47 protein-coding genes and 1 tRNA gene (1 of these 48 running past the window's edge) are annotated in these 57,671 nt (G+C 62.1%); 26 read left to right on the plus strand and 22 right to left on the minus strand.

All coding sequences use genetic code 11. The annotated features are described in order from the left end of the window. Positions 1–279 precede the first annotated feature (279 nt). Positions 280–1,428 (minus strand): DSD1 family PLP-dependent enzyme, encoded by a 1,149-nt coding sequence (locus AC0L26_RS00005; RefSeq protein WP_473630691.1) that lies wholly within the window; start codon positions 1,426–1,428, stop codon positions 280–282. Positions 1,429–1,581: 153 nt separating this feature from the next. On the opposite strand from AC0L26_RS00005, the gene AC0L26_RS00010 reads away from it, so the two are divergent. The 9 genes from AC0L26_RS00010 to AC0L26_RS00050 all read left to right on the plus strand — a co-directional run bounded on the left by AC0L26_RS00010 (position 1,582) and on the right by AC0L26_RS00050 (position 11,219). Next, positions 1,582–2,745, plus strand: coding sequence for an ROK family protein (locus tag AC0L26_RS00010; RefSeq protein WP_473630692.1), 1,164 nt, complete (start codon positions 1,582–1,584; stop codon positions 2,743–2,745). A 180-nt stretch (positions 2,746–2,925) separates the two neighbouring features. Beyond that, a complete protein-coding gene (locus AC0L26_RS00015; protein ID WP_473630693.1) occupies positions 2,926–4,200 on the plus strand; it encodes an extracellular solute-binding protein in 1,275 nt (424 codons plus the stop codon). A 65-nt stretch (positions 4,201–4,265) separates the two neighbouring features. Beyond that, positions 4,266–5,153, plus strand: coding sequence for a carbohydrate ABC transporter permease (locus AC0L26_RS00020; protein ID WP_352933072.1), 888 nt, complete (start codon positions 4,266–4,268; stop codon positions 5,151–5,153). Next, positions 5,150–6,028 carry a carbohydrate ABC transporter permease gene (locus tag AC0L26_RS00025; protein WP_473630694.1) on the plus strand — a complete coding sequence of 293 codons (879 nt, stop codon included), beginning with the start codon at positions 5,150–5,152 and terminating at the stop codon, positions 6,026–6,028. The genes AC0L26_RS00020 and AC0L26_RS00025 overlap by 4 nt, the downstream gene beginning before the upstream one ends. 50 nt (positions 6,029–6,078) lie before the next feature. After that, positions 6,079–7,170 (plus strand): ABC transporter ATP-binding protein, encoded by a 1,092-nt coding sequence (locus AC0L26_RS00030; RefSeq protein WP_473630695.1) that lies wholly within the window; start codon positions 6,079–6,081, stop codon positions 7,168–7,170. A gap of 87 nt (positions 7,171–7,257) precedes the next feature. Next, positions 7,258–8,166, plus strand: a complete 909-nt coding sequence (locus AC0L26_RS00035) for an N-acetylglucosamine kinase (RefSeq protein WP_473630696.1) — start codon at positions 7,258–7,260, stop codon at positions 8,164–8,166. A 42-nt stretch (positions 8,167–8,208) separates the two neighbouring features. Then, complete coding sequence (locus AC0L26_RS00040; protein WP_473630697.1) at positions 8,209–9,198, plus strand: SIS domain-containing protein; 990 nt, start codon at positions 8,209–8,211, stop codon at positions 9,196–9,198. A gap of 253 nt (positions 9,199–9,451) precedes the next feature. Further along, positions 9,452–10,366: an endonuclease/exonuclease/phosphatase family protein gene (locus AC0L26_RS00045; protein ID WP_473630698.1), complete on the plus strand. Its 915-nt coding sequence runs from the start codon at positions 9,452–9,454 to the stop codon at positions 10,364–10,366. A gap of 7 nt (positions 10,367–10,373) precedes the next feature. Then, positions 10,374–11,219: an EamA family transporter gene (locus AC0L26_RS00050; protein ID WP_473630699.1), complete on the plus strand. Its 846-nt coding sequence runs from the start codon at positions 10,374–10,376 to the stop codon at positions 11,217–11,219. A gap of 1 nt (position 11,220) precedes the next feature. Here the strand turns inward: AC0L26_RS00050 and AC0L26_RS00055 are convergent, their stop codons facing one another. Further along, positions 11,221–11,352: a hypothetical protein gene (locus AC0L26_RS00055; RefSeq protein ID WP_473630700.1), complete on the minus strand. Its 132-nt coding sequence runs from the start codon at positions 11,350–11,352 to the stop codon at positions 11,221–11,223. A gap of 197 nt (positions 11,353–11,549) precedes the next feature. Here AC0L26_RS00055 and fcl point away from each other — a divergent pair, with 197 nt between their 5' ends. Further along, entirely contained in the window at positions 11,550–12,512 is a 963-nt protein-coding gene (gene fcl / locus AC0L26_RS00060) for a GDP-L-fucose synthase (RefSeq protein WP_473630701.1), read from the plus strand. 231 nt (positions 12,513–12,743) lie between these two features. On the opposite strand, the gene AC0L26_RS00065 is transcribed toward fcl, so the two are convergent. Both AC0L26_RS00065 and cpdR read right to left on the minus strand, forming a co-directional pair. Further along, positions 12,744–12,818 (minus strand) — tRNA-Val (locus AC0L26_RS00065). 116 nt (positions 12,819–12,934) lie between these two features. Beyond that, the gene (cpdR, locus tag AC0L26_RS00070; RefSeq protein WP_006199474.1) at positions 12,935–13,297 is read right to left on the minus strand and encodes a cell cycle two-component system response regulator CpdR; all 363 of its coding nucleotides are present in this window, start codon (positions 13,295–13,297) and stop codon (positions 12,935–12,937) included. A 162-nt stretch (positions 13,298–13,459) separates the two neighbouring features. Here cpdR and AC0L26_RS00075 point away from each other — a divergent pair, with 162 nt between their 5' ends. From AC0L26_RS00075 to AC0L26_RS00085, 3 genes are all read left to right on the plus strand, one after another. Next, a complete protein-coding gene (locus AC0L26_RS00075; protein WP_473630702.1) occupies positions 13,460–14,401 on the plus strand; it encodes an N-formylglutamate amidohydrolase in 942 nt (313 codons plus the stop codon). Between the two features lie 337 nt (positions 14,402–14,738). Continuing rightward, positions 14,739–15,512: a histidinol-phosphatase gene (hisN, locus tag AC0L26_RS00080; protein WP_354493043.1), complete on the plus strand. Its 774-nt coding sequence runs from the start codon at positions 14,739–14,741 to the stop codon at positions 15,510–15,512. A gap of 248 nt (positions 15,513–15,760) precedes the next feature. Further along, on the plus strand, positions 15,761–16,273 hold the full coding sequence (locus AC0L26_RS00085) for a DUF1579 domain-containing protein (protein ID WP_473630703.1): 513 nt from the start codon (positions 15,761–15,763) through the stop codon (positions 16,271–16,273). Between the two features lie 22 nt (positions 16,274–16,295). On the opposite strand, the gene AC0L26_RS00090 is transcribed toward AC0L26_RS00085, so the two are convergent. Then, on the minus strand, positions 16,296–17,288 hold the full coding sequence (locus AC0L26_RS00090; RefSeq protein ID WP_473630704.1) for an alpha/beta fold hydrolase: 993 nt from the start codon (positions 17,286–17,288) through the stop codon (positions 16,296–16,298). A 545-nt stretch (positions 17,289–17,833) separates the two neighbouring features. On the opposite strand from AC0L26_RS00090, the gene AC0L26_RS00095 reads away from it, so the two are divergent. Then, positions 17,834–18,301, plus strand: coding sequence for an Hsp20 family protein (locus tag AC0L26_RS00095; protein WP_352933100.1), 468 nt, complete (start codon positions 17,834–17,836; stop codon positions 18,299–18,301). Between the two features lie 74 nt (positions 18,302–18,375). On the opposite strand, the gene AC0L26_RS00100 is transcribed toward AC0L26_RS00095, so the two are convergent. Continuing rightward, positions 18,376–19,428, minus strand: coding sequence for a threonine aldolase family protein (locus AC0L26_RS00100; protein ID WP_473630705.1), 1,053 nt, complete (start codon positions 19,426–19,428; stop codon positions 18,376–18,378). 467 nt (positions 19,429–19,895) lie between these two features. Between AC0L26_RS00100 and gltB the strand changes: the two genes are divergently transcribed. After that, positions 19,896–24,632: a glutamate synthase large subunit gene (gene gltB, locus AC0L26_RS00105; RefSeq protein WP_473631500.1), complete on the plus strand. Its 4,737-nt coding sequence runs from the start codon at positions 19,896–19,898 to the stop codon at positions 24,630–24,632. Between the two features lie 145 nt (positions 24,633–24,777). Beyond that, entirely contained in the window at positions 24,778–26,232 is a 1,455-nt protein-coding gene (locus tag AC0L26_RS00110; RefSeq protein WP_473630706.1) for a glutamate synthase subunit beta, read from the plus strand. Between the two features lie 214 nt (positions 26,233–26,446). Here AC0L26_RS00110 and AC0L26_RS00115 read toward each other — a convergent pair whose 3' ends face one another. Both AC0L26_RS00115 and AC0L26_RS00120 read right to left on the minus strand, forming a co-directional pair. After that, complete coding sequence (locus tag AC0L26_RS00115) at positions 26,447–27,679, minus strand: SGNH/GDSL hydrolase family protein (RefSeq protein WP_473630707.1); 1,233 nt, start codon at positions 27,677–27,679, stop codon at positions 26,447–26,449. Between the two features lie 132 nt (positions 27,680–27,811). Next, positions 27,812–29,038, minus strand: coding sequence for a lytic murein transglycosylase (locus AC0L26_RS00120; protein ID WP_473630708.1), 1,227 nt, complete (start codon positions 29,036–29,038; stop codon positions 27,812–27,814). A 212-nt stretch (positions 29,039–29,250) separates the two neighbouring features. Between AC0L26_RS00120 and galU the strand changes: the two genes are divergently transcribed. After that, complete coding sequence (gene galU / locus AC0L26_RS00125; protein WP_435528764.1) at positions 29,251–30,156, plus strand: UTP--glucose-1-phosphate uridylyltransferase GalU; 906 nt, start codon at positions 29,251–29,253, stop codon at positions 30,154–30,156. Positions 30,157–30,265: 109 nt separating this feature from the next. On the opposite strand, the gene AC0L26_RS00130 is transcribed toward galU, so the two are convergent. After that, positions 30,266–31,954: an outer membrane beta-barrel protein gene (locus AC0L26_RS00130; RefSeq protein WP_473630709.1), complete on the minus strand. Its 1,689-nt coding sequence runs from the start codon at positions 31,952–31,954 to the stop codon at positions 30,266–30,268. Positions 31,955–32,105: 151 nt separating this feature from the next. Between AC0L26_RS00130 and AC0L26_RS00135 the strand changes: the two genes are divergently transcribed. Next, the gene (locus AC0L26_RS00135) at positions 32,106–33,107 is read left to right on the plus strand and encodes a KpsF/GutQ family sugar-phosphate isomerase (protein ID WP_473630710.1); all 1,002 of its coding nucleotides are present in this window, start codon (positions 32,106–32,108) and stop codon (positions 33,105–33,107) included. 34 nt (positions 33,108–33,141) lie between these two features. Here AC0L26_RS00135 and AC0L26_RS00140 read toward each other — a convergent pair whose 3' ends face one another. The 6 genes from AC0L26_RS00140 to AC0L26_RS00165 all read right to left on the minus strand — a co-directional run bounded on the left by AC0L26_RS00140 (position 33,142) and on the right by AC0L26_RS00165 (position 40,274). Next, positions 33,142–33,606, minus strand: coding sequence for an NfeD family protein (locus tag AC0L26_RS00140; protein WP_352933116.1), 465 nt, complete (start codon positions 33,604–33,606; stop codon positions 33,142–33,144). A 10-nt stretch (positions 33,607–33,616) separates the two neighbouring features. Continuing rightward, complete coding sequence (locus tag AC0L26_RS00145) at positions 33,617–34,567, minus strand: SPFH domain-containing protein (protein ID WP_473630711.1); 951 nt, start codon at positions 34,565–34,567, stop codon at positions 33,617–33,619. 245 nt (positions 34,568–34,812) lie between these two features. Further along, positions 34,813–35,865 carry a ferrochelatase gene (gene hemH / locus AC0L26_RS00150; RefSeq protein ID WP_473630712.1) on the minus strand — a complete coding sequence of 351 codons (1,053 nt, stop codon included), beginning with the start codon at positions 35,863–35,865 and terminating at the stop codon, positions 34,813–34,815. Positions 35,866–36,033: 168 nt separating this feature from the next. Continuing rightward, positions 36,034–38,079, minus strand: coding sequence for a 5'-nucleotidase C-terminal domain-containing protein (locus AC0L26_RS00155; RefSeq protein WP_473630713.1), 2,046 nt, complete (start codon positions 38,077–38,079; stop codon positions 36,034–36,036). Positions 38,080–38,257: 178 nt separating this feature from the next. Then, positions 38,258–38,629, minus strand: coding sequence for an outer membrane lipoprotein Omp10 (gene omp10 / locus AC0L26_RS00160; protein WP_352933791.1), 372 nt, complete (start codon positions 38,627–38,629; stop codon positions 38,258–38,260). A 199-nt stretch (positions 38,630–38,828) separates the two neighbouring features. Continuing rightward, positions 38,829–40,274, minus strand: coding sequence for a homospermidine synthase (locus AC0L26_RS00165; RefSeq protein ID WP_473630714.1), 1,446 nt, complete (start codon positions 40,272–40,274; stop codon positions 38,829–38,831). A 556-nt stretch (positions 40,275–40,830) separates the two neighbouring features. Here AC0L26_RS00165 and aztC point away from each other — a divergent pair. The 3 genes from aztC to AC0L26_RS00180 all read left to right on the plus strand — a co-directional run bounded on the left by aztC (position 40,831) and on the right by AC0L26_RS00180 (position 43,110). Next, positions 40,831–41,817: a zinc ABC transporter substrate-binding protein AztC gene (gene aztC / locus AC0L26_RS00170; RefSeq protein WP_473630715.1), complete on the plus strand. Its 987-nt coding sequence runs from the start codon at positions 40,831–40,833 to the stop codon at positions 41,815–41,817. Between the two features lie 82 nt (positions 41,818–41,899). Continuing rightward, positions 41,900–42,667, plus strand: coding sequence for a hypothetical protein (locus AC0L26_RS00175; RefSeq protein ID WP_473630716.1), 768 nt, complete (start codon positions 41,900–41,902; stop codon positions 42,665–42,667). A 53-nt stretch (positions 42,668–42,720) separates the two neighbouring features. Next, on the plus strand, positions 42,721–43,110 hold the full coding sequence (locus AC0L26_RS00180; RefSeq protein WP_473630717.1) for a hypothetical protein: 390 nt from the start codon (positions 42,721–42,723) through the stop codon (positions 43,108–43,110). 107 nt (positions 43,111–43,217) lie between these two features. Here the strand turns inward: AC0L26_RS00180 and AC0L26_RS00185 are convergent, their stop codons facing one another. The 4 genes from AC0L26_RS00185 to AC0L26_RS00200 all read right to left on the minus strand — a co-directional run bounded on the left by AC0L26_RS00185 (position 43,218) and on the right by AC0L26_RS00200 (position 48,155). After that, the gene (locus AC0L26_RS00185) at positions 43,218–43,880 is read right to left on the minus strand and encodes an aminotransferase class IV family protein (protein ID WP_473630718.1); all 663 of its coding nucleotides are present in this window, start codon (positions 43,878–43,880) and stop codon (positions 43,218–43,220) included. Then, positions 43,829–44,974: an aminodeoxychorismate synthase component I gene (locus AC0L26_RS00190; protein WP_473630719.1), complete on the minus strand. Its 1,146-nt coding sequence runs from the start codon at positions 44,972–44,974 to the stop codon at positions 43,829–43,831. Before AC0L26_RS00190 ends, AC0L26_RS00185 begins: the two co-directional genes overlap by 52 nt. Before the next feature lie 174 nt (positions 44,975–45,148). Continuing rightward, entirely contained in the window at positions 45,149–45,937 is a 789-nt protein-coding gene (locus AC0L26_RS00195; protein ID WP_473630720.1) for a proton-conducting membrane transporter, read from the minus strand. 376 nt (positions 45,938–46,313) lie between these two features. After that, complete coding sequence (locus AC0L26_RS00200; protein ID WP_473630721.1) at positions 46,314–48,155, minus strand: M3 family oligoendopeptidase; 1,842 nt, start codon at positions 48,153–48,155, stop codon at positions 46,314–46,316. Positions 48,156–48,333: 178 nt separating this feature from the next. Here AC0L26_RS00200 and AC0L26_RS00205 point away from each other — a divergent pair, with 178 nt between their 5' ends. Both AC0L26_RS00205 and mepK read left to right on the plus strand, forming a co-directional pair. Beyond that, a complete protein-coding gene (locus tag AC0L26_RS00205; protein ID WP_473630722.1) occupies positions 48,334–49,839 on the plus strand; it encodes a sigma-54-dependent transcriptional regulator in 1,506 nt (501 codons plus the stop codon). Between the two features lie 369 nt (positions 49,840–50,208). Continuing rightward, positions 50,209–52,098, plus strand: a complete 1,890-nt coding sequence (gene mepK / locus AC0L26_RS00210; RefSeq protein WP_473630723.1) for a peptidoglycan L,D-endopeptidase MepK — start codon at positions 50,209–50,211, stop codon at positions 52,096–52,098. Positions 52,099–52,218: 120 nt separating this feature from the next. Here the strand turns inward: mepK and AC0L26_RS00215 are convergent, their stop codons facing one another. Next, complete coding sequence (locus tag AC0L26_RS00215) at positions 52,219–52,857, minus strand: 2-dehydro-3-deoxy-phosphogluconate aldolase (RefSeq protein WP_473630724.1); 639 nt, start codon at positions 52,855–52,857, stop codon at positions 52,219–52,221. 172 nt (positions 52,858–53,029) lie between these two features. Between AC0L26_RS00215 and trhO the strand changes: the two genes are divergently transcribed. The 3 genes from trhO to AC0L26_RS00230 all read left to right on the plus strand — a co-directional run bounded on the left by trhO (position 53,030) and on the right by AC0L26_RS00230 (position 55,936). Continuing rightward, positions 53,030–53,947: an oxygen-dependent tRNA uridine(34) hydroxylase TrhO gene (gene trhO, locus AC0L26_RS00220; protein WP_473630725.1), complete on the plus strand. Its 918-nt coding sequence runs from the start codon at positions 53,030–53,032 to the stop codon at positions 53,945–53,947. A gap of 242 nt (positions 53,948–54,189) precedes the next feature. Continuing rightward, positions 54,190–54,954 (plus strand): tellurite resistance TerB family protein, encoded by a 765-nt coding sequence (locus AC0L26_RS00225; protein ID WP_473630726.1) that lies wholly within the window; start codon positions 54,190–54,192, stop codon positions 54,952–54,954. Positions 54,955–55,180: 226 nt separating this feature from the next. After that, positions 55,181–55,936, plus strand: coding sequence for an SDR family oxidoreductase (locus AC0L26_RS00230; protein WP_473630727.1), 756 nt, complete (start codon positions 55,181–55,183; stop codon positions 55,934–55,936). A gap of 128 nt (positions 55,937–56,064) precedes the next feature. On the opposite strand, the gene AC0L26_RS00235 is transcribed toward AC0L26_RS00230, so the two are convergent. Both AC0L26_RS00235 and AC0L26_RS00240 read right to left on the minus strand, forming a co-directional pair. After that, positions 56,065–56,445 (minus strand): YciI family protein, encoded by a 381-nt coding sequence (locus tag AC0L26_RS00235; protein ID WP_473630728.1) that lies wholly within the window; start codon positions 56,443–56,445, stop codon positions 56,065–56,067. A gap of 64 nt (positions 56,446–56,509) precedes the next feature. Then, positions 56,510–57,671, minus strand: partial view of a pyridoxal phosphate-dependent aminotransferase gene (locus tag AC0L26_RS00240; protein ID WP_473630729.1) — the 3' portion only. 23 nt of this gene lie beyond the right edge of the window; 1,162 of the gene's 1,185 nt are visible here — the last part of the coding sequence; the start codon falls outside the window, past its right edge; its stop codon occupies positions 56,510–56,512.

The following is a 57,671-nucleotide window of genomic DNA, read 5'->3' on the forward strand; positions in this document are numbered from 1 at the left end:
TCCAGCCAGCATCTTGAATCACAAATCCGACCAAACGGGAATCCATTCCGATTCAGTTAGGCCGTGAACCGCTCTAGAGCGGTTCAGCTTTTGATAGAATTCGCTGACCCGCTCTAAGTATTTGTTTTTACGCAATTCCCCAGGGAAAGCGCTACGCGCTTTTCCCGGGAAAACCGCTACGCACTTTCCTGGAATTGCTCTAGAGCGGGATTTTAGCCGCATTTGTACGATGCCAAGTGGCCGCAGCGCGACCGAAGCCCATAATGTCGGCAATGGACATCAATAGAGCTTTCCGCGTGCCGTTACCGGCCACAATGCCTCGACCTTGCCGTCTCGAACGCCGACAAACCAGTCATACAAATTGCAGGTCGGGTCGCAGTGCCCGGGCACCAGGAGCAGCCGGTCGTTGATGGCGAGCAGGTTGCACGGATCATCGATCTTGCCATGCTCGTCATTGGCGGCGACGTAGGTAATGCCGGGCCGGTCGAAGATCAGTGGAAGACCGCTGTCGACGGCCAATGCCTTGAGGCCGGCGTCGCACACCGCACGTGTCGGCGCCGTCTTGCTCATGACTGAACTCAGCACGAAGAGTGCGTGTTCGAAGCCACCGACCACGCCGCCGTCATCGCCCCGGATCCGGCCATAATCGGCATCCATGAAGATGTAGGAACCGCACTGCAATTCGTTGTAGACGCCGGAGCCGCCTTCCATGTCGAAGCTGCCGGTGCCAGCTCCGCCGACGATCGTGCATTCGAGACCCAACTCCGCCAGCAAGCGCACCGTGTCGCGCGTCATTTCAATTGCAGCGGCGATCGCCGCCCGGCGTTCGGCCGGATCGACGATGTGCTGTGCACTGCCGTGGTAGGCTTGCAGACCGGAAAACACGAGATTGGGCGAAGCGGCGATGGATCGCGCAAGGTCGGCCGCCGGCGCGCCCGGTTGGACGCCGCAGCGGCGGGCGCCGCAATCGATCTCTACAAGGACTTCGATTGTTGAGCCTGCGCTCTGTGCCGCCTTCGACAGTGCGGCGACATTGGCGGCGTCATCGACGCAGACAATAATGCGCGCCCTGCCGGCAAGTAGCGCCAGCCGCTCGATCTTGAGCGGGCCGGTGACCTGATTGGAGACGAGGATGTCCACGACGCCTTCGCGCACCAGTGCCTCAGCTTCCGACACTTTCTGGCAGCAGACGCCACAGGCGCCGCCCTTGGCGATCTGGAAGAGAGCGATGTCGGCGGATTTGTGGGTCTTGGCGTGGGCGCGCAGCCGAACATTCATGCTTTCGACATGGCACCGCATGCGCTCGACATTACGCTCGAAGGCGTCGAGGTCGATGACCAGCGCCGGCGTCTGAACATTCTCGAGCGCGTCGCCTATCGCCGCGGGCACGTCATAGCCAATTTCCAGATCGTTGCGACTGCCGGTCATGCAGGTTCTTTCCACCGTTGGTTTGCGTTGCCGGTTACCCAAGGATTTTCAGTTGGCCAGGTTTCAGGCAGTCTGCGCGAAGGCAAACGATTTGATGTTCTGGATTGCCTCATCTATAGATTTTGTCAAGTCACTTAACTTTAGGAAGACCGTGTGAAGCAAAAACAGTTGAGCGAGGCTGACATTCGGGCTGCCTTCACGTCCAGTGCGCGTTCCGTGTTCCGCACGCTTTTCCAGTCAGGCCCGGCGACGCGACCTCAACTCGGTTCGACGCTTGGTTTGTCGCGGCCGACATTGTCTTCCTCGATGGCCGAGCTCTTCGCGGCCGGCTATGTCGAGAAGATCGGCGAGGTGCAGGGTCCGCTTGGCCGCAAGGCAGCGATGTACCGGTTAGGCGCCGGTGCCGGCCATGTGATCGCCATCGACGCCGGCTCGACCCATGTACGCACGCGCGTCACCACGCTCGACAGGCGGCTTCTCCATCATCGTGTCTACCGGCTGTCGTCCAACCAGCGTCATCTCGGCGCCGAGATCAGCCATGCAGTTGCCGAAGAAGTTGAGGCGACGTTGGCGCTGACGGAGCCGGGTTGGGGGAAGTTGCGCGCTCTCGGCATCGCACTGCCTTCCCGCGTCGTTGCCGACAATGCGGCCCGGGCAGCGACCGGCCAGGAGAACCTGTTCTCGCATTTTACGCCGCCCGACGGCGTTCCGCTGTTGCTCGAGAACAATGTCAACTGCGCGGCACTGGCTGAGCAGAGCCACGGCGTCGCGCAAGGCCTGAATGATTTTGCCTACATCCAGATCGGCCTGAAGATCGGTATGGGCTTGGTGCTTGGCGGCCGCCTGATCCGCGGCCGCAGCGGCGCCGCCGGCGAAATCGGTCATCTGCCGTTCCCGTGGGGACCTGGCCTGCGGCCGCAAAATGCCGGACTGGAAGACTATGTCGGGGCCGAGGCGCTGATGCAGCGAGCCCGCGCAGCCTGGCCGCAAGATGCCGGGGCGGCACCAGCCGACACGGCGGCGCTTTTTGCGCTGGCCGGCGAGGGGCATGCCGCCGCCCTTGCCCAGGTGAAGCGCCACGCCGAGGATATCGGCGCCATCGTCTCGGCCTGCGTCGGCGTCGTCGACCCCGGCATTCTCGTGCTCGGCGGCGGCATCGGCGACAACGCGATCATGCTGCCCTATGTGCGCGAGACCGTCGACAGGTTGAGCTATCCGACGGAAATCCATGCCAGCAGCCTCGGCGCCGACGCAACCGTGCTCGGCATCGAGAAGATCGCCGCGGACCATGCGTGCGAGTTGCTTGTCGGCAAGTGATCCGTCGCCACTCGATCCCTACCACTATCCTCCAGTCGCTCTGACAACAATTTTGTTCGCTCCCACTTGCGGGTCTGAATTTGTTTGTTAAGGTGCGTAACATAATAAGAAGCAGAAACGCCTTGGGTCGATCCAGGCCATGTCTCGATCGGGAACCCGTAAACCACAATGGAGGTCTGAATGATTTCGACACGTTACATGCATGCAGCCTGCGCTGTCGCGCTTGCCACGGCCGCAACGATCAGCGGCGCTCGCGCTCAGGAGCCCGTCACCCTGGAATACTGGGTCTATTCGGATTTCGCCCAGGGTGAGGCGCTCAAGCTTCAGCAGACCTTCATCGAGGAATTCCGCAAGACCCACCCGAACGTCACCATCAACATTTCCGGTAAGGGCGACGACGATCTGACGACCGGCCAGGTTACGGGTGCTGCGTCCGGGAACCTTCCCGATGTGTTCATGAACGGCGTCAATGTCGGCGCCACACTGGTCGAGGCCGGCGCGCTCAAGAACATCTATGCCGAGTTCATGGCAATGCCCAAGGAGTATCGCGACTCGTTCGATCCAGCCCTTGTCGCCATGTGTTCGCCCAAGCCCGAAACGATGTATTGCCTGCCCTATACCGGCTATGGCTCGTTCATGTTCCGCAACCTAACCGTCCTGAAGGATGCCGGGGTCGACACAGCGGCGCCGATCAAGGACTGGGCGGACTGGCTGTCGCAGATGGAGAAGGTCAAGGCCTCCGGTAAATACGCCGTGCCGGACCAGACCCAGGCCTGGCAGTCGATCGTCGACACCTATTCGGGCGTTGCGACACCTGACGAGTGGGGTGCGGATTTCGAGACCAAGAAGACCAAGGTCAATGAAGCGAAATACGCGGAAACATTGCAGATGTTCGTCGACATGCAGCCATACACCAGCGGCACCAGCCGCAACGACCAGGCGACCAAGGATCTGTTCATCTCGAACCAGCTCGCCTTCCATCTGGTCGGCCCGTGGGTCAACCCGACCTATGCGGAAGCGGCCAAGGCCTCCGGCTTGAAATATGACTACGTGCTGGTGCCCGGCAAGACCGAAGGCGACTATGGCGGCATCAAGGGCTATGAGTTCATCGGCGTTGCGCCAAACAAGAATGCACAGGTCGCATTCGAATTTGCCGCCTACGTCACCGCCAAGGAGCAGATGCTGCGCTGGGCGAAACTCTTGTCGCGATATAATGCGAGCGCAGCGGCAATGGCCGATCCTTCGGTCGCCAGCGATCCGCTGATCGCCATCACCAACAAGGCGGCGGCAAACGCGATCGACGGCATGCCGCCCTATTTCAAGGGCGCCTATCCAAACTGCTACCGCTCCATCCTGACCGATAATGCCCAGACGGTCGCCGACGGCGGGGTCACTCCGCAGGACGGCGCCAAGGAGCTTGTCGAAGAGCTCAACGAGTGCCTGGCCGGCGGCTGACGCTCAGCCTCCCGATTTTCCGGCCAGGACCTCCCACCTGGCCGGAGACCGCATCGAGGATAACCATGCTCGACAAGAAACATATCCCCCACCTTCTGATGGTGTTTCCGTTCCTGGCCCTCTTTGCGGTGTTCTTCCTCTACCCGATCGTCAGCGGCTTCGTTTATTCCTTCTACGACTGGAACGCGACGACAACGTCCCGCTTCGTCGGCCTGGCCAACTACCAGCGCATCATTCATTCGCGCGACTTCTCCAAGGCGATGTGGAATCTTGGGTCCTACATCGCCATCACCGTACCGGTCGGCATCGCCGTCGCCTTCTGCCTCGCGCTGCTGGTCGACAGCTTCAAGGGCTTTTGGCAGAACTTCTTCCGCAGCATCTTCTTCATGCCGGTGGTCCTGCCGATGTTCCTGGCGGCGACAATCTGGCGCTGGATCTACACGCCTAATATCGGCCTCCTGAACACCATCCGCGGCCTGTTCGGCCTGCCCTCGGTGCAATTCCTCAACGACACCTCGACGATGCTCTATTCGCTTATCGCGGTCGATGTCTGGGTGTCGGCCGGCTTCAACATGGTCATCATCTTGGCGGGGATGAAGAACATCCCCAGGCACTATTACGAGGCGGCCCGCCTCGACGGCGCAAGCAAGCTGCAGGAGATTTTTTACATCACCATCCCGATGCTCTACCCGGTGCTGTTCTTCGTCACGACCTATGGCGTGATCTCCGCTCTTCAGGTCTTCGACACACCGTGGCTGCTGACCGGGTCGTCCTTCTCCCAATATGGCGGACGCCAGAATGCGCTGCTGTTTCCGGTCATGGACATGATGGGCCGCGGCTTCGGCGAACTGAAGTTCGGCCAGGCGGCGGCCTACGGTTTCATCCTGACCACCGTCATTGTCAGCGTGACGGCGGTGATGTTCGCGCTGCGCAAGAAAGGCCACCAGCCATGACGACCGACGTCGGGCTCATCCGAACCGCCGCGCCAAACTATGCGCTGGACCTGTCGATCTGGACGGTCCTGAAGTGGACCGTCGCCATCTGCGTTGCGATCGTCGCCGTCTTCCCGATCGTCTGGATGATCAATGTGGTGTTCGCCGAGCCAGGCGTTCCGGTGTCGATCAATCCGCGCCTGCTGCCGACGTCACTTAGCGCCGGCATTGCCAAGATCAACACCATCCTCAGCGAAACCGGCTATCTGCATGCTTATTACATTTCGATCACCTACAGCCTTTTGACGATCGCCGGCGTGCTCCTGTTTGGCTCGATGGCAGCGTTTGAGTTCGCGTTGTTCGAGTTCCCCGGCAAGCGGCCGATGTTTGCGATCGTCATGCTTTCGCTGATGGTGCCGACGGCGGTCACGCTCATCCCGACCTATCTCCTGACGGCGAACTTAGGCTGGCTGAACACCATGCAGGGGCTGGTGGTTCCGGGGCTCGCCTCCGCATTCGGCCTGTTCATGCTGATCCAGTTCATGCGGACAATCCCGCGCGAAATGATCGAAGCGGCCCGGCTCGATGGCGCCAGCCACTTTCAGATCTATCGTCACATCGCCTTGCCGATGTCGAGGAATGCGCTGGTGACGCTCGCCATTCTCACCTTCATGCAGACCTGGGGTAACTTCATCTGGCCGCTCATCGTGGCGCCCAGTCCGCAAATGTACACGGTCGGGCAGGTTGTCGGCCTGTTCAACGCGCCATTCTCACACGTGACCGTCGACATCGTCATGGCAGCGAACCTGCTTGCGGCACTCCCGCCGCTCATTTTCTTCCTGCTCTTCCAACGCAAGATCGTCGAAGGAATCGCGATGTCCGGCTCCAAGGGCTGAGCGGCTCCGTCCCGCGAGGCTCTGGTCGAAACATCAACAAAGGCATTGGCATGGCTGATCTCCAAATCATCAACGTCTCGAAATCCTACGGCGCCGTGGAAGTGCTGCGCGACATCAACCTATCGATCGCGTCCGGCGAGTTCGTGGTCTTCGTTGGCCCGTCCGGCTGCGGCAAGTCGACCTTGCTGCGGATGATTTCCGGCCTCGAGGAAGCCCCCGTCGGCGAGATCAGGCTCGATGGCAAAATGGTCAATCGCGTCGATCCGGCCAAGCGCGGCGTTGCCATGGTGTTCCAGTCCTACGCGCTCTATCCGCATATGACGGCATTCCAGAACATGGCCTTCAGCCTGACCATGGCGCGCGAGCCGAAAGCCGTGATCAAGGAGAAGGTCGGCCGCGCCGCCGGCATCCTGCGGCTGGAAAAGCTGCTCGAGCGCCGGCCTGGCGAATTGTCCGGCGGTCAGAAACAGCGGGTGGCGATCGGCCGCGCCATCGTGCGCGAACCGAAAGTGTTCCTGTTTGACGAGCCGTTGTCGAACCTCGACACCGAGTTACGCGTCCAGATGCGCGCGGAATTGATCCAGCTGCATGCCAAGCTCGGCACGACGATGATCTACGTCACTCACGACCAGGTCGAGGCAATGACGCTTGCCGACAAAATGGTGGTGATGAACGGCGGCATCATCCAGCAACATGGCACGCCGCTTGGTCTTTACGATGATCCGGATAACAAGTTCGTGGCCGGGTTTATCGGCTCGCCGAAGATGAACTTCATCAAGGCCAAGGTGGAAGCGGTACGAGCGGACGCCATCGTCCTGTCGGACCTCGGCGGCCGTTCGAAGCTGGAGTTGCCGTTTCGCAATTTCGACGCCGGCGTTCGAGAAGTCGAGATCGGCGTTCGCACCGAACACATAGACATCGCGCAAGACGCCAGAGCGACTGACATCCTGGCTGCCAGGGTCGCATTCGTCGAAGAACTCGGCGACGTCACCTTCATTCACACCGACCTGCCCACTGGCGAGCGGCTTGTCGTGCGCAGCAGCAAGGCTCGCCACAAGGGCAGTCCGGAGTGCTTCGTGAAGCTCGACCCGGCCGGCGTGCTGCTGTTCGGCACGAACGGCGAGCGGATCAGAAGCGCTTGACCGATCTGCCTCACAATGCGCGCCCCGCTATGGGGAAACTGTAGCATGCCGAGCAGTTCGCGTGCGGCTATTGCCTGGAGGGATCCGTTGATCACAGTTGGGATCGATATTGGCGGCACCAAGACGCATCTGCGCGCCTGCGATTCTGCCGGTATGGCTCGCGACCTTGTCATGCCGACAGCCGATTGGCGGGTGCGTGACTGGGACAGGGACGCCGCGGCACTGCTCGAAAACGTCAGGCAGCTGGTCGATGGCGGACAAGTGGTGGCGCTCGCCGTTGGTGCGCATGGCTGCGACGATGCCTCGGAATGCGAAGCCTTCGAGACAGCCCTCGCACGTCGTGCGACCTGTTGCGTCAAGGTCGTCAACGACGCCGAGCTGCTGCCCGCGGCACTCGGTTATGAGCGGCAGATCGGGCTGGTCGCCGGAACCGGTTCGATCGCGGTCTGCCGTGATGCTTCGCTCGGTATGATGGTTGCCGGCGGCTGGGGCTGGGTCATCGGCGACGAAGGCAGCGCTGCGGGGCTGGTGCGCGAGGCGGGCCGCTCGATCAGCCTGCATCTCGATCGCGGCGGTTCATTTGACGAACCACTGGTGCGTCTCTTCTTCGAAGCCTTCGAGATCAGGAGCGCCGCCCGCATTGGCAGTGCCGTCGCGCGTCAGGGCGGGGCAGCGGCCCTCGGATTGCACGCGCCGCTCGTCTTTGCGGCGCACGAGCAAGGCTCCGAACTGGCAGGCAAGGTGATCCGCGACGGCGCCCGTCACCTCGCTGAACTGGCGATGCGCCTGAAGCACAATGGCGCGGCGGCCGACATTGTGGTGGCCGGGGGCGGCGTGATTGTCTCGCAGCAGTCGCTTGCCGCGGCTTTCCTGGCCGAGATCGAGACGCAGTCGGAGGGAACTCTGGCTGCCAGCATATTTTATGGGCCGCCGGTCGAAGGCGCCTGCCGCATGGCGAAGGCGATGGCCGAGGAATGGCTCGCGGCCCCGCAATAGTTTGACGACAAGCCACACGCAAAAAGTAAGGAAGGCACCATAATGAGCTATCGGTCCGAAGTCGCACGCCAGCCGGAATCCATCGCCGCCTGCATCAAGTCGGCTCGTCAGGGATTGCAAAGCGTCGATCTGTCTTCGTTCAGCTCCGGCCTTATTGCGGTGACCGGCATCGGCGCGAGCTACGCCGCATCCGTGGTCGTGGCGGGCGAATTGGCAAGGCGCGGCCGTCGCGCGGTCGCCATGCGTGCCGTTGACATGATCGACGGCACTGAAGTCGCCGATGCCATCATCGCGATGTCGCATCGCGGCCGCAGCGTGGAGACCGTCGATGCGCTGAAGGCGCAAGCTGGCGTGCCGGCGCTGGCCATCACAAAGGACGAGACAAGCCCGCTGGCGCTGGCCGCAGGCCGCCATATCAGGCTCGACAATGGCAACGATGCGACGCCGTCCAGTACCGGCTATACCGGGTCGCTTGTTGCTGCCGGGCTACTCAGCGAAAGCCTTTGCGGCGCGACTGCAACTGACTGGGACGCGCTGCCAGGCAAAGTAGCCGATCTGCTTGGCCGCGCCGCGACCAAGATGAAGCACATCGCCGAATTGTTCGCCGCCCGCCGTGCCATCGACTGTGTCGGCGCCGTCTCGTCGCTCGGTACTGCCGACGGCGCCTCTCTGCTGATCCGTGAAGCCTCGCGCATTCCGGCTGGCGCCACCGATACGCGTCACTATCTGCATGGCCCGATGGAATCGATGGACGCCACCACGGGCGTCCTTGTCTTTGGCGACGGCCGCGAGGTGCGCCTTGCCGAACAGCTCGATGAACTCGGCTGCCCGGTCGTGCTGATCACTGCGAACGGCGACGTCGACGACAAGGGCAGGCTGACAGTGCTGCGCGTGCCGGCCGAAGAAAACCGGATCGCTCGCGGAATCCTCGACATTGTGGCGGCGCAGTTGCTTGCAGCAGAGCTCTCGGATGCGGCGGGCCTCACCGACACAAAATTCCGCTACCGGCAGACCGACACCAAGATCCTCTGAGTCACTATCAATCTGGCCGGCAGGAGTGCCGGCCTCCAACGGGATCCCTGTCCTGAACGCCTCGACCCGGTCGAGGGCCGCCGCGGGTGTCGTTTTTCGGCGAGCAGAGAAAGCTTCAACGCTCTAGGATTTGCCTGATCCTGCTCCCGAGCAGGAGCAAGATTTTTCTGGCCCAAGCTCTCTCCATCCGGCTGCACATTGCAGCCGATCGGCCCAACGGCTACTGACTTCAGGAAATTAAGCCGGATAAGCAATGAAGCTGGTCAGCTACAACATCCAGTACGGCTTCGGCGGCGACGGCCGCTACGATCTCGCGCGTTGTGCCAAGGTCGTTGATGGCGCCGACATTATCGCCTTGCAGGAAGTGGAACGGCACTGGCAGCGCAGCAGCGAAGACGACCAACCTGAAGTCCTTTCGCGGCTGCTGTCCGAATACCATTGGGTCTATGGACCGGCTTTCGACATGGACGCGAGCGAGCGGCGTGACGGCCACATCGTCAACCGGCGGCGGCAATTCGGCACTATGGTGCTGTCCAAGCTGCCGATCGTCTGGTCGCGCCTGCATACGCTGCCGCTGCGCCGCACGATGCGTCCGCTCAACACCCGCAATGCGGCGCTCGAATGCATGATCCGCACCCCTGCCGGTCCGGTGCGGGTGCTGTCGCTGCATCTCGCGCATATCGCGGCCGAGGAGCGGCTGGAGCAGATCGATTACCTGCTCGCCGAGCATCGCCGGGCCCCGTCCGAGGGCGGCCCTTGGAGCGGCGCCGACGATGAACCGTCGCGCAACTGGAGCAATGGCGAGCCGGCGCCGGAGAACCCGCTGGCGGCGATCTGGATGGGCGATTTCAACATGGAGCCGGGCAGCGCCGAGTACCGTCGCATCGTCGGCAACACGCCCTATCATCGCGGCGCTGCCTATCTCGACGGTTTCGTCGATGCCGCCGCCGTCGCCTGCGAACCGACGCCAGATTTCCACACCCATGTGAAGACCATCGACGGCAGGCTGGCAAAGCGCCGGTTAGACCATTGCTTCATCGGCGGCATGTTGGCGGGACGGGTACGCTCGGTCAGTGCCGATATCAGCGAAATCGCCTCGGATCATTTTCCGCTGCGGGTCGACATCAACCTGGAAACGCCATTTGCGATCGAGACCGGAGGCGCATGAGCCACCGATGACCTTGTTCGTCTTCTTCGCGGTGCTTGCCGCCGCCGCCATGCATGCGATCTGGAACGCGCTGGTCAAGGTCCATCTCGACCGCTTCCTGTCGATCACGCTGATGACGCTCGGCATGGGCGCCGTGGCGCTTCTGGCTCTACCTTTCGTCGAGGTGCCGAAAGCGGAAGTGTGGCCCTACATCATCGCCTCGGTGATCTTCCACATGGGTTACAGGACGTTTTTGATCGGCGCCTACAAGGCCGGAGATTTCGCCCAGACCTACCCGCTGGCGCGCGGCACTGCGCCGTTGCTGGCAGCTCTTGGCGGCATGGTGGTCGTCTCCGAAGTTCCGGCGCCGCTCGCTATTGTCGGGATCCTTCTTTTGTCGGCGGGCACGCTGGTGCTGTCGTTTCGCGGCGGCGCGCATCTAGAGAGATTGAACCTGCGCGCGGTCGGCTTTGCGCTGGGCACCTCGATCTTCATCGCCAGCTACACGCTGTCCGATGGCAGCGGCGCGCGGTTGGCCGCGACGGCTTCGAGCTATGCCGCATGGTTGTTCGTCTGCGATGCGCTGTGGGCGCTGGTGCTGTGCCTGATCTTTCGCGGACCAAAGGCGCTGCCGGTGCTGGCGCGCGACTGGAAGGCGGGCGTCTACACCGGTGTGCTCAGCGGCGCCGCCTACTGGATCGTCATGTGGGCGATGACCAAGGCGCCGATCGCCTCGGTCGCGGCGTTGCGCGAAACCTCGATCCTGTTCGCCATGATGATCTCGGTGTTCGCGCTCGGCGAGAAGATGACGGGCTGGCGGGGCGCCGCCGTGCTCAGCATCGTTGCCGGCGTTGTCGCGCTGAGACTTGGATAGGCTAAGCGCCCATATCGAGGTCGATCACCAACAGCCCGTCCGTGCTTTCAAGCACCGCGACCGGACGGGCGCCGGACCGCTGATGAGCCGCATGCACCAGATAGGCATGCGCACTGGCGTGCTGAACGGCCACCAGGACCATTCTTCGATAGTCGACGGGTGCGCCTATGCGGGTAGCGGGTGTCCGACCGCCATACCACAAGAAGAGTTCGTCAAATCTCCGATTTGCTTTGTCCGGGCAAATCTGTATGCGGTATGCGTCCGACGCAGGTCCATCCGGCGCGCCGACGCCACATGGCCATAGCGGCCGTGCTGCATAGGGATACGCCAATGAATTTCGACCTTCAGGGCAAGCGCGTTTTTATAGCCGGGCATCGCGGCATGGTCGGCTCGGCCATGTTGCGCAGGCTGGCGGACGAGGACTGCGAGGTCCTGACCCCATCTCGCGATGAACTCGATCTCATGGATCAGGCCGGCGTGCGGCGCTGGATGGCGGTCCACAGGCCGGACGCGGTGGTGATGGCGGCGGCCAAGGTCGGCGGCATCCTGGCAAACAACAGGTTGCCGGTCGATTTTCTGCAGGACAATCTCATCATGCAGACCAATGTCATCGAGAGCGCCTTTCGCAACGAGGTGCAGAAATTGCTGTTTCTCGGTTCTTCCTGCATCTACCCGAAGTTTGCGGCTCAGCCGATCTCCGAGGACGCTTTGCTCACCGGTCCGCTCGAACCCACCAACGAATGGTATGCGATCGCCAAGATCGCTGGACTGAAACTGTGCCAGGCGTATCGGCGCCAATATGGTGTCGAGTATATCTCGGCGATGCCGACCAACCTCTATGGTCCCGGTGACAATTTCGACCTCTCCACCAGCCATGTCGTGCCGGCCCTCATGCGCAAGGCGCACAAGGCCAAGCGCGCCGGCGACAGAACCCTGGAGGTCTGGGGATCGGGCACGCCGATGCGCGAATTCCTGCATGTCGACGACGCCGCCGACGCTCTGGTCTGGCTACTGAAAAACTATGCCGGCGACAGCCATGTCAATGTCGGCTCGGGCGAAGACATCACCATTGCCGAGCTTGCCCGCACCATGCTCTCCGTCGTCGGGGCCGATGCCGTGCTCACATTCGACTCGACCAAGCCGGACGGCACGCCGCGCAAGCTGATGGACGTATCGCGCCTGTTTGCCACGGGCTGGCGCCCGCGTTACTCGCTTCAGAGCGGTCTGGAACAGACCTATGCGTGGTTTCTCCAGCATATTGAGAAGGGCGATCTCCGCCTCGGCGCCGCCTGACCCTCAATCGACGCCGATTGCCACCGGAGATCGCGGCCATGGGCGGCCCTGAAGCACCTAGCGAGGCTCATCCGGCGCATGAAAGCGACGAGCCTCACCGAGGTTCCCCGCATCATTCAATTTTTCTTGTGAACTAATCCGGACCGAGAAGCGACGATAGGACCGGCCGGGTTCGATAAACCGAAGCCGAGCCGATGCGGATGAAATTCTGGAGGCGGCGGATTGTCCGGATGGTGGGCGTGACAGGGATTGAACCTGTGACCCCTGCAATGTCAATGCAGTGCTCTCCCGCTGAGCTACACGCCCATCCGAAGCCGCGCATACACCATTTTTGCTCCGGCGCGTCAATAGCAGGAAAAGGGAAAGAAGGGCTTACCTTACCGCGCCTTTGAAGACGCGCCGAAGCCCCGCCAAAAATCGGCTCAGGCTGCCTGCAGCATCTTTTCGACCTCGTTGACGAGGTCGCGCAAATGGAACGGCTTCGACAGCACCTTGGCGTCTTTCGGCGCCTTGGAATCCGGATTGAGCGCAACGGCGGCGAAGCCGGTGATGAACATGACCTTAAGGTCGGGATCGATCTCGGTGGCGCGGCGGGCGAGTTCTATGCCATCCATCTCCGGCATGACGATATCGGTCAGCAACAGCGAGAAAGGCTCCTCGCGCAGCCGCTCATAGGCGCTGGCGCCATTGTCGAAATCGCTGACCTGGTAGCCGGCACGCTCCAGCGCCTTGACGAGAAACCGGCGCATGTCGTCGTCGTCTTCCGCCAGTAGAATGCGTGCCATCTTGTCCCGTCCGAATCACCCGTTCGAAACTGCCGTGGGGCAGCTCGTTAACCATCCTGTATATGAGGAGGTGACGGTAAACATCAAGTGAACGATGAAAGGCCAGATCCGCATTCAACAAAGCGGTCCGGACGCCGAAATGCTGGACATGGGGCCGGCGAGGTGGCACTTTCCAATCATGATGCATTGGTTTTTTTGGGTTCGTTCAAATTGAAAACGGCAGCCGAAGATTTTTCGGTCGTTCCAGCCTTCGAAATCCGGTCGGGCGCCGAACAGCGCGTCCCCTTCCTCTTCAACTCGCCGCATAGCGGCCGTCACTATCCGGACCGGTTTCTGGCCATGGCAAGGCTGGACAGAAATGCCATCCGCCGGTCCGAGGATTGCTATGTCGACGAATTGTTCGGTGGCGCCGTCGCGCTCGGCGCGCCGATGCTGGCGGCAAACTTTCCGCGCGCCTATCTGGACGTCAATCGGGAGCCCTGGGAACTCGATCCGCGCATGTTCGCCGAGCCCGTGCCATCCTTCTGCAACATCCGCTCGGCGCGCGTGGCCGGCGGGCTTGGCACCGTGCCCAAGCTGGTGGGAGAGGGGCTCGACATCTATGCCGGCCGCTTGCCGCTGGCGGAAGCCGTGGGGCGCATCGAAGCTGTCTACAAACCTTATCATGAGACGCTGAAACGGCTTTTGACTACGACCCATGCGCGGTTCGGCTTTGCCGTGCTGATCGATTGCCACTCGATGCCGGCGAGCATCAGGGTCGGCGACAGCGGTCTCAGGCCGGATTTTATCGTCGGCGACCGTTTCGGCATGTCCGCCTCGGCAGCGTTGACCGAGACGGCGATCGGCCTGCTGATCGGCATGGGCTATACCGTGGCCCATAACAAACCTTATGCCGGAGGCTTCATCACCGAGCACTATGGCCGCCCGGTGCGCCATCTCCACGCATTGCAGATCGAGGTCAATCGCGGGCTCTACATGAACGAGCGGACGTTCCAGAAATCCGCCGGCTTCGATGCGCTCGCCGACGATCTGGCACAGTTCTCGGCGGACCTGATGGCAATGCCCGATCACGATTTTATCGATCTACCGCTTGCCGCCGAATGATGCCAATCGGAAATCGATCGAAGGACGCGCGATCCACCGGATGCCGCGCTAAAAAAAGACCGCATCGTTTGCACGACACGGTCGAAGTCTAGGGAGGAAACGCCCAAGGAGGGCATGGACAGGAAAACCTGTCCGAGAACAAACCTATTGTGCGCTGCACAAATGTCAAGCCGCCGACCGGCGTTTTTAATTCACTGTGATGTGGAAATTGCATTTCGGCGGCGCTAGCGTTGCATTCGAGCAACAGTTGTCGATGCGCAAAAGTTCTCGCACGCCCTTGTTTTGGCGGAAAACCGCAGGCAAACGACGGTTCAGCTCGGCTACGCGGGAGACTCAGTTGGACATCAGCATCGATTTTATGCGGCGCATTGCACTTGCCGCCGCAGCCGAGACCTTGCCGCGCTTTCGCAGCCGAGGCGCGGTCGCCAACAAGGAGCAAGGCAGCTTCGACCCGGTCACCGAGGCCGATCGCGAGGCCGAGCGAGTTATCCGGGCGCTTATATCAGCGGAGTATCCCGATCATGGCATCCTCGGCGAGGAGCATGGCAGCGAGAACGTTTCCAGCAGACATGTCTGGGTCATCGATCCGATCGACGGCACGCGCGCCTTCATTTCCGGCCTGCCGGTGTGGGGAACATTGGTGGGGCTGACCGTCGACGGCGATGCTGTCGCCGGCATGATGTCACAGCCTTTCACCGGCGAGCTTTTCTACGCCAACGCTTCCGGTGCCCATTATGAAGGTCCGGGCGGGCCGCGAAGGCTGACGACCCGTAAGACGACCAGCCTCGCCGAGGCGACGCTGTTCACCACCACGCCGGCGCTGTTCAAGGGAGACGCGCGCCTGCGCTACGACCTGTTCGAGAAACAGGTCCAGCTCGCCCGCTACGGCACCGACTGCTATGCTTTCGCCATGGTCGCGGCGGGAAGCGTCGACATCGTCGCCGACCCCGGATTGAAGCCCTACGATATCGTCGCGCTGATCCCGATCATCGAGAAGGCCGGCGGCGTCGTCACCACCTTCGAAGGCGGACCGGCGGAGAGGGGCGGCGACATCCTGGCTGCGGCAACGCCAGAGCTTCACGCTGCGGCGATGGCGGCGCTGCGTGGCTAGGGTCCGCCGATATTCAGGTGATGCCGGTCTGCAAATGGCGGCTTCCTGCGCTTCCGGTGCTCACGTACAAAAGGTACGCTCCGCTCCGGTTCTCGGAAACCACCTTGTTTGGTCGCTACGCGCCCGTCTACGACTCCGACTCGGCCTGACCTGAATCTCAACGAACCCTGGCGCGGTGACCGGTCCTCCTGACAGCAGGATGTCAGTAGTCCCCTGCTATGCAATGATGTCACCAGAGGGAGGAAGACATGTCAACGCAATCAGCAGTCAGCAATTCCGGCGACGGCCCGGCAGACGGTCGGGCCGACTTCGATTTCTTTTTCGGCCGCTGGAACGTCAGCCATCGAAGGTTGCAGAAGCGGCTGCAAGGCGACACGAACTGGGACGTGTTTGGCGGGACATGCGAAGTGCACTCGATCCTTGGTGGCCTCGGCAATTTCGACGACAACGTCATTGAATTGCCCGGCGCTGCTTATTGCGCCGCCACGCTGCGGACGTTCGATCCGGCGACAAGGCAATGGTCGATCTGGTGGATCGACGGCCGCAATCCCTCGACCATCGATGTCCCGATGCGCGGCACTTTTGAAGCAGGCGTTGGCACGTTCTTGTGCGAGGACGTCTTCGACGGCCGCCCGATCCAGGTTCGCTTCCTCTGGTCGCGGATGAGTGAAAAGTCGGCGCTCTGGGAGCAGGCTTTTTCACCGGATGGCGGCAAGAACTGGGAGACCAACTGGATCATGGACTTCGCCCGGCAGGCGTAGAGCCAAGGGACGCGGCGTTCAATCAGGCGGCGTCGTCGCTTCCTGGGATGAAGGCATCGAAGGCGGCGAGGAACTGCTCGCGATAGAAGTCGGCTTCCTGCAATATTTCGTGGCGTGCGCCGTCGATCACCAGCAGCGAACCGAGACGCAGACGTCTGGTGTAGGTTTCCACTGCCTTGGTCGAGACGACCTGGTCAGCGCCGGCGGCGACCATCAGCAAGGGAACCTGGATCCTGGCCATGAAGTCGGGATCGCTGATGGCCTCGGACGCCTCCGCCGCCGCTTTCAGCCAGCGGATCGTCGGACCGCCGAGCGCCAGTTGCGGGTAGGTCTCATAGATCAGCGTGTTGCGCCGATATCGCTCCGGATCCGATGTCACCTTATTGTTGGCAAAGGGTAAGGTTTTCCGCGGCCGGGGGCCCCAGGCGGCATAAAGCTTGCCAAGGCCCAGCAAGCAGAACAGCGAACAGATGCGGCGAACGGTGGTTGTCGAGACCGGCAGGTCGGGCACGGCCAGGAACGGCGCGATCAGCACCATTCGCCGTACGCGATTCACCATCGACTGCGCAGCAAGCAGCGTGATCACCGCCCCAGCCGAATGGGCCAATATGTAGTACGGACCCCGGCAGTCGGGCAGCACGATCTCCTCGAAAAACTGTTCCAAGTCGCTGGTGTAGTCGAAGAAGCTCCTGACATAGCCGCGCTCGCGGTCGCCGATCAGCCGGTCGGAACCGCCCTGGCCGCGCCAGTCGAGGGTCGCAACACCGAGTCCGCGGTCGGCAAGATTACGGATCGTCTCGAAATATTTTTCGATGCACTCGTTTCGGCCGGTCAGAACGACCACGGTGCCCTTCATCGGGCGGGAAACGGCAGGGAAGAGGCCGTAGCGGATCTTCTTGCCATCGCGCGTCGTAAAGAAACCACCGGCCGCATTTGCCGGTGGCGGATTGCCCGGAGTTTCGCGGAAGAGGGGAGTTTCGCGGGAGAGGAGAGTTTCGTTGAAGATGTCCGTCATTCGGCGCTGCGTTTGTGTGTCGCTGCCTGCATGGCGCAAGCTTTGGGTAGGCATAGACGCCCATGCACCAAATGCAAAGGAATTCCGGACGCGTTGGAAGGCTGAACGCGGCAATCAGCGAGTGAGGCCGGAAGCGGCTTGCGGCATGCTTCCGGCCTCTGTCGATCCGGGAGGAAGGGACGTTACACCCGGTCGGCCTCGTTGCGGCACCTCGCACATGACATCGAAAATCAGGCTCGATTTTCGCTGGGGATCATGCGCGATCAAAATCACAGCTCTCTTGCGCGTCCGATCGGATGCGCGACGCCGTAACCACCGCCTTTTCCTTGACCCTGTAGGCAGTCTAGGGCCGCATTGCTGAACGTTCGCCGAAGCCGCGGTTCATCTGCCGTTCATCGAGCTGGCAGAATCTTGAAATGGCTTCATGTGCTCCCCAAATGTCTGCTGCGGTCGCCAATGTCGGGGCCGCTGGCCTTATCCGGAACGCCATCACGGGTTTCGCACCGGCCATACGCAAACCTTGTTGCTCAACAGGAGAACACACTATGCGTCACGTTGATTTTTCCCCGCTCTATCGTTCGACCGTCGGTTTCGATCGGTTGTTCACCATGCTCGATTCGCTTGCGCAGCCCGAAGGCGCGCAGACCTATCCGCCCTACAACATCGAGCGCACCGGCGAGGATTCTTATCGCATCTCGATGGCGGTCGCCGGCTTCTCGGACGACGAGCTCTCGATCGAAGCTCACCGCAATGTGCTGACCGTCAAGGGTGAGCGCAAGGAAGACGGCAATGGCGAGGGTTCCGAACTGCTCTATCGCGGCATCGCCAGCAGGGCCTTCGAGCGCCGTTTCCAGCTTGCCGACCACGTTGAAGTCGTCGGCGCCTCGCTCAAGAACGGTCTGCTCTTCGTCGACCTCAAGCGCAACATTCCCGAGGAGCTGAAGCCCCGCAAGATCGCGATTAGCGCGTCTTCGGCCAAGGCCAAGCAGATCGAAGCCAAGACTGCCGCATAAGCTGCGTCGCAAAAACGACCGTCAGCGACGAAGGCCGGCGTTTTCGCCGGCCTTTTTCGTTGGCATGAATGCAGCTATCCAGCAATGAGCTGACCAAAGCGGTCGACGTCGTCGGCCGTGGTCGCAAAGCTGGTGACGAAACGGTAGAGCGCCTCGTCCTCGCCGGTATGGCCGTCGAAGTCATGCGGCTTGTGCCAGTCATAGAAAGCGGCACCGGCCAATTGCATCCTTTCAGCCTCGGCTTTTTTCATCACCGCGAAAACCTCGTTCGCTTGCGGCAGCCAAGCCAGACGCGCCGATGGCGAATCCTCGATCACCGCCGCAAGGCGCGCTGCCATGGCGTTGGCATGCCGGGCCGTATCGAGCCACAGGCCGTCCTTGAAATAGGCTTCGAACTGCGCAGCGACGAAGCGCGATTTCGAGAACAATTGCGCCGCGCGCTTACGCAGGAAGGCTAATTCCCTGGCACGATCCAGATCGAACAGAACGATAGCCTCGGCGCACCAACAGCCATTTTTGGTGCCGCCGAAGGAGAGAATGTCGACGCCGCGCTTCCATGTCATTTCCGCCGGCGTCGTCTCCAGTGCGACCAGAGCATTGGCAAAACGGGCGCCGTCCATGTGCAGCGGCAATTTGTGATGTTTGGCGATCTCCGAAATCCTGGCGATCTCATTCAAGGTGTAGATGGTGCCGACCTCGGTCGACTGGGTGATCGATACCGCCATCGGGCGTCCGGAGTGGACGATTTCAGCCGCGAACAGGCCAACCGCTCCTTCCAGCCTGTTCGGATCGATCTTGCCCAGCGCGCCGTCGACGGCATAGAGCCGCGAGCCGCCGGTAAAGTATTCCGGCGCGCCGCATTCATCCTCGATGACATGCGATTCGCGATGGCAGAAGGAAAGGCCGCCTGATTTGTTGTAGGCGGTCAGCGACAGCGAATTGGCGGCGGTGCCGGTCGCCACGAAAAACACCCCGACTTCGCGCTCAAAGATGTCATTGAAGTGCTGGTAGACGGTCTGGTCGAGGGCGCCGTCGCCATAGGCGGTGGAAAAACCGCCGGCATGGGCCGACAGGCCTGCGGCGATACTGGGATGGGCGCCTGCCCAATTGTCGGAAGCGAAATTCATGCGTTTGCCTGTGCTGGGAAAATCCATGCAACCTTGGCCGCTTTCGCATCCCGCCCGCAAGTGCCAAGTGCCGGAAAACCGGTAAAGCCAGGGAGAGGCGACGGTGGAGATAAACGACCGAAGGTTACGTGCTGCCGCGGCCATGCGTAATTTTCTGTCGTGGAATGCCGAAGATTTTCATGAATCGGTCTTGTGCCTATCGGGAATATCTGTCATAAAAATTTAGGACAGTAGTGCTGTCTTATTTTGTCGCACACATAAGGCTGGATTGGCGTATCATTAGGCCTCTCCGGCCGTTGCCGTGAGCGACAGGTAGACAGCCTGGCTCTGGCCTGTACGATTACCGGATGCGAACCAGGCCGCCTGGTCGCAAGGATTTCGCAAGACGTGCCGCAAGGATGAAGGGGGAGCCAAGCGCTTCCCGACGCAAACCAGCGCCCTAAGGGCAGGGAATGGAGGACAGGATGATGACGGAAATGACGCCATCTGCGACGAACGGCCCGGCCGCGCAGACGAAAGCGCCAGCCGTCAAAAATCCGTCCCTGACCAATATCGGGCGAACCCATACCGGCTTTGCCGCGCAAGGCCTTTACGATCCACGCAACGAGCACGATGCTTGCGGCGTCGGTTTCATCGTCAACATGAAGGGCGTGAAGTCGCATCAGATCGTCAAGGACGGCCTTAACGTGCTCGAGAACCTGACGCATCGCGGCGCTGTCGGCGCTGACCCGCTGATGGGCGACGGCGCCGGCGTGCTGGTGCAGCTCCCCGACCGTTTCTTCCGCGAGGAGATGGCCAGCCAAGGCGTCGAATTGCCCAAGCCCGGCCATTACGCCGTCGGCCATGTGTTCATGCCGCGCGACCCTGAGCTTCAGGCGCATATCGAAGACATAATAGCCGAGGTGGCGCAGCTCGAAGGCCAGCCGCTGCTCGGCTTTCGCGATGTTCCGGTCGACAATTCATCGCTGTCCAAGGCCCCGGATATCGCTGCTTCCGAACCGGTCCAGCGGCAGGTGTTCCTCGGCCGCGGCGCCGAGATCGAGAGCGACGACGACTACGAGCGGCGGCTCTACATCCTGCGCAAGGTCATTTCCGGCCGCATCCATGAGGAGACCAAGGGCGTCGACAACGGTTTCTACGTCGTGTCGATGTCGTCGCGGACCATCGTCTATAAGGGCATGTTCCTGGCCTATCAGGTCGGCGCCTATTACAAGGATTTGACCGACCCGCGTTTCGAGACGGCGCTGATCCTGGTTCACCAGCGGTTCTCGACCAACACCTTCCCGTCGTGGAAGCTGGCGCATCCCTATCGCATGGTCGCCCACAATGGCGAGATCAACACGCTGCGCGGCAACGTCAACTGGATGGCGGCGCGCCAGGCCTCGGTCGATTCCGAACTGTTCGGCAACGACATTTCAAAGCTTTGGCCGATCTCCTACGAGGGGCAGTCGGATACCGCCTGTTTCGACAATGCGCTCGAATTCCTGACGCAGGGCGGCTACTCGCTCGCCCATGCGATGATGATGCTGATCCCGGAAGCCTGGGCCGGCAACAAGTTGATGGATCAAGATCGCAAGGCGTTCTACGAATACCACGCCGCCCTGATGGAGCCGTGGGACGGGCCGGCGGCGGTGGCCTTCACCGACGGCCGCCAGATCGGCGCCACGCTCGACCGTAACGGGCTGCGCCCGGCACGCTACATCGTCACCGACGACGATCGCGTCATTATGGCCTCGGAAGCCGGCGTGCTCCCGGTGCCGGAGGAGCGGATCGTCAAGAAGTGGCGGCTGCAGCCCGGCCGCATGCTGTTGATCGACCTGGAGAAGGGCCGCATCGTTTCCGATGAGGAGATCAAGTCGGAGATCGCGACCAGGCATCCCTACAAAAGCTGGCTCGCCAACACCCAGCTCATCCTCGAGGATCTGAAGCCGGTCGAGCCACGCGCGCTGCGCAGGGATGTCAGCCTGCTCGACCGCCAGCAGGCGTTCGGCTACACCCAGGAAGACACCAAGCTGTTGATGTCGCCGATGGCAACGACCGGCCAGGAAGCCGTCGGGTCGATGGGCACCGACACGCCGATCTCGGCGATGTCGGACAGATCGAAGCTGCTCTACACCTATTTCAAGCAGAACTTCGCCCAGGTCACCAACCCGCCGATCGACCCGATCCGTGAGGAGCTGGTGATGAGCCTGGTTTCATTCATTGGACCGCGGCCAAACATCTTCGACCTCGTCGGAAACTCGCGCCGCAAGCGGCTCGAAGTGCGCCAGCCGATCCTGACCAATGGCGATCTCGAAAAGATCCGCTCCATCGGCCACACCGAGGACCGTTTCGATACCAAGACGATCGACATCACCTATGGCTCGAACGAGGGCGCGGCCGGCATGCAGGGCGCCATCGACCGGCTGTGCGAGCGCGCCGAGGCGGCGGTCGCCGGTGGTTACAACATCATCATCCTGTCCGATCGCCAGCTCGGACCGGACCGCATCGCCATACCGGCGCTGCTGGCGACGGCCGCGGTGCACCACCACCTGATCAGAAAGGGTCTGCGCACCTCGGTCGGGCTCGTGGTCGAGTCCGGCGAGCCGCGCGAGGTGCATCATTTCTGCTGCCTTGCCGGCTACGGCGCCGAGGCGATCAATCCTTACCTGGCTTTCGACACGTTGCTCGACATGCACAAGCGCGGCGAGCTGCCGGCGGAGGTCGATGCCTACGAAGTCGTCACCCGCTACATCAAGTCGATCGGCAAGGGTATCCTCAAGGTGATGTCCAAGATGGGCATCTCGACCTACCAGTCCTATTGCGGCGCGCAGATCTTCGACGCGATCGGGTTGAAGTCGGATTTCGTGCAGAAATATTTCACCGGCACAGCGACGCTGATCGAAGGCGTCGGGCTGGACGAGATCGCCGCCGAGACGGTCAGCCGCCACACCGACGGCTTTGGCAACGACCCGGTGCTGCGCAACAGTCTCGAAGTCGGCGGCGAATACATGTTCCGCATGCGCGGCGAGGCGCATATGTGGTCGCCCGATGCGGTGGCCACCTTGCAGCACGCCGTGCGCCAGGGCTCGTGGGAGATGTTCAAGGACTATTCCGCTCAGATCGACAGCGAGACCGCGCGGGCGCAGAGCATTCGCGGCCTGTTCAAGATCAAGCTCGCCAAGGAAACCGGGCGCAAGAAGGTCGCGCTCGACGAGGTCATGCCGGCGGCCGACATTGTCAAGCGGTTCTCGACCGGCGCGATGTCCTTCGGCTCGATCTCCAGGGAAGCGCACACCACGCTGGCGCGCGCCATGAACACCATCGGCGGCAAGTCGAATACCGGCGAGGGCGGCGAAGAGGCCGACCGTTACCTGCCGCTGCCGGGCGGCGGCAAGAACCCCGAGCGCTCGGCGATCAAGCAGGTCGCCTCCGGCCGGTTCGGCGTGACCGCGGAATATCTGGTCAACTCCGACGTGATGCAAATCAAGGTCGCGCAAGGCGCCAAGCCCGGCGAGGGCGGACAACTGCCCGGCCACAAGGTCGATGCCACCATCGCCAAGGTCAGGCACTCGACACCGGGTGTCGGCCTGATCTCGCCGCCGCCGCATCATGACATCTACTCGATCGAGGATCTGGCGCAGCTCATCTATGATTTGAAGAACGTCAATCCGGCGGCGGATGTCTCGGTCAAGCTGGTCTCCGAAGTCGGCGTCGGCACGGTTGCGGCCGGCGTCGCCAAGGCGCGTGCTGACCACATCACCATATCGGGCTATGACGGCGGCACCGGTGCATCGCCGCTGACCTCGCTCAAGCATGCCGGCAGCCCATGGGAAATGGGCCTTGCCGAGACGCACCAGACGTTGGTGCTCAACGGCCTCAGGTCGCGCGTCGCGCTGCAGGTCGATGGCGGCCTGCGCACCGGCCGCGACGTCGTCATCGGTGCGTTGCTCGGCGCCGACGAATTCGGCTTCTCGACCGCGCCGCTGATCGCGGCCGGCTGCATCATGATGCGCAAGTGCCATCTCAACACCTGCCCGGTCGGCGTCGCGACGCAGGATCCGGTGTTGCGCAAGCGCTTCAAGGGCACGCCGGAACATGTCATCAACTTCTTCTTCTATGTGGCCGAAGAGGTGCGGGCGCTGCTCGCCGACATGGGTTACACCCATCTCGACCAGATCATCGGCGACACCGATCTCTTGGAAAAGCGGGCGCTGATCCAGCACTGGAAGGCGCGCGGGCTCGATTTCAGCAAGATGTTCTTCAAGCCAGATGCCCCGCACGAGGCGGTGCACTGGACCGAGCGCCAGAAACATCCGATCGAAGACGTGCTCGACCGCAAGTTGATCGAGCTGGCCAAGCCGGCGCTGGAAGCCAGGCAGCCGGTCAGCATCGAGCTGCCGATCCGCAATGTCGACCGTTCGACGGGCGCCATGCTGTCTGGCGAAGTGGCAAAGCGCTTCAAGCACAAGGGGCTGCGCGAGGACACGATCTCGGTGAAGCTCACCGGCACGGCCGGCCAGTCGTTCGGCGCCTTCCTGGCGCGGGGCGTCTCGTTCGAACTCGTCGGCGCTGCCAATGACTATGTCGGCAAAGGCTTGTCCGGCGGCCGCATCGTTATCCGACCGCCCGAGAACGCGAATATTGTCGCCGCGGAGTCCATCATCGTCGGCAATACGGTGCTTTACGGCGCGACCGAGGGCGAAGCCTATTTCAGCGGCGTCGCCGGCGAGCGTTTTGCCGTGCGCAATTCGGGCGTCGCTGCCGTCGTTGAAGGCGTCGGCGATCATGGCTGCGAGTATATGACCGGCGGCATTGTCGTCGTCATAGGCCAGACCGGCCGCAATTTCGCCGCCGGCATGTCGGGCGGCGTCGCCTATGTGCTCGACGAGGAAGGTGATTTCGCCGAGCGCTGCAACATGGCGATGGTCGAACTGGAACCCGTTCCCGAAGAAGACGACCTGATGGAAAAACTGCTCCACCATGGTGGCGACCTCGATCATAAGGGCCGTGTCGACGTATCCGGCGACATGACCAGCCATGACGAAGAGCGGCTCTACCAGTTGATCTCGAACCACGTCCATTACACGGGTTCGGTGCGCGGCCGCGAGGTCCTCGACAATTGGGCGACTTTCCGGCCGAAATTCCGGAAGATCATGCCGGTCGAATATCGCCGCGCCTTGATCGAGATGGAACGCATGCGTATGGGCGTTGCGGCGGAATAGGCTTTGGGAGTTGCCGGGAAGCCAAAGCTTCCCGGTCGACGCCTTCATCAACAATCCTGGCCTCGGACTGAAGGTTGCCACGGCTGCCTTATGAGGTTAACGGGTGCGTCGTCGAGCGCGCCTTCTGGACAGCAGGAACTGGACTATGGGCAAGGTAACAGGCTTTCTCGAGATCGACCGGCAGGTGCACAAGTACCAGCCGGCTTCCGACCGCATCCGGCATTTTCGCGAATTCACGCTGCCGATGTCGGACAAGGAGGTCGAGAAACAGGCTGCGCGCTGTATGGATTGCGGCATTCCGTACTGCCATGGGCCGACCGGATGCCCGGTCCACAACCAGATCCCGGACTGGAACGACCTTGTCTACAATGGCGACTGGGACAATGCGATCCGCAACCTGCATTCGACTAACAATTTCCCGGAGTTCACCGGCCGCATCTGTCCGGCACCTTGCGAGGAAGCCTGTACGCTGAACCTCGAGGACATTCCGGTTGCCATCAAGACGATCGAGCAGGCGATCGCTGACAAGGCTTACGAAACCGGTCATATCCGGCCCTATCCGCCGGAAAGGAAGACCGGCAAGCGCGTTGCCGTCATTGGCTCGGGGCCGGCCGGCATGGCGGCTGCCCAGCAGCTCGGCCGTGCCGGTCACGATGTGCATGTCTATGAGCGCGAGAGCCGGCCGGGCGGGCTGATGCGCTACGGCATCCCCGACTTCAAGATCGAGAAGCACTATATCGACCGGCGCATCGAGCAGATGCAGGGCGAGGGCGTGAGCTTCCATTGCGGCGTCAATGTCGGCGTCGACAAGCCGGTGGCGGAGCTGCTCGCCGAATACGATGCTGTGCTTTATTGCGGCGGTTCGGAAACACCGCGCCCGGCCAACATTCCCGGCGACGATCTCGCCGGCGTGCATGACGCGATGCCCTATCTGGTGCAGCAGAACAAGCGCGTCGGCGGCGAGCCGATCCAGTCGGTGGCGTGGCTCTCGCAGCCGATCGTCGCCGGCGGCCAGCATGTCGTCGTCGTCGGCGGCGGCGACACCGCATCCGACTGTGTCGGCACGGCGTTCCGACAGGGCGCAGTGCGCGTCACCCAGCTCGACATCCGGCCGCAGCCGCCGGAAAAGGAAGACAAACTTTCGGTCTGGCCGTACTGGGCGACGAAGATGCGCACCTCGTCCTCGCAGGCCGAAGGCGCCGAGCGCGAGTTCCAGGTGGCGACGCTCGAATTCATCGGCGAGGACGGCGCGTTGACCGGCGTCAAATGCTGCGAGGTCGATGAAAAGCGCAAGCCGATCGCCGGCACGGAATTCGTCATCCGCGCGGATCTCGCCTTCATCGCCATCGGCTTTGCCGGGCCGGCTACCGTCGGACCGGTGTCGGAGCTGGGCGGCCAGATGAAGATCGCTGTCGACAGCCGCCGCTCGAACAACATCGAGGCCAATGATCGCGACTACAAGACCAGCGTCGAAAAGCTCTATGCGGCCGGCGATGTCCGTCGCGGTCAGTCGCTGGTCGTCTGGGCGATCCGCGAGGGTCGGCAGGCGGCGCGTTCGATCGACGAGGCGCTGATGGGATCGAGCGTGTTGCCGCACTGAGACCGCTTGGAAACTCTACTCCTGCGGCCATCTGAGAGCGTTTTCTGCGCTTCCGGCTTCGCCGGCCAAAGCACTCATGAGCGGTCGTGGCATTTAGGCTACGGCCGACGTAGGCCGGTGCTCACGTACTCGAATATACGCTCCGCTCCGGTTATCGAAAGCACTCTCATTCGACTCACAGGAGCGAGTTTCGAAATGGTCTCCGAACCTCGTATCAAGGATTGATCGCCGTCGTCGTGTCGCTTCCGGCGGCTGCCGCCGCAGGCTGTGCCCTGGGCGGCCAGGAAAAATCGTCGGCGCGGCCGGGCGAAGCATCTGATGCCTTGCCCTCGACGACGAGTTTCTCGCCGAGCCCACCCGCCTTTGCCGGCGGCCCGGCGCCGAGAAGCTCCGAACCGCCGTCGAGCGCCGGATCGTTGAGCAACATCGGCACGGTGCGATTGACGGCCATCGGGGCCGCGGCCGGTGCCGGGGCTTCGACGGGAGCGCCCGCTGGCGCATAAGTTGCCGGTGTGCCCGTTGGCGCGGTCATTCCAAGGATTTTCATCAAGGGTTTTTCGGCATAGAAGGCGAGCTTGCGTTTGCCGGCTTTCGACACATAGATGCCGTCGTCGGTTCGCAAACGCACCGGCTGCCCGTTGATGTCGGGCCCGCTGGTGACAAAGGCGCCATCCTCGTCGACGAAGCCGTCCCAGATGTCGACGAACTCGCCGCCATGAGTTTCGGCCGTCGCGCGGTAGATCTCGTTGAAAGCCAGCATGTCGGAGGTCATCTTCGGCGCCTTGAATGCCGGCATGCCGACCCACAGATACGGCACCTTGGCCGATGCAATGGCCTTGCCGAACGCTTCGGTCCTGCGTTCGTATTCCTTAGTCCAGCCTTCGGATTGCGGCTGTTCGCGCTCGTCGTTCACGCGCATCTGCTGCCGATCGTTGGAGCCAAGCATGACGATTACGGCCGCGGGCTTTTCAGTTTCGATCAGCGACTTGATCTGTTCGGGCCAGTTGTAGAAATCGTCACGCACGAAACCGGACGAACCGTTGCTGCGAACGACGATCCTGATTTTGCTGTTTTCGGCGAAGGCGGTATCCAGACCTTCGGCCAGGCCGCTCGCCATGAAATCGCCGACCACCAGAACGGTGCGGGCATCCGGCGCCTTCTCGACAATAGGGGTTGTCGGCTCAGCCGGCCGGCGCGGCGCGGGGCGGGGCTTTTTTGCCCTCGGCTTCGGCGGCCTGGCTCTCTGAATTAGTCGCGGCGGCGGTTCCAACCGCTCGCTGCGACGCGGGAACAACAAGTCACGCAGCGACCAGCCACGCCTTTGTTCTTCCTGCGCGATGGCCGGCGTGTGAAAGGCGGCGGCAGTACTGACAGCCAAAACGGCAATCGCCAGAATCAGGATCGGCGCGCGACGAAAAATCACCCGGATACGCGCAGCCGAAACCAATCGCCCTCTCCATCCCTTAAGAGCGCCGGCCTCAAGGCCAATCGTGCCGCCGCTCTATCTTTTGATTTGAGCATCGGGTTTCCCCAAAACCGGTTTGAGTTCCGATGCTCCAGGTCGTCTCTCTATGCGAGGTTAGTTCTGCCTGAGCGATTTGAGCACTTCCATGCTCGGATGTCCGTCCTGGGTCAAGCCGGCCTTAGCCTGGAAGGCCATGATGGCGGCTTTCGATCCCTCGCCGATCTTGCCGTCGAACTTGCCGTCATAGTAGCCGTACTGCGAAAGCCGCTGCTGTAGCTCTTGCCTCTCCTCGAAGGAGAGCTTCGTGAAAGGTCGCTTCCAGTCCTGCACAAGGCCACCATGGCCGGCGATTTCGTCGGCAAGAAGGCCAACGGCAACCGCGTATTTGTCGGCATTGTTATAGCGTTTGATGACCGAAAAATTCTTGATCATCAGGAAGGCCGGGCCGCCGCGGCCGCCCGGCACCTTCAGCGTAGCCTTCTCCGCACCACTCTTGAAGGGCTTTCCGTTGACACGCGTAACACCCAGCGCTTGCCATTGCGACAGCGACTTCGATCCGGCCGGGAACTTCTTCCCCTCGGGAAGGCTGACTTCATAGCCCCAGGTCTTGCCGGCCTGCCAGCCGTTCTTCCTGAGCAGATTGGCGGCCGTTGCCAATGCATCGGGAATCGAATTCCAGATGTCGCGCCTGCCGTCGCCGTCCATATCGACCGCATAGGCCTGGTAGCTGGTGGGAATGAATTGAGTATGACCCATGGCGCCGGCCCATGAGCCGCTGAGGTGGCTTTTGTCGATGTCGCCCCTTTGCAGGATCTTCAGCGCTGCGATCAGCTGGGTGCGGGCAAACTTCGATCGTCTGCGGTCGGCATAGCCGAGCGTTGCCAGCGAACGCACCACGTTCCGCATGACCTCGTCGCGCTTGAGGATTTCGCCGTAATTCGATTCCATCGACCAGATGGCCAGCAGGACGTAGCGGTCGACGCCGTATTTTGCCTCGATCCTGTCCAGCCAAGGCTTCCATTTCCTGGCCATTTGCTTGCCGACGGCGACCGACTGGTCATGGACCCGGTTGTCGAAATAATCCCAGGCGGGTGCGGTAAATTCGGGTTGATAGCGGGCTTTTTCCAGCACGATGGGATCGGCATCGCTGATGCCCTCGAACGCCCGGTCGTAAACGGCGCCGGAAACACCGCTCTGCACTGCGGTGGCGCGAAAACTCGCCACCCATTGCCGGAACCCAGCGTCGGCAAAAGCAGATCCGGTGGGCATCAGCAACGCGAGCGATAGGCTGGCGGCCGCAACAATGCTTGCGAAGCGCTTTGCGGCATTGCAAACGGACATCTTTTCCTCCTTCTTCATCACAGGAAGATCATTCATCGCCGAACCCGGTTAGCATTTGGTTTACCATAGGTGCCGTTGGGAACGAAAAAGCGCTTTGGTGCTTTACGGACTGCAGGTTTTTTCTGACCGGCCGTTCCATAATCCTCGATTCCGGCACGAAAATGTCTCGAAGCGGGATTGCCGAACAGGCCTACAAGCGGATAATTGACAGCATGAAGAGAGTTCGCAAGGCAGTTTTCCCGGTCGCCGGCCTCGGCACGCGGTTTCTCCCGGCCACCAAGGCCATACCCAAGGAAATGCTGACGGTCGTCGACAGGCCAGTCATCCAATATGTGGTCGATGAGGCACGCGAAGCCGGCATCGAGCATTTCATCTTCGTGACCGGCCGCAACAAGGCGGTCATCGAGGACCATTTCGACGTCCAGTTCGAACTCTACGACACGCTCGCCCAGCGCGGCAAGAACGACGAGCTCGCTCGCCTGCAGCGGCTGCAACCCTTGCCGGGGCAGACCAGCTTCACGCGCCAGCAGGTACCGCTCGGCCTTGGCCATGCCGTCTGGTGCGCCCGCGAACTGGTGGGCGACGAGCCCTTCGCCCTGCTCTTGCCTGATATGATCATGCAGTCGGAAAAAAGCTGCATGAAGGAGATGGTCGAGCTCTATGCCGAGACCGGCAACAACATCGTGGCGGTCCAGGAATGCGACCCCGCCGAGGCCCATAAATACGGCATCGTCGGCCGCGGCGAAGATACGCATCATGGTTTCCGCATCACCGGCATGGTGGAGAAGCCGAAGGCCGGCACGGCACCCTCCAATCTCTACATCAACGGGCGTTACATTCTGCAGCCGGAAATATTCGGGATTCTCGAAAGCCAGGAAAAGGGCGCTGGCAATGAGATCCAGCTCACCGATGCGATGCTGAAACTGGAGAAGCAGCAGCCCTTCTATGGCTGCCACTACCAGGGGCGCACCTTCGATTGCGGATCGCCTGAAGGTTTCGTCGAGGCCAATGTCGCCTTTGCGCTGTGGCGCAGCGACGTGAACGGGAACATGGCGGGCACCATCCGCAAGCTTCTCGAGGAGTTGAAACCGTCAGAGCAGCGCGGCGCGGCGTTCTAGCTATGTCGCGCAAAGCATGCCCTCGGTCTTGAACCAAGGGTGCGCTTACCCGAAACCACAGTTCTTACCACGGCCTGATCGACCTATCCCCAACCTTCAACGGCTTGCTTTAAGGCTGCAGCGTCACCCCAAGGAAGATGCTGTGGGCCGTATAATCGCGACCCTCCAGGTTGCTGGTCTGTTTTTCGGTTCTGGCGCGGGTGGTCAGTCCGGCATACCGGTTCAGCCACCATGTCAGCCCGGCCTCGGCGCTCAGCGTCAGATCATGGCCGTCGGAGCCGATGTAGTCGCGCCAGTCCACGCCGAGAGCTGCGTTCCCGGTCAGGTTGGCACGGATTTCCCGCTCGCCGGTAAGGCGGCCGGAATAAAGGATGTCGCCGCTCTCGTTGGGGGTTGTCGTGCCCTCGACGGTCGTTTGTCCTGTGAGGCCGATCGTGGTGCCGCGTTCCGGCGACCATTTGAGGTCGGCGTTCACCGTGGCACCCGAAATCGCCGGCAGTTGATCGTCGTCGATCGCCTCCCGCAGCCAGCCGGCCGAGAATTCGCCGGCAAGCTTCTCGCCGAGGTCCAGTTCGGCACCGGCGCGTACGCCAAGCCGTGTCGAGGATCGTTCGAACCCATTGGGGTCGACGCGCTGATCGTAGACCCGGCGGCCGATTTCGACCTCGGTGAAAGGCGTGATGGCGGGAGAAATCTCATAGCCGGTACGCAAGGTGGCGGTATAAAGCGTCGAGTTGCGGGCTTTCTGCGACACCGTTCCGCCCGTCGAAAGCTTGGCGTCGCCATAGATGTCGCGCTCGACAGCGCCGGTCAAAGCAAAGCGCATCTTGCCCGCATCCTTCTCGACCGCGAGGCTGCCGTCAATGGTCTGGCGCACCGGCTGCTCGATGGTGCCTTCGATGACGACCGGCGACGAAGCCGATTCCGGCGCCGCCTCGTAACCGAGCTTGGCGATAGCGCGCAGATCGTTGTCGAGGTCGACATTGAGCGTGCCGTCGACACGGCCCCGCAATTCCTGAATCTCGTCCCCCGATATGGTCTTGAGAAAGGTGCCGTAGCCGTCGATGACAGCTGAATTCTCCCGCCAGTCGGAGATGGCATTGAAGCGCAGCGTCGTTTCCGACAGCAGCGCCGGCTCGCCTCCGGCGCTCGAATCGGCATTCGACGATGCCGTCAGACCTTGCTCGAGTGTCGGCCTGATCACGAACGAGCCGAGTTTGATGCCTGTGGCGGCGAACGGGTCGTCCTCGGCCCGCCTGTCTCGACCCTCGATGGCTTCGGCGCGCTCGGCGCCCGGATCGAGCCTCTGCCTGTCGGCGGAATCAATGGTCACCGCACGGCGATTGGTCGCGTCCTGGTCCGTCTCGGCGGCGTCCGTGTCATCCCTCGTGACTGCAGTCGCGGCGGCGGCTTCCGCCTCGGCGGCCTCGGCCTCGTCTTGGTCCGCCGCCCGTTGCGTCGCGCTCGATGGCCGGCGCGGCGGGACGGGAGCGGGCGTTTCCGCAAACGGATCGTCGGTGGCCTCCGGCGGATCGAAAATGCTGCCGGTCGCTGGCGCGGTGTCGTCGTCCGGTACGGCGCCTGGGCTGGCCGGCTGATAGGTGGCTGCGTTGTCCTGTGCCGTCTGATTCGCAGCGCCGGCCAGAATCGTCGATTCCGAAACCTCGCCGCGCAGCTCCGTTTCCTGGGCATAGGGCTGCGCTGGTCGCAGCAAGGCGAACACGCTGGTCGCCATCAGCAAGACGCAGACCGCCTTGCCGTTTCGCCTTCTTTTCTTTTCAGGCTGGGCCCCGGACATCGCCACCACTGCTCGCGCGGCGCAAGCGCGCCATACTTACCGGACCGTAAATGGGGATGGTTAACGGAGCGTTGAGGCGGCCGCTCATCAACCCTTGGTGGATGGCAATTCCGTTGGACAGGCGCGCGGCAAAGCGCTAATCGCATCAACCATGCATGCGATATCCCCAGACAAGAAGCGGCTCGACGGGCAAGCTTCGATCGCCTCGGCGCTCAGAACGGTGGCGACCGAGCAGGCCGGCGTCGCGGCGCTGGCGGCTGCGCTCGAAAACGGATTGGCCGAACCTTTCGCGCGGGCCGTCGACATGGTGTCGCAGATCGAGGGCCGCGTCATCGTCACCGGCGTCGGCAAGAGCGGCCATATCGGCTCGAAGCTGGCCGCGACACTCGCCTCGACCGGCACACCGGCGTTCTTCGTCCATCCTGCCGAAGCCAATCACGGCGACCTCGGCATGATCGCCAGGGACGATGCCATCATCGCCATGTCGTGGTCGGGCGAGAGCCTGGAGCTCAAGGGCATCATCGCCTATTCCAGGCGCTTCTCGATCCCGCTGATAGCGGTCACCGCCGGAGAGAGATCGGCGTTGGCGCGCGAGGCCGACGTGGTGCTTCTGCTGCCGCGCGCGTCGGAGGCCTGTCCGCACGGCCTGGCGCCGACGACATCGACGCTGCTGCAACTGGTGATCGGCGATGCATTGGCCATTGCGTTGCTCGAAGCGCGGGGCTTCACGCCGGATCATTTCCGCACCTTCCATCCCGGCGGGCAACTTGGCGCCAATCTGACGCAGATCCGCGACATCATGCATGTCGGTGACAGGCTGCCGCTGGTGCCTTCCGGCACCGGAATGCGTGAAGCGATTCTCGAATTGTCGCGCAAGGGGTTTGGCTGCGTGGCGATCACCGCCTCAGACGGTGCGCTGATCGGCATCATCACCGACGGCGACATCAGGCGCCACATCGGCAGCAATCTTTTGGCGATGAGTGTCGATCAGGTCATGACCAAGGAGCCGAAGACGGCCGGGCCGGACACGCTGGTGGCGACGGCGCTGCAGACGATCAACACTTCGGCCATCACCAGCCTGATGGTGGTCGAGGGCAGGCAGCCGATCGGACTTGTCCATCTGCACGACCTGCTGCGTATCGGCGCGGCCTGACCTGAATCTCAACGCACGCCGAAACGTCGTAGGATCAGACAGCCTCGACCGTCAGTTCCAGATCGGTATCGGCCGCGCCTGTCACGCGCACCTGCGTGCCGGCCGGCAGATCGGGGCCGGAGACGCGCCATAGCGTGTCGCCCAGCTTTATGCGGCCGCGCCCATCCTTGATCGGCTCGGCAAGCGTCGCCATCCTGCCGATCATTTGTGCGCCGCGTCGGTTGAGCAATGGCTGGTCGGTCGTGTCATGGCGCCCGCCCATCAGTTTCTTGCCGACATAGGTTGAAACCAGCGACATCACGAGGAAGGCGAGAACCTGGACCTGCCAGGTCCAGAAACCTGCGTCCCAGATGAGCAGAGAGACTGCACCGATCAGTAGCGCGGCGATGCCGATCCATAGCATGAAGATACCGGGCGCGATGACCTCCATTACGAGGAGGACGAAGCCGAGAACCATCCAACTCCAAGGGCCGAGTTCGGAAATGATACGGTCAAACATAGGATCGGCCTCAGGTCTGGCTGGGGCGAACCACTGGCGGGCGTGACGCTTGCCGCGCGCCGCCGGCCGTGGCTTCGCTCCCGAAGACCTCCTTGGCGATCTCGCCGATGCCGCCGAGCGTGCCGATCAGCGACGAAGCCTCGATCGGCATCAGCACGACCTTGCTGTTCGTGGCAGAGCCGATCTTGGTCAGCGCTTCGGTGTATTTCAGCGCGACGAAATAGTTGAGCGCCTGCACGTCGCCCTTGGAGATCGCCTCCGACACCACTTGCGTGGCGCGGGCCTCGGCCTCGGCCGAGCGTTCGCGCGCCTCGGCGTCGCGGAAGGCAGCTTCCTTGCGGCCCTCGGCTTCCAGGATCTGCGACTGCTTGAGGCCTTCGGCGTCGAGGATCTGCGCGCGCTTGTTGCGTTCGGCCATCATCTGGCGACCCATCGATTCGACGAGATTGGCCGGTGGATTGATGTCCTTGATCTCGACCCGGGTGATTTTGATGCCCCAGGGATGCGCCGCCTCATCGACGACGCGCAGCAGGCGTTCGTTGATGGCGTCGCGGTTCGACAAAAGCTCGTCGAGGTCCATCGAGCCCATGACGGTGCGGATGTTGGTCATCGTCAAATTGAGGATGGCGTTCTGCAGCCCAGCGACCTGATAGGCGGCCTGTGCGGCGTTGAGCACTTGGTAGAAGGCGACGCCGTCGACGGCGACGGTAGCGTTGTCGCGGGTGATGATCTCCTGGGTCGGGACGTCGAGCACCTGCTCCATCATGTTCAACTTGGCACCGATGCGGTCGACGAACGGCACGATGAGGTTGAGGCCGGGGCTCAATGTCTTGGTATAACGACCAAAGCGTTCGACGGTATAGTTGTAGCCTTGCGGGATTGTCCGGATGCCTTTGAAAAGCACGAGCACGACAAGAGCGACAAGAACAAGAAGCGCGATATCGAAACCACTGAAGTCCATTTGGCTCTCCCTCAGATGCCGAGCACACTAAAGCGACATGCGTCGCTGGACACGCAATTACGCTCTAGCTTTTATACCTGCGCATCGCTCTTCCCAAAATCGACTCCGATCGTTGGGGCCGATGCGGTAGACGTTTCAACGCAGCCGACTTCACCAAGCACTTAAGTGTGTTTCAGAAATGTTACAATCAGTTGATCGCAGATTGTCGGTGACAACCAGGCTAGCCGTGCTCGATGACGCCCGCTTCAGATCCAGCCCGACAGTTCGCGGCGCACCAGCGCCTCGATCACCGCCATGCCTTCGGCACTGTCGTTGAGGCAAGGGATGTGCGCGAACTTCTCGCCGCCCGCATGATGGAAAGTCTCCGCCGCCTCCCTGCCGATCTCGTCCAGCGTCTCGATGCAGTCGACAGAAAAACCCGGATTGACGATGGCGATCGATCTCACGCCTTCTCTGGCTAATTTCTCGACTGTCTTGTCAGTGTAGGGCTGCAGCCATTCCTGCGCACCGAAGCGCGACTGGAACGTGGTGATCAGCTTCTTCTCATCCCAGCCGAGCTTTTCACGCAGCAGCCGGGTCGTCTCGAGGCAATGGGCCTGATAGGGGTCGCCCTTGTCGGAATAGGGTTTCGGAATGCCGTGATAGGAGGCGATGATGACCTCGGGTTCGAAATCGAGGGTCGCCAAATGGCGCTCGATCGAACGGGCAAGCGCCTCGATATAAACCGGTTCGGCATAGTAGGGCGGCACGCTGCGGATCGCCGGCGCGCGGCGCATCTTCATCAATGCGCGAAACAATTGATCGTTGGCGGTCGCGGTCGTGGTCGCGGAATATTGCGGATAGAGCGGAAAAGAGAGAATGCGGTCGCAGCCTTGCGCAACCAGCCCTTTGGCCACGCTCTCGGTCGAAGGATTGCCGTAACGCATTGCCCAGTCGACGGTAACATCGGGCAGGTCGCGCAGCGCCTCGCTTAGCTTTTCGCTTTGGGCGCGGGTGTAGGTGCGCAGCGGCGACTCGTTGCGCTGCCGGTTCCAGATCCTGGCGTAGTTGGCGCCCGACTTCTTCGGCCGCGTGGTGAGAACCAGCCCATAGAGGATCGGGTACCAGATCGCCCTGTTGAGCTCGATGACGCGCGGATCGGACAGGAATTCCCTGAGATAACGCCACATCGGCTTGAATTCGGTGCCGTCGGGCGTGCCGAGATTGACCAGCATGACGCCGATCCTGCCGGCCCCGACCGGCGGCAGCGAGCCGAGGGCCTTCGCAGCCTTGGGGTCGACAGGATTGGAAAGCGTCATAAAGGGGTCTCCGAACACCGCGAAACTAGCGATGCCACGCCGGTTTTCAATGCAGCGTCTGGCCGCACCTTATCCTACCTTGGATATTATCTCAGGCGGAAAGCAGAGGCGGAAAGCAGAAAACCCGCCCGGTTACCCGGACGGGTTTTCCAACAATGACGGAAGAACTTAGTTTGCGGCCGGGATGGTCAAGGTTGCGCCGACGGGAAGGCGGCGCGGTTCGTAATTCTTGTTGGCGCCGGAGATTGTTTTCCACTTGGCGCCATCGCCATAGGCCTTCTCCGCCAGATCCCAATAGGTGTCGCCGGCAACGATCACGTGGCTGCTTTCGGCCGTTGCGGCCTCAGCTGGCTCGGCGGGTGCTGGCTCGGCTGGCTTGGCCGGTTCCGCTGCAGCAGGCGCCGTCTCGGCTGGTTTTGCGGCTTCGGCGGGTGCCGGCGTTGCCGGGGCGGGTTCCGCCGGCACGGCTGGCGGCGTCGTGGCGATGTCGGCCGAACCCGCCGGCGGTTCGGGCATTGCCGGCTCTGTGGTTGGAGCCGTTTCTGCCGGTTTTGCGGGCTCGGCCGGAGCGGGTGCCGCTTCGGCCGGTTCTTGGGCCGGTTCTGCCGCGATTTCGGTGATGCGGCCATCGAGCTTTGGCGTATAGGGCCGATGGGCGCTGAGATAATCGGCGACCACCTGTTCTAGGCCGGGACCGTAATCATAGGCGTTCTTGGCCTTGTCGGCGAAGACCTTGTAGCCGTCGCCGCCCTGGCGCACATAGTTGTTGGTGGCGACCAGGTAATCCTTGTCCGGATTGAGCGGGGTCCACGCGCCGCCTTCCATGACTTCGACCGATTTGACGCGCCCGGCATTCGGGGCAGCCGATTTGTCGAATGAATATTTCAGGCCGGCAACCTGCGGGAAGCGTCCGGCGCCGTCCTCGATCTGGCTGAGACCGTTCTCGAGCCCGGCAACCAGATCCTTGCCGGAAATCTGGAAAGTCGCCAACGTGTTCTGGAACGGCAGCACGTTCAGCACTTCACCCATGGTGACGGTGCCCTGGTCGATAGAGGCGCGCAGGCCGCCGCCATTCGAGATAACGATCTCGACGCCCTGGTCCTTGACGCGGTCGAGTACGGCGTCCGAGACAAGATTGCCCATCTCGCACTCGCGGGTGCGGCAGTTCTCACGGCTGCCGTCGATCGCCTTGGTGGTTTCGGCGACCTCCTTGTTCTTCAACGCCTCGATCGGCGCGCCGAGCTCCTTGATGCGGGCAAGCACAGCGGGATCTGGCGTGATCGACTTGTCGAGGTAGATCGGGTCTCCGCTGGCTTGCTTGACGACGCCATTGTCGTCGAACACGACCTTGAACTCGCCGAGATATTTGGAATAGGACGCCGCCTGGACGACCGGCACCTTGTAGCCGTCCGGATTGTCGACCATCGTCGGGTAGGGGCCTTCAGCCTTGGGATCGGTGTTGGACAGCAGCGAATGGCTGTGGCCGCCGACTACCACGTCGACACCCGGGATCTTGGCGATGACGTCGCGTTCGCGCTTGTAGCCGATATGAGTGACCGCGATGATCTTGTTGACGCCTTCTCCCTTCAGTTTCTCGACTTCCGATGTGATCGACTTGACATCGTCCTCGATCGTGACGTTGGGGCCTGGCGAGGCGAGCTCCGCCGTGTCGTTCGTGACCGCGCCGACGATGCCGATCTTCTGGCCGCCGACCTCGATGACGACCGACGGTTTTACGCGGTCACCGAGCTTGGATTGCGCGTTCGCCTTCACATTGGCGCCGAGCACCGGAAACTGGATCATGTCGAGGAACGGAGCTAGCGCCGCTTCGCCGTCGTCGAACTCGTGATTGCCGACCTCCATGGCGTCGAATTTCATCTGGTTGAGGAATTCGCCTTCGGTCTTGCCCTTGTAAGTTATGTAGAAGAGCGATCCCTGGAAATTGTCGCCGGCGCTGAGCAGCAGCACGTTCTGGCCTTCCAGCTTCTTGCGCTCCTGGGCGATCGCCGTGATCAGCCGTGCTGCGCCGCCGATGCACTCGCCTTTGGTCTCCTCTTCGGCCGAGCAGGTCGATTCATATTTATTGTTGCTTTCGATGCGGCTGTGCCAGTCGTTGATGTGCAGGATGTTCAGTGTGTAGTCGGCAAAGGACACGCCGGCCGACAGGCCAAGCGCGGAGGCCGAAAGGGCGGCAATGGCGGCGATCTTCCTCATTTTCGTCTCCCCGATGACCTGTTTAACGCCCTTGCTTGACTGGAACATAACAGCCAGCTTTTTGCCATGTTCACATCGCGTTTCGGCCGATGCAAGCGGAATCGGGGTCAGCTTTGCCGGCGCAAAAGAGACGGCGGCCTGAGGCCGCCGTCCTTTCCAAAGCCAGTTTAGTATGGGCTCAGGTGCGCCGCGTCAGCACAAAATTCTGCCCGCTCGCGCTGGTGCAGTTAAGCTGGGAGGTGGAGATCAGCAAGCAGTTGAAGCTGATCGGCGTCTGGCGGATCAGCGAAGTGCCTTTGATCTCGACCGAAGTGCCGCCGGTCATGGTGTAGCTGCCGTCGGCAAGTTTCTGGCCGGTGTCGGTCGCGACGGTGTTGAAGCTGCCGGCGGCGAAGGTCGACAGGCCCGTGCCTTGCGCATCGATCCATGAGCCTTCCACCGGGCTCCGCGCGGCCAACGGCGGCCCGCCCGGGCCGGCGGTGGTGCACGCCGCCAAGGCGGCAGCGGCCGCGACAATGCCGGCCGAAAGCAATTTGCGCGCAATCGTCATCATCAACATCCTCTCCTCTCGCATCGGCCCGAAAATCGATCCGGTTTTCGGAAACGCACGATGCGCACATTCAAAGCACTAGAGCATACTTTTTGCGCCCAAAATGGACGCACGTCGCGCTAGGTCGCCTTCCTTCAATCGCCCGATTTCCAGGCGATTGCAAGGTAGTGAGGCATCGCTATCGAACGAGGATGTTGCACTATCGAACGAGGATGTTGCGGAATTGCCATGGGTCGTTTTTGTCGAGGTCTTCCGGAAACAGACCAGGGCGGTTATCGAGCGGCGTCCAGTCGGTGTAGTAGCCCTTGATCGGCCCGAGATAGGGGGACTGCACTTCAAGGCAGCGTCTGTAGTCCATCTCGTCGGCCTCGACGATGCCAGCCTCGGGATTTTCCAGTGCCCAGACCATGCCCGCCAGCACGGCAGACGTGACCTGCATGCCCGTGGCGTTCTGATAAGGCGCCAGCTTGCGCGCTTCCGCCAACGACAGTTGCGAGCCGTACCAATAGGCGTTCTTATCGTGGCCGTAGAGGAGCACGCCGAGCTCGTCGACACCGTCGACCAGTTCGTTTTCATCGAGCACGTGATGTACGGCTTGCGCCTTGCCGGCGGCACCGAACATCTCGTGCAGCGACAGCACAGCGTCGTTGCAGGGGTGATAAGCATAATGGCAGGTCGGGCGATATTGAACCTTGCCCTTCTTGCCGCGCAGGGTGAAGAAGTCGGCGATCGAAATCGACTCGTTGTGCGTCACCAGGAAGCCGTATTGCGGACCGGGCGTCGGGCACCAGCTGCGCACGCGCGTGTTGGCGCCCGGCTGCTCCAGATAGATCGCGGCCTTCGAGCCATGCTTGTGTTTCTTGGCGTTCTTCGGCATCCACGTCTCATGCGTGCCCCAGCCGAGTTCTGCCGGCTGCAGCCCTTCCGAGATGAAGCCTTCGACCGACCAGGTATTCCAGAACACGTCCATCGGCTTCGGCTTCTTGGTGCGCTGGGTATCGCGCTCAGCGATGTGGATGCCCTTGACGCCGGCCTTCTTCATCAGTCTCGCCCAGCCTTCGCGATCGTGCTGCGCGGGCTCCGAGAACTCGAGGCCAAGGTCGGTGGCGAGGTTGACCAGCGCCTGCTTGACGAACCACGAGACCATGCCCGGATTGGCGCCGCAGGTAGAGATTGCGGTCGCCCCGCCGGGGTGCGCGTGCTTTTCTTCGACCATCGATTCACGCAGCGCGTAATTGGTGCGGCTGGCGTTGTCGGCCTTGGTGTCGAAATAGAAGCCGAGCCATGGCTCGACGACGGTATCGATGTAAAGCACGCCCAGCTTGCGACAGAGCCGCATCAAATCCACCGAACCGGTGTCGACCGACAGGTTGACGCAAAAGCCCTGGCCGCCATCTTTGGTCAAAAGCGGCGTCAGCAGCTTCTTGTAGTTCTTCTTGGTAACCGCATCCTGCATGAAGGTGATGCCGCGTTCGTCGAGCAGCTTGCGGTCGGTATCGCGCGGGTCGATGACCGTCATGCGCGACTTGTCGAACTTGAAATGGCGCTCGATCAGCGGCAGCGTTCCCCGTCCGATCGAGCCGAAGCCGATCATCACGACAGGGCCGGTGATCTCACCGTAAACGGGCCAGTTTTCATTCGCCATTTATCGATTGCTCCCTCAAACAGGCTGAAAAGCCGGGGCATTACTGCCGGGCGGCCAAGCGCTACAACCACAGATCATTGTCATAAACCAGTGAAAAACCACGGGCTATGCCGCATTCCCTACGTGGTTAAGGAGGACGACCAGCCGATCACGGTCAGTCAGGCGCCCATCGGCCTCGGAGCGCGTCAGCGTGTTTGAGAGCCCGCCGCTGGTTACGTCCAAGCATCGCAGCTCCTTCGTGATCCACGCAGTTCTGAGTTCAACGGTGGCCATAGGTTATAACGTAGCATTTTTCGATTGACGAGCGTAATAACATAACATAACGAATCGCCAAGGGCGGGGCTGGGATGGGTCGAATGGCGTACTGTGTGACCTTTCAAGAACTGGCGCTGGGCCACAACAGCCACCCGTTTTGCATCCTCGACGGGATTGCCGGTCGGCAGTCATCCTGTCGGCGGGCGTACATTCTTGCCATCTTGCCGGCGCGCGCCACGTGCCCGCCACGTGCGTCCGACGCATCTCCCACAGAACCGCTTGAACAGAAGGAGTTGATCGAATGTCCAGGACGCTGAAGCTTGCCGCCGTGATTGGCGCCATGACATCGTTGCCATTGACCCCGTCGCTGGCATCGGCCGAGAATCTCAAGGTTGTCGCCAGTTTCTCGATCATCGCCGATTTCGCCAGGAATGTCGGCGGCGACCGTGTCGACGTCATCACGCTGGTCGGCCCGAATGGGGACGCTCATGTCTACGAACCGAAGCCGGCGGATGCGGCCGCAGTCGGTGCGGCCGATGTGGTGCTGGTAAACGGCCTCCAGTTCGAAGGCTTCCTCCAGCGTCTCGTCGAGGCGAGCGCCGCCAAGGCACCGGTGGTGGAATTGACCAAAGGCGGCGAGGTGTTGCGCAACGCCGAGGAAGAACATCACCACGATCAGGATAAAGCCGCCGAGGGCGGGGAAAGGCACGCCGGGGAGGCGGAAGAGGGCCATGAGGAAGGGCAGCACCATCACGGCGAATTTGATCCCCACGCATGGCAGTCGGTGCATAATGCCGAGGTCTATGTGAAGAACATCGCCGATGCCTTCTGTGCCGCCGATGCCGCCGGCTGCGAAACCTACCGGGCCAATGCCGAATTGTATGGTGAGCGGCTCGAGACACTGGAAGAGGAGATCAAGGCTGCTGTAGCTGAGATCCCCGAGGAAAAGCGCACAATCATCACCTCCCACGACGCCTTTGGGTATTTCGAGCACGAATACGGCATGAAGTTCCTCGCGCCGGAGGGCGTCTCGACCGAATCTGAAGCCTCAGCCGCCGATGTCGCGGCGCTCATCAAACAGATCAGGCAAGACAAGGCTTCGGCGATTTTCGTGGAAAACGTCACCAATCCCCGCCTGGTCGAGCAGATCGCCAGCGAGACGGGTGTGAAAGTCGGTGGTGAACTCTATTCCGACGCCCTGTCGGACGAGAACGGCCCGGCCCCAACTTATCTCGAGATGATGCGGCACAACATCATGGTGATCAAAGGCGCGATCCTCGCAAGTTGATCGCCACCCCACGATGGAAGGCGGAGCAATCCGCCTTTTCATCAAATACAATCCGTTATGTAATAACATCAAGGAGAATACCGTGAGGACAAATTGGGCGTCAGCCACGGCCATCGCGCTGCTTCTGTCTCTATCAACAAGTGCTGCCCATGCCGAGGAGGTGACCGCCTGGCGCCTCTTCATCTCGGATCACGCGGATCCGAAGGTGACCGTAGTCGATGCGATCGATGGCGCAAAGCTCGACACGTTCCAGATCAAAGGGCCGGCGTCGCTGCATCGCAGCGAAAGCGGCCGGACCGTGTTCGCCGTGCAGGGCGCGGCCGGCGTCGTTACCGGGATCGCAAGCGGCATTTCCTTTGAGGACCATGGCCAACATGGTGACATCGACGTCGAAGCGGCAAAGCTTGCCGGCGTCGAGATCGCCGGCGCGAAGCCGTCGCATTTCGTCGAGCATAAAGGAGACTTCGCCGCTTTTTTCGACGGCGAAGGTGTCGCCCGCATCATTTCCGAGAAGGCGGTCCTGGAAGGCAAATCGGGTTTCAGGGAAGTGAAGACGGACGCGCCGCAGCACGGCGTCGCAGTCGCCTATGGCTCCCATGTCCTCCTGTCGGAGCCGAACAGGGAGAAGCCGGACGAACTCCCGGTCGGCATCAGGTCACTGACGAGGCCGATGCGCAGGTCGGCGGCGTCCACACCTGCCCTGACCTCCACGGGGAGGCGTCTTCCGGCAATGTCCTGGCTTTCGCCTGCGCAACCGGCCTGCTTGTCGTCACCCATGGCGACGGCACCCCGGCGATCCGTCATCTGCCCTATGACGAGAACCTGCCGCACGGCAAAACGACGACGCTGATCGGCGGCAGAGGCCTGCAATATTTCCTCGGCAATTACGGCGCCGACAAGGCGGTGCTGATCGATCCGACGGTCGAGAGCGATGCATTCCGGCTGATCAGCCTTCCGACACGTCGCGTGCATTTCGCGGTCGATCCCGTTCGTGCCAAGTTCGCCTACGTCCTCACCGAGGACGGCCAGCTTCACCAACTCGACGTGGTGAAAGGGGAGATCGCAAACTCGCTCAAGCTGACCGATCCCTATTCGATGGACGGTCACTGGAGCGACCCGAGGCCGCGTGTCGCGGTCGCCGGCGACAGAATCGTGGTCACGGATCCTCTGCACGGTGTGCTGCATCTCGTTGACGCGATGTCGTTCGAGAAGACCGGCGACATTGCTGTCGAAGGCAAACCCTTCAACATTGTTTCCGTCGGCGGCTCCGGTCAGACCCACGAAGGCGAATAGTCGCTCCTCCCAAGCGGCTGCCGCGCGTCCGGCCCAGTCTTTCCCGGGCCGGGCGCGTCTTCCCCAACGCGCCAGGCATGCTCGTAAGGCGCCTCTTCGGTTGCGCTTCAGCCCAGTCGTGCCGGGATCAATCCGCGCAGTGAATTGCCGACGAACAGCGCCTTGGCCGACTTCAGATCATCCAAGGCGTAGATTGCTTCGCTGGCCCGGCCTTCATCCAGCAATTCGCCGCGCAACACGCCGGGCAGCAGGCCGCAATCAAGCCGCGGCGTTGCCAGCACGCCGTCGCCGAAATCGGCGAAGAGATTGGTGATCGTGCCCTCGCAGATTTCGCCACGCTCGTTGGCCAGCAGCACCTCGTCGGCGCGGCTGATCAGATATTCGGCTCGCGCCCGCTGATAAATGTCCCGGCGGCTCGTCTTGTGGCGCAGCAGCGTGTCGCTGGAATCGAGCCGCACCCGCGCCAGTTGCAGCCTCCACACCTTATCGGCCGCATGCGGCTCATAAGGCAGCGCCGAGACCGTCACTTTGCCGCTGCACGACAGGACGAGCCGTGTACGCAAGGCGATGTCCGGCCGGTCGACGGCGTTCCTGAGCGCCTCGCCGACTTTCTGCGGATCGCAGATGAAACCCAGCTCGGCTGCCGAGCCATAAAGGCGTGCCAAATGGCGGTCGAAACGGAGGAAGCCCTGGCCCGGCTGCCAGCGCATGGTTTCGATCAGCTCGAAATCGGCAGTGTTCCCGTCGCGTAGCGCGCTTTCAGCAGGCACTCCTGATACTCCTCCTCGGCCGTCGAATCGAAGACGACGCCGCCACCGACATTGTAGATCGCCTCGCCATTGGAAAAGAGCGATATCGTCCGGATCGCCACCGAAAAGCGCATGGTGCCGCCGGGCGCGATCCAGCCGATGGCGCCGCAATAGACGTCGCGCGGCGTGGCTTCCAGATCGTGCAGGATTTCCATGGCACGGATTTTTGGCGCCCCGGTGATCGATCCGCATGGAAACAGCGCAGCGAAGATCTGACGGATGGTGAGGTCGGGCAAAAGCTTGGCCCGCACGCGGCTCACCATCTGGTGGACGGTCGGGTAGCTCTCGATGCGGAAAAGCTCCGGCACCTCCAGCGTGCCGACCTCGCTGATCAGCGAGATGTCGTTGCGCAGCAGATCGACGATCATCCGGTTCTCAGCCTGGTTCTTCTCGTCATTGAGCAAGAACGTCTTCAGCCTCTTGTCCTCCGCCTTGGTCGCGCCGCGCGGGGCGGTGCCCTTCATCGGATGGGTCTCGATCATGCCTTCGGCGTCGATCTCGAAGAACAGTTCCGGCGAACGCGACAAAACGATCGGATCGCCGAGCGCGATCAGCGCCCCGTATTTCACCGGCTGGCGTTCCGTCAGCGCGTCGAAGGCCGCCAGCGGATCGCCCGACCACTGCGCATGAACCGGAAAGGTCAGATTGCCCTGATAGCAATCACCTTTGCGGATGTGATTGTGGAGTTGCGCAAAGCGTTTTGCGTAGTCTTCTGAAGACCAGGCAGCCCTTGCATCGAAGATCGGGCCGTTGGTCGCCGGCGCAGTGCTGCGCACGACCGCCTGTTCGACAGGCGCGTCGAAGATACCCAGGCAGACAAGCGGAGCGCGGCGTCCGCCCGGCAGCAGCGGAACGAGCTTCGGCTCGAGCAGGTAGCCGGCCTCGTAGGAGAAATATCCGGCCAGCCATTTGCCGGCGTCATGCGCAGCCTGCGCAATTTCCAGCGCCGGCAGGAAATCCTTCGCCTCATGCGCAACAATGATGTCGGACGGACGGTCGAAAACGAGCTGGTGCGCGCGCTCGTCATTCCGGAAAATTGCAGAGGGCAGGGACATGGGGCTCGGATGCTGCGGTCGATGACGCCAGCTATCGCTCTATATGGGGGCTCGATCGCACGCAATCGAGGGAGCGGCGTCTCAAGACGCAAAGGCAGCCTTGGTACAAAAGCAGACTGGCGGCGCCTCGAGGGCGCCCCCAGTCCTGTATGTGCTCGATGCCGGCAGGCAAATTCAGGTGTTGCTCGCGGTCCCCGCGCTCGGGAAGCGGCGCGCAAATTCCGTCTCGTCGCCGGCGGCAAGCAGTTTCGCCTGCTCGATCCAGCGCTCACGCTCGATGCGGCCGTCGAACTGGAGAACGTCTTCGATCCGCTTGATATCCGCCGCCGTCCAGGCGGCGATCTGAGCGTAGGTTCTGACCCCAAGGTCATGCAGCTTCCGCTCGTTGACGGGGCCGATACCAATCAAGCGACGCAGACTGTCGGGCCTGCCCGTTGCCTTGGCTGGGGTCGCTTTCTTTGCCGCTGGCGCAGCCTTGGCTGCGGCGCTCGTTTTCGACGCGGCCGCGTTCGATGTACTGGCCTTTGAGGCGGCGGCTGATGCCTTGGCGCCCGCCGGTTTGTTTGACGCGGTCTTTGCTGGCGTCGGCTTGGCCGATGCAGTCTTGGCCGGCGCAGTCTTGGCCGATGCTGTCTTGGCCGTCGAGGTCTTGGCTGTCGAAGTCTTGGCCGGCCTAGATGTCGACATCAATGCCGACGGTGCCGGGATTGCTGCCTTTGTCGCGCCGGTCTTGGCGCCTTGCGCCTCGCCCAGCTGGCGCTCCAGGTCGGCGCGGGCGCCGCGGCATATATCCAGCTCACCGGTCAGGCGGTCGGCGTCGGCGCGCAGCCTGTCGCGCTCGCTGCGCGTGCGGTCCATGTCACCGCGCAGGCTGTCGAGCTCCCCACGCAGGCGCCCCCACAGGAACCAGCCAACCAACACACCTACCAGGAACGCCAGGAGCATGTAGAAAAAAGTGCCCATTGTCTCTCTCTCCAGTCCGATCCATCTGCCGTGGCCTGGAGTGGTGACCTTGGCACAAGGACCATTCGATGGTGGCTCCGCCACTCGCGGAACAGCCGGCTCAAATCGAGCTGTCGGCGACCGGCTTTTCCTGCCATGGCCGACGGCCGCTGTCGCATTCGCCGAAGCGCCGTGATCTGCCGGAGATATTTTCCTGGCCTGAGCCCCGCGCCCGACTGAGCTTGAGGCGGGACGCTATCATACAGCTTCCGGAAAGCTAACGGAAAAATTCCACGGAGAGTTATTTAAGAACAGATATTTAGGGCAAGAATAGAACGGCCCGAACATGCATTGCGGCTAAACTGTTCTGTCGGCTCCTGATATTCAGCGCCGTGTCTCAATTGTCCAAAGCTTCGAGCTCGTCGATCAGGCCGCCGATCACGCCAAGTCCGATCTGCCAGAAGGCAGGGTCGGTGGCGTCCAGGCCAAAGGGCGCCAGGAGCTCGGAATGGTGCTTGGTGCCGCCGGCGCGCAGCATGGCAAAGTACTTCTCCTGGAAGCCTCTCTCGGCATTCTGGTAGACCGCATAGAGCGAATTCACCAGGCAGTCGCCGAAAGCATACGCGTAGACGTAGAAGGGTGAGTGGATGAAGTGCGGGATGTAGGTCCAGAACACCTCGTAACCCTCGCGCAGCTTGATCGCCGGCCCGAGGCTTTCCGCCTGTACTTCCAGCCAGAACTGGCCAAGCCTGTCGGATGTCAATTCGCCGTTCTTGCGCTCGGCATGCACCTTGCGCTCGAATTCGTAGAAGGCGATCTGGCGCACGACCGTGTTGATCATGTCCTCGACCTTCTGGGCGACCATGGCCTTGCGCTCGCGCTTATCGGTGGTCTGGTCGAGCAGTGAGCGGAAGGTCAGCATCTCGCCAAAGACGGATGCCGTTTCGGCCAGCGTCAGCGGTGTCGAAGCCATCAGCGCGCCCTGGCCGCCCGCCAGCACCTGGTGCACGCCATGGCCAAGTTCATGCGCCAGCGTCATCACGTCGCGCGGTTTGCCCATATAGTTGAGCAGCACATAGGGATGCGCCGACGGCACGGTCGGATGCGCGAAGGCGCCCGGCGACTTGCCCGGCCTGACCGGCGCATCGATCCAGTTGCGGTCGAAGAATGTCCTGGCGATTTCCGCCATGTCGGGGGAGAAGCGCTGGTAGGCGGACAGCACCGTGTTCTTGGCCTCGTCCCAGCCGATGACCGCTTGCGGCGTCTCGGGCAATGGTGCGTTGCGGTCCCAGTGGTTCATCACGTCCATGCCGAGCCAGCGCGCCTTCATCGCGTAGTAGCGGTGCGACAGGCGCGGGTAGGCGTCGCGAACGGCTGAGGCCAGCGCGTCCACCACGCTACGTTCGACGCGATTGGCGAGGTGGCGCGAATCGGCGATGTCCTCGAAGCCGCGCCAGCGGTCGGAAATCTCCTTGTCCTTGGCCAGCGTGTTGGTGATCAGCGTGAACGTGCGCAGATTCTTGCGGAAGGTCGCGGCCAGCGCTTCAGAGGCCCGCCGGCGCACCTCGCTATCGGCGTGCTGGAGGCGGTTGAGCGCCGGCTCAAGGGTCAGTTGCTCGCCATCGATGTCGAAGCGCAGATCGGTCATCGTCTCGTCGAACAGCCGGTTCCAGGCGCCGCGTCCGGTGACCGACTTCTCGTGGAAAAGCTGTTCGACCCGGTCCTCGAGCTGGTAGGGTTTGTCCATGCGCAGATCGAGCACCCACGGCCGGTAGTGGGCAAACGCAGGATCGGCGGCAAGCGCGGTTTCGATCGCGGCATCGTCGATGAGGTTCAGTTCGAGCGCGAAAAATAGAAGATGCGCGCTGGCGTCGGTCATCTTCTGTTGAATGTCGCCGTAGAATTTCGCTTTCTTCGGGTCAGCGGTGTCGCCCGCATAAGTCAGACTGGCAAATGAATCGATCCGCCCTATCAACTCGCTCAGAGCTTCGTAAGCCGCGAGCGCTTCACCAAGACGCCCTTCTGCGCCGCGTTCCGCCTCTGCCGCGAGCGTGCCCTTCCAACGGCGTTCGAAGCTGGTGGCATCGGCCGCCGCCTTGGCAATGTCGCGCTTCAGCTTAGGGGCGTCCATGCCCGAATAGAGATCGGCGAGATTCCACTCCGGCAGGCTGCCAGCCTCCGCCGCGCCCTGACCGGACGACGATGCCGCTGCAAGCTGCCGACCAAAAACCATGCGCATTGCCGGTATTTTCCAGATTGCAAGACTCGAGCGGCCAGACTCGAAAATTCAAGGGGAAATGAGAAGCCAGTCAAATCCTAAGGAATTCGTTCACCGGGTTTTTTGAAAGCTTATTTAGAACCCTGTGCCAAGATGATCCATAGGGTGGGCATAGTGGGCGAGCATCGTTGAACCAGTCATGACAGGTTCCATACTCATAGTCGACGACGATCCCGTGCAGCGCCGGCTGCTCGAGGCGGCCGTGACGAAATTCGGCCACAGTGCGATCGTCACGGATGGCGGCGAGGCCGGTCTCGATGCTCTCGACGGGCCTCATGCGCGGGACGTTTCGGTGATTATCCTCGACCTCGTCATGCCAGGCCTCGACGGCATCGGCGTGCTAAAGGCGATGCGTGAGCGCGGCATCCATGTTCCGGTCATCGTGCAGACCGCCCAGGGCGGCATCGAAACCGTCGTTTCGGCGATGCGTCACGGCGCTTTCGATTTCGTCGTCAAGCCGGCCTCTCCCGACAGGCTGCAGGCATCGATCGGCAATGCGCTCAAGGTCGAGGCGGTCGAGGGCGAAGTGAAGCGCTCGTCACGGCGGCGTGGCGGCCATCTGACCTTCAAGGACATGATCACGCACAGCCCGGCGATGGATCGGGTGATCCGTCTCGGCCAGAAGGCGGCCGCGTCCAACATCCCGATCCTTATCGAGGGCGAATCCGGCGTCGGCAAGGAGCTGGTGGCGCGCGCCATCCAGGGCAGCGGCGATCGCCGCTCAAAACCCTTCGTTACTGTCAATTGCGGCGCCATCCCCGACAATTTGGTCGAATCGATCCTGTTCGGCCACGAGAAAGGGTCGTTCACCGGTGCCACCGAAAAACACACAGGCAAATTCGTCGAGGCGCATTCGGGCACGCTCTTTCTCGACGAGATCGGCGACCTGCCGCTCGACGTGCAGGTCAAGCTGCTGCGCGCCGTGCAGGACGGTGAGGTCGATCCGGTCGGCGGGCGTTCGACAGTCAGGGTCGACATCAGGCTGATCTCGGCGACACACCGCAACCTTCTGCAGCAGGTCAAGGACGGCAAGTTTCGCGAGGATCTGTTCTACCGGCTGAACGTCTATCCGATCTTCGTGCCGCCGCTGCGCGACCGTCGCGACGACATACCCTACTTGGTCGAGCACTTTTTGGAGAAGATTGCGCCCACCGATCCACGTCACCGTCTGCACGGCATTTCGGCTGCTGCGCTTGCCATGCTGCAGGCCTATGACTGGCCGGGAAACATCCGGCAGTTGGAAAATGCCGTCTTCCGGGCCTCGGTGCTTTGCGAAGGCAATGTGCTGACCGAGGAAGAGTTTCCTCAGATCCGGGCGCAGGTCGAGGGAACCATCAACCTCGATGCGCATGTCGCGTTGCCATATCCCGCGCCGGCCATCAACGGCAACGCTGCGACCGAGCTCGATCCGCCAGTCATGCCGCTGCCCCGCTTCGGCACGCTGCGGGCGCTCGATGAACGCGGCAATGTGCGCGCACTGGCCGACGTCGAACTCGAAATGATCAAGCTCGCCATCAACCATTACAACGGCCAGATGAGCGAAGTTGCCCGTCGCCTCGGCATTGGCCGCTCCACGCTCTACAGGAAGCTCAAGGAATACGGCATCGATCCGGAAACAGGCCGTATCGACCAGCTCGCTTCGTAACAAAACAAGTCCGATGCTTTGCCAGCCAGGCAATCAGGACAATCGTCGATGAGGCGTGAGGTACATCGGCCGGCGGCCTGCACCTGTGTTCACGCATTGAGGCGGCCGGTAACAGATCGTGTTCAAGGCAAAGGCCGAAACCTGATCTAAACCAGCAGTTTACCAAGAAACCCTGCGCAATATTTTTGACGGGATATCGCCACGGTGTTACCGCATTTCGGCTTCAATAAGCGATGATTAACCATTAGGATCGATATTCGGATGCGAACATCACCGCATCCGTTGGTCAAATCCGGGGACAAACGGCAGCCTGCAAGGCCTTTTGATTTGAACAAAGTCGAACGACACACAAACGGGCGGCACTATCACATGAGCGTCTGGCCGAGATGGCTGGCAGCCGTGATTTTCGCCTTTGGCTTCCTTGTAGCGGCTGAGACCGGCGCCAGCGCGCAGACGCGTTCGCTGAAACTCTATAACCTCCACACCAAAGAGAAGGCGGAGATCGTCTTCAAGCGGGGCGGCCGCTACGATCAGTCGGGTCTGAAAAAAATCAATATCATCCTGCGCGACTGGCGCCGCAACGAGCCGACCAAGATGGATCCGCGCTTGCTGGACCTGGTCTGGGAGGCATATCGGCAAAGCGGCGCCTCCGGCTACATCCAGGTCGTTTGCGGTTATCGCTCGTCGTCTACGAACTCGATGCTGCGCAGCCGCAGCAGGGGCGTTGCCAAGAAAAGCCAGCATACGCTTGGCAAAGCGATGGACTTCTACATTCCCGGCGTGCCGCTGAAGAAACTGCGCGATATCGGCCTCAAGATGCAGGGCGGCGGCGTCGGCTATTATCCGTCGTCCGGCTCGCCCTTCGTCCACATGGATGTCGGCAATGTGCGCCACTGGCCAGGCATCAGCCGCCAGGAATTGGTGCGCGTGTTCCCCAATGGCAAGACGCTGCACGTGCCAAGCGACGGCAAGCCGCTGCCCGGCTATTCGCAGGCGCTCGCCTCCTACAAGGCGCGCAAGGGCGCCGGCAGCCCCGCCATCGAACTGGCCAGCGCAGGTGGCGGTTCCAAAAGATCCGGCGGCCTGCTGGCGGCTTTCTTCGGCGGTGGTGAAGACGAGGCGGACGACAGCGCCGATGTAGCAGCCGTGCCGGCGCCGAAGCAGAAGACCGTGAAGCTGGCGAACGCGAAGCCGGCGCCGGCAGCCAAGAGCGGCAACCTTCCGGGCATTGCCATCGTGTCGCCTCAGGATGCTCAGCGCGCCGAGATTCCGCAAATCGCCGATGCGCCTGCTTCGGAACCGGAAGAGGACACGCCGGAAACGATCATCGCGGCGCTGCCGGCGCGCAGCGTTCCGCTGCCTGATTTCGCCCCGCGTCCGAAGACCGATGTCGGCGCCCAGCCGCCCGAAAACGTTCCGTTCGGCGTGGCGGATGCCACTGCCACCACCGAACAGGCGGTGGCAACCGCGCAAGCGCCGGCAAGCAGCCCCTTCGGCATGGCCGGTCCGTCCGCCGCCGCCGGTTCGATGCAGGCTGTGGCCAACAACATTCCGCTGCCGACCTGGCGTCCCGATCACTCGCTGCCGACCGACCTTGCTGCGACCGATCTTGCGCCGCAGGACAAGGATGTGCTTTTGGCGCTGGCGGATACGGCCGGGCGCGGCAAGACCGCTACCGATGCATTCTCGGTGCTGCCGTCGGCGCGGCCCGACCTGGCCGAACTCGACCAAAACAAGCCCGACCAAATCAAGCCCGATCAAAACCAGGCCGACCAAGTCCAGCCCGATGCCGTCAAGGCCGTCCTCGAGCGGGTCAGCGCAACCGACGAATACCAGGTCGCCTCGCTCTCCCAGCCGAGCTCGGTCCTGGTCGATCCGGCGAACGTCAATGCCGCATCGCCGCGCCAGGCTGTTTTTGCCCGCCCGGCCGGCTCCGATCCGGCTGCGGCGATCGGAGCGGGTGTGAAAACCACCCGCAAGGCAGCCAGGGCGACCGTCCGTGACCTGAAGCCTGGTCCGAAGTCCGTGGTGGTCGCCGCCGAGCCGAAGGCCGCACGTTGGGCGCTCAACAGCGGCGAGAATGTCGCCACCGTCTCCAGCGCCACGACAGCACCGCGCTATGCCTACAACATCGTGCACACGCCGCCGAGCGAGGTCTACACGGCGGGCTTCCAGTCGGACGATCAGATGGCCGACGCCAACCGGTTCACCGGCAATGCCGTCAAGTTCCTGTCGGTTGCCCGCTTCCAGACCAAGTAGCGGATCGATCAAGCAATAAAAAAGCCGCGCCGGGCAACCCGGGCGGCTTTTTTTGCTGTTCGCAAACAAGAATGCCGCCGGCAATGCAGCCAATCCAATTGGACTGAAAGTGTCTCTAGACTAGCGCCCGAGCTTGCTCGCCGCGCGCGCTAAGGCTTCGATTTCGTCCCACCTGCCGGCCTTGACCAAATCGTCCGGTGCTACCCAGGAGCCGCCGACGCAGATGACGTTGGGCAGGCTCAGATAGTCGGCGGCGTTCTTGCCGGTGATGCCGCCGGTCGGGCAGAATTTGACATCCGCGAGCGGCGAGGCGAATGCCTTGAGCGATGCGATGCCGCCCGACTGTTCCGCCGGGAAGAATTTCAGGAAACGCAAGCCTGCCTCGCGGGCGGCCATGATCTCACCCGGCGTGATGGCGCCGGGCAGCAACGGCACGTCGCTGTCCTTCGCGGCTGCCATAAGCTCGCGGGTGATGCCGGGGCTAACGATGAACTTCGAACCGGCAGCTGCCGCCTCGCCGAACTGGCGCGCGTCCAGAATGGTGCCTGCGCCAACGACGGCGTCCTCGACTTCGCTTGCCACGAGCCGGATCGCCTCCAGCGCATCGGCGGTCCGCAGCGTGATCTCGATCGCCGGCAGGCCGCCGCGCGCCAGGGCGCGCGCCAGCGGCACGGCGTGGGCGACATTGGCGATCTTCAGCACCGGGATGACCGGCTGGCCGTTAAGGAGCGACAGTAGCTTTTCGGTCTTGCTGGGCATTGTCGTCTCTCCGTATTGATCCGTTCAACCGGTTAGCAGAAGGCTGTTTTTCTGTCCACGAAACGACGCGTGTCGCAGTGTCACGCACCGCCGGCCATCAAAGCCGCCAGGGAGAGGCTGATCCAAGCATCAGCCTTGAAACGGCTCTCATCAGCGTTTAGTGGCTTCGGCGATGACCAATCAACCTTTTCGCGTCGCCGCGCTCTACCGGTTTGCCCGGCTCAACGACTTCGAGGCGTTACGCGCGCCGCTTGCCGCCTTCTGCTGCGGACGCGGTATCAAAGGCACGCTGCTTCTGGCGCATGAGGGCATCAACGGCACGGTCGCCGGCAGCGAAGCTGATATCGCCGGGCTCATCGCTCATCTCGAATCCATCGAAGGCCTCGCCGGTCTCGAGGTCAAATACAGCAGTGCCGCTGCAATGCCGTTCCACCGCATGAAGGTGCGGCTGAAGCGCGAGATCGTCACCATGGGCGTTAGGGATATCGATCCGGCGGCAAGCGCCGGCACTTATGTCGCGGCGGCCGACTGGAACGCGTTGATCTCGGATGCGGACACGATCGTCATCGACACGCGCAATTCCTATGAGGTGTCGATCGGCACGTTCAAGGGGGCCGTCGATCCCGCCACGACGAGCTTCCGCGAATTCCCAGCCTGGGTCGAGCAGCATCGGGCCGAGCTCGTCGGCCGGAAGGTGGCCATGTTCTGCACCGGCGGCATACGCTGCGAGAAGGCGACAGCCTATGTGAAGTCGCTCGGGTTCGAGGACGTGTTTCATCTCAAGGGCGGTATTCTGAAATATCTCGAAGAAGTGCCTGCCGAACAGAGCCTTTGGCAGGGCGAGTGTTTCGTCTTCGACGAGCGTGTCTCGGTGTCGCACGGCCTGGTCGAGGGGAAGGCCGAACTGTGTCGCGCGTGCCGGCATCCGCTGACCGGGCAGGACCTGTTATCGCCGAAATTCGCCGCCGGCACCTCGTGCCCGCACTGCTTCGACACACGTTCAGACGAGGATCGTGCGCGTTATGCCGAGCGCCAGCGCCAGGTCGAGCTGGCGCAAGCGCGCGGGGATCGCAGCCATATCGGACGTTAGAGCGTATTTCGCGCGTCCGCTTGAACACCCAAGTACGCCCCAACACATCTGAGCTGCGCATCGTGCTTTCCAAAAATTGCGGGCCGTTGCGTTAGGACAAGGTAAATCCTGGCATCACCTTGCTTCCGCCGTCGCTAGTAAAGCGCTCATCCGTCATTGTAATGTCAATATGCGGGGCCTACCTCTTCAGCGTCCGAAAACCTGCCCGTGCACGTTCGGCCGGGCCAATTCTGGAGGCATTGATGTTCGATCCCAAGAAGCTTCTCGACGATCTGCTCGGCTCGCAAATTCCCGGAACGGGGTCGACCGTCCGCGACAAGGCGGGTCAGGCGGTGCAGATGGCCAAGGACAATCCGCTGGCCGCCGGTGCGCTCGCTGCGGTGCTGCTTGGAACCGGCGCCGGCCGTCAGGTCACCGGCACTGCGGTGAAGCTCGGCGGTCTGGCTGCGATCGGCGGCCTCGCTTACAAAGCCTACCAGAACTACAAAAGCGGCAGCGCGCCAGCTGAGACGCAGGCAGCCGGCGAACCGGAATTGCTGCCGCCGCCCGCCGACACCCCCTTCCACCCCTCGCAGGCGCCGCAAGGCGAGAACGAATTCACGCTGACGCTGGTGCGGGCGATGATTTCGGCGGCGAAGGCCGACGGCCATATTGACAACGAGGAACGGCAGAAGATCGCAGGCAAGCTCAGCCTCGCGGGCATCGACTCCGACGCCGAGAAATTCCTGATGTCGGAGCTGGAAACGCCGCTCGATCTGGATACGCTGGTCGCCGGCGCCCAAACCGACGCGCAGAAGCTCGAACTCTACACCGCCTCGCGCCTCACCATCGATCCGGATACGCGTGCCGAACGCGGCTATCTCGATCTGCTCGCCGGCCGCCTCGGCCTGCCGGACGCGCTGGTCGACCACGTCGAGGCGACGGTGTCGGCGGCAAAGGTGCCGGCATCGGGCGCCAGCAAGGCAGCAAAGGCGGCCAGCAAGACCGCCCCTAATTCGCGCTGGTAGGCTGCAACCGTAGAGAGCTGACCGGCAAGATTTCGCGCTAACGTCTCGTTAACCCCGCGAGCGCATGATTTTAGGCAGTCGGATCGGCTTTCCTCCTCCCAAGCCCGGTTCAGATCAGGGCGGCCGCCAATGGCCGCCCTTTTGTTGACGTCATCGGTTTTGTGACGTCATCGGTCTTGCCATAATTCCCATCATTTGCGATGGCTCGCTTTCTTCGGAGGAAGCTATGGCAAATTACAAAACAGCCATCGTCACTGGCGCCGGCACGGGCATCGGCAAAAGCGTCGCTACGGCGCTGCTCAAGTCCGGCTGGAATACGGTTTTCTGCGGACGCCGCGAGCAGGTGCTGAAAGAGGCAATCGCCGAGGCAGGATCGACACAAGCCAAGGCGCTGGCGGTTGCGTGCGACATCAGCAAGGCCGACCAGGTCGACGATCTGTTCGAGACGGTGGCGGCGGCTTTCGGTCGTGTCGACCTGCTCTTCAACAATGCCGGCATGGGCTACAAGTCGACGTTGATCGACGAGATCCCGGTCGAGGTGTGGAACGACATCGTCGGGGTCAATCTGACCGGCTCGTTCCTATGTGCCCGCGCCGCCTTTGGCGCCATGCGCAGGCAGCGGCCGATGGGCGGCCGCATCATCAACAACGGCTCGGTGTCGGCCTACGCCCCCCGACCGGGCTCGGCGCCTTATACCGCGACCAAGCACGCCATTACCGGGCTGACTAAGACGCTGGCGTTGGACGGCCGGCCTTATGACATCGCCTGCGGCCAGATCGACATCGGCAACGCCTTGACCGAGATGGCGCAAGCGATGACGGTCGGGGTGCCGCAGGCCAATGGCTCCATCGCCGCCGAAGCGGTGATGGACGTCGACCGCGTCGCCGATGCCGTCGTCCACATGGCCAGCCTGCCGCTCGACGCCAATGTGCTGTTCATGACCGTGATGGCGACGAAGATGCCGTATGTCGGGCGAGGGTAAGCAGCCGGTCTAATGCATGTCGCTCAAATGCATGTCGCTCAAAACTGCGCAGCGGTTTTGAGATAACGATATGCATAAAAACAAGAACTTAAAGCGCGTCGCATGAATCCGTTCAGACGCGACGCACTTTAGGATGGCGAGACCGAAAGCGGCACGCCGGGAAGATACAGCGAAATCGGGCGGATTTCGTAGACGGCGGTCGGATTGACGCGACGAAGGTCGCGTGCAACCGTGATCGCGGCATCACGCGAGGCGCAGTCGACAACGTAGAGCCCCAACAATTGCTCCTTGGTCTCGGCGAAGGGGCCATCAATGACCATTCCGGCACCCGGCCCGCGCAAGGTAAAGGCGTCTTGTGTCGCCCCAAGTCGCGCAGCCGGCCCAAGAACGCCTTCCCGGTGGAGCCGATCGTTGATCTGGAGCGGGTCGGCCATCAGCGCCGCGTCCTCCTCCGGCGTTAGCGCCGTGATCGCTTCTTCCACGTGATAGGCGAGGATTGCATAAAACATCTGAATGTCACCTTTCGTCGGTCGCATGATCCCCCGAAATCATTTTTCGGTCATACGGTTGTCCTCACCTGCCCAGAAACGTCTCGATCCGCTCCAGCGCGCGCAGGATGTTCTCTTCGGAGTTGGCGTAGGACAGCCTGATATAGCCCTCGCCGAGAATGCCGAAATCAGGCCCGCCGATCAGCGCCACGCCGGCATCCTCGAGCAAAGCCGAGGCGAGTTTCTTGGCCTTCCAGCCGGTTTTTGAGACATTGGGGAAGGCATAGAACGCGCCCTTCGGCGTGATGCAGGAAACGCCAGGTAAAGCGTTCAGCCCCTCGACCACGACCTTCCTGCGGCGGTCGAAGGCGCGCATCATCTCGTCGACGTCGTCCTGCGGGCCGTCGATGGCGGCGATGCCGGCATATTGGCTCGGCGCGTTGACGCACGACCAGCAATTGACCGCCAGCTTGCGCACCTTGTCGTAGAGGTGGGCGCCCTTGTCCCCATTCGGCCAGATCGACCAGCCCATGCGCCAGCCGGTCATCGCCCAGGTCTTTGACCAGCCGTTGAGCACGATCAGCCGGTCGCGGATTTCAGGGAAATTGAGCAGCGAACAGTGCGTCTCGCCGTCATAGGTCATCACGTCGTAGATCTCGTCAGAGAGGATGGCGACGTGTGAGTGCGCTTCCAGCCCTTTGACCAGCTTCTCGATCTCGGCGCGGGGGGTGACCCCGCCGGTCGGGTTGGCCGGCGAGTTGAGGATGAGTAGCCTGGTCTTCGGCGTGATCAGCGCCAGCGTCTCCTGCGCCGAGAAGGCAAAGCCGTTCTCCTCGCGCATCGGCACCGGTACCGGTTCGGCGCCGGTGAACTCGATCATCGAGCGATAGATGGGAAAGCCGGGATCGGGATAGAGGATTTCAGCGCCCGGTTCGCCGAACATCAGGATCGCGGCAAACATGGTCGGCTTGCCGCCGGGCAGGATCATCACCGCCTCGGGCGATACCTCGACGCCGGTGGTGGTCAGCGTGCGGCGCACCACCGCTTCGCGCGTCGCCAGCAGGCCGTTGGCCGGCGTATAGCCATGATGGCCGTCGCGCAGCGCCTTGATCGCTGCCTCGACGATGTGCTGCGGCGTCTTGAAGTCGGGCTGGCCGATGCCGAGATTGACGATATCGCGGCCCTGATGGGCGAGCGCGGTGGCACGCGCCAGCACCGCGAAGGCATTTTCCTCGCCAAGACGATCG

Source organism: Mesorhizobium sp. WSM4823 (genome assembly GCF_055811195.1).

Coding starts and splice junctions, on each gene's coding strand:
- AC0L26_RS00005 (WP_473630691.1), bottom strand. CDS start 1,428: ATGACCGGCAGTCGCAACGATCTGGAAATTGGCTATGACGTGCCCGCG.
- AC0L26_RS00015 (WP_473630693.1), top strand. CDS start 2,926: ATGATTTCGACACGTTACATGCATGCAGCCTGCGCTGTCGCGCTTGCC.
- AC0L26_RS00020 (WP_352933072.1), top strand. CDS start 4,266: ATGCTCGACAAGAAACATATCCCCCACCTTCTGATGGTGTTTCCGTTC.
- AC0L26_RS00025 (WP_473630694.1), top strand. CDS start 5,150: ATGACGACCGACGTCGGGCTCATCCGAACCGCCGCGCCAAACTATGCG.
- AC0L26_RS00030 (WP_473630695.1), top strand. CDS start 6,079: ATGGCTGATCTCCAAATCATCAACGTCTCGAAATCCTACGGCGCCGTG.
- AC0L26_RS00040 (WP_473630697.1), top strand. CDS start 8,209: ATGAGCTATCGGTCCGAAGTCGCACGCCAGCCGGAATCCATCGCCGCC.
- AC0L26_RS00045 (WP_473630698.1), top strand. CDS start 9,452: ATGAAGCTGGTCAGCTACAACATCCAGTACGGCTTCGGCGGCGACGGC.
- AC0L26_RS00050 (WP_473630699.1), top strand. CDS start 10,374: ATGACCTTGTTCGTCTTCTTCGCGGTGCTTGCCGCCGCCGCCATGCAT.
- fcl (WP_473630701.1), top strand. CDS start 11,550: ATGAATTTCGACCTTCAGGGCAAGCGCGTTTTTATAGCCGGGCATCGC.
- cpdR (WP_006199474.1), bottom strand. CDS start 13,297: ATGGCACGCATTCTACTGGCGGAAGACGACGACGACATGCGCCGGTTT.
- AC0L26_RS00085 (WP_473630703.1), top strand. CDS start 15,761: ATGTCAACGCAATCAGCAGTCAGCAATTCCGGCGACGGCCCGGCAGAC.
- AC0L26_RS00090 (WP_473630704.1), bottom strand. CDS start 17,288: ATGACGGACATCTTCAACGAAACTCTCCTCTCCCGCGAAACTCCCCTC.
- AC0L26_RS00095 (WP_352933100.1), top strand. CDS start 17,834: ATGCGTCACGTTGATTTTTCCCCGCTCTATCGTTCGACCGTCGGTTTC.
- AC0L26_RS00100 (WP_473630705.1), bottom strand. CDS start 19,428: ATGAATTTCGCTTCCGACAATTGGGCAGGCGCCCATCCCAGTATCGCC.
- gltB (WP_473631500.1), top strand. CDS start 19,896: ATGACGGAAATGACGCCATCTGCGACGAACGGCCCGGCCGCGCAGACG.
- AC0L26_RS00110 (WP_473630706.1), top strand. CDS start 24,778: ATGGGCAAGGTAACAGGCTTTCTCGAGATCGACCGGCAGGTGCACAAG.
- AC0L26_RS00120 (WP_473630708.1), bottom strand. CDS start 29,038: ATGTCCGTTTGCAATGCCGCAAAGCGCTTCGCAAGCATTGTTGCGGCC.
- galU (WP_435528764.1), top strand. CDS start 29,251: ATGAAGAGAGTTCGCAAGGCAGTTTTCCCGGTCGCCGGCCTCGGCACG.
- AC0L26_RS00130 (WP_473630709.1), bottom strand. CDS start 31,954: ATGTCCGGGGCCCAGCCTGAAAAGAAAAGAAGGCGAAACGGCAAGGCG.
- AC0L26_RS00135 (WP_473630710.1), top strand. CDS start 32,106: ATGCATGCGATATCCCCAGACAAGAAGCGGCTCGACGGGCAAGCTTCG.
- AC0L26_RS00140 (WP_352933116.1), bottom strand. CDS start 33,606: ATGTTTGACCGTATCATTTCCGAACTCGGCCCTTGGAGTTGGATGGTT.
- AC0L26_RS00145 (WP_473630711.1), bottom strand. CDS start 34,567: ATGGACTTCAGTGGTTTCGATATCGCGCTTCTTGTTCTTGTCGCTCTT.
- hemH (WP_473630712.1), bottom strand. CDS start 35,865: ATGACGCTTTCCAATCCTGTCGACCCCAAGGCTGCGAAGGCCCTCGGC.
- AC0L26_RS00155 (WP_473630713.1), bottom strand. CDS start 38,079: ATGAGGAAGATCGCCGCCATTGCCGCCCTTTCGGCCTCCGCGCTTGGC.
- omp10 (WP_352933791.1), bottom strand. CDS start 38,629: ATGACGATTGCGCGCAAATTGCTTTCGGCCGGCATTGTCGCGGCCGCT.
- AC0L26_RS00165 (WP_473630714.1), bottom strand. CDS start 40,274: ATGGCGAATGAAAACTGGCCCGTTTACGGTGAGATCACCGGCCCTGTC.
- aztC (WP_473630715.1), top strand. CDS start 40,831: ATGTCCAGGACGCTGAAGCTTGCCGCCGTGATTGGCGCCATGACATCG.
- AC0L26_RS00190 (WP_473630719.1), bottom strand. CDS start 44,974: ATGTCCCTGCCCTCTGCAATTTTCCGGAATGACGAGCGCGCGCACCAG.
- AC0L26_RS00195 (WP_473630720.1), bottom strand. CDS start 45,937: ATGGGCACTTTTTTCTACATGCTCCTGGCGTTCCTGGTAGGTGTGTTG.
- AC0L26_RS00200 (WP_473630721.1), bottom strand. CDS start 48,155: ATGCGCATGGTTTTTGGTCGGCAGCTTGCAGCGGCATCGTCGTCCGGT.
- AC0L26_RS00205 (WP_473630722.1), top strand. CDS start 48,334: ATGACAGGTTCCATACTCATAGTCGACGACGATCCCGTGCAGCGCCGG.
- mepK (WP_473630723.1), top strand. CDS start 50,209: ATGAGCGTCTGGCCGAGATGGCTGGCAGCCGTGATTTTCGCCTTTGGC.
- AC0L26_RS00215 (WP_473630724.1), bottom strand. CDS start 52,857: ATGCCCAGCAAGACCGAAAAGCTACTGTCGCTCCTTAACGGCCAGCCG.
- trhO (WP_473630725.1), top strand. CDS start 53,030: ATGACCAATCAACCTTTTCGCGTCGCCGCGCTCTACCGGTTTGCCCGG.
- AC0L26_RS00225 (WP_473630726.1), top strand. CDS start 54,190: ATGTTCGATCCCAAGAAGCTTCTCGACGATCTGCTCGGCTCGCAAATT.
- AC0L26_RS00230 (WP_473630727.1), top strand. CDS start 55,181: ATGGCAAATTACAAAACAGCCATCGTCACTGGCGCCGGCACGGGCATC.
- AC0L26_RS00235 (WP_473630728.1), bottom strand. CDS start 56,445: ATGTTTTATGCAATCCTCGCCTATCACGTGGAAGAAGCGATCACGGCG.